Annotated in this window: 56 protein-coding genes (1 of these 56 only partly in view); 13 read left to right on the forward strand and 43 right to left on the reverse strand. The window is 35.1% G+C overall.

Features of this window, described 5'->3' with window-relative positions; translation table 11 throughout:
• The 8 genes from C564_RS0120235 to C564_RS0120270 all read right to left on the reverse strand — a co-directional run.
• Positions 1-24: the beginning of a hypothetical protein gene (locus tag C564_RS0120235; RefSeq protein WP_018766589.1), read on the reverse strand. 168 nt of this gene lie to the left of the window's left edge; 24 of the gene's 192 nt are visible here — the first part of the coding sequence; it begins with the start codon at positions 22-24; its stop codon lies beyond the left edge, outside the window.
• 22 nt (positions 25-46) lie between these two features.
• Entirely contained in the window at positions 47-349 is a 303-nt protein-coding gene (locus C564_RS0120240) for a DUF2087 domain-containing protein (RefSeq protein WP_018766590.1), read from the reverse strand.
• Between the two features lie 155 nt (positions 350-504).
• Positions 505-1,488, reverse strand: a complete 984-nt coding sequence (locus C564_RS0120245) for a carbohydrate kinase family protein (protein ID WP_003195811.1) — start codon at positions 1,486-1,488, stop codon at positions 505-507.
• 17 nt (positions 1,489-1,505) lie between these two features.
• Complete coding sequence (locus C564_RS0120250; RefSeq protein ID WP_018766591.1) at positions 1,506-2,978, reverse strand: glycoside hydrolase family 32 protein; 1,473 nt, start codon at positions 2,976-2,978, stop codon at positions 1,506-1,508.
• A gap of 65 nt (positions 2,979-3,043) precedes the next feature.
• On the reverse strand, positions 3,044-4,492 hold the full coding sequence (locus C564_RS0120255) for a sucrose-specific PTS transporter subunit IIBC (RefSeq protein ID WP_018766592.1): 1,449 nt from the start codon (positions 4,490-4,492) through the stop codon (positions 3,044-3,046).
• Positions 4,493-4,596: 104 nt separating this feature from the next.
• Positions 4,597-5,580 carry a LacI family DNA-binding transcriptional regulator gene (locus C564_RS0120260; protein ID WP_018766593.1) on the reverse strand — a complete coding sequence of 328 codons (984 nt, stop codon included), beginning with the start codon at positions 5,578-5,580 and terminating at the stop codon, positions 4,597-4,599.
• 265 nt (positions 5,581-5,845) lie between these two features.
• A complete protein-coding gene (locus tag C564_RS0120265; protein ID WP_018766594.1) occupies positions 5,846-8,785 on the reverse strand; it encodes a YhgE/Pip domain-containing protein in 2,940 nt (979 codons plus the stop codon).
• Between the two features lie 408 nt (positions 8,786-9,193).
• A complete protein-coding gene (locus tag C564_RS0120270; RefSeq protein WP_018766595.1) occupies positions 9,194-9,766 on the reverse strand; it encodes a TetR/AcrR family transcriptional regulator in 573 nt (190 codons plus the stop codon).
• 363 nt (positions 9,767-10,129) lie between these two features.
• Between C564_RS0120270 and C564_RS0120275 the strand changes: the two genes are divergently transcribed.
• Complete coding sequence (locus C564_RS0120275; RefSeq protein ID WP_018766596.1) at positions 10,130-10,987, forward strand: hypothetical protein; 858 nt, start codon at positions 10,130-10,132, stop codon at positions 10,985-10,987.
• A 42-nt stretch (positions 10,988-11,029) separates the two neighbouring features.
• Here C564_RS0120275 and C564_RS0120280 read toward each other — a convergent pair whose 3' ends face one another.
• The 4 genes from C564_RS0120280 to C564_RS0120300 all read right to left on the reverse strand — a co-directional run bounded on the left by C564_RS0120280 (position 11,030) and on the right by C564_RS0120300 (position 16,918).
• Positions 11,030-13,396, reverse strand: a complete 2,367-nt coding sequence (locus C564_RS0120280) for a DUF6359 domain-containing protein (RefSeq protein ID WP_018766597.1) — start codon at positions 13,394-13,396, stop codon at positions 11,030-11,032.
• Between the two features lie 519 nt (positions 13,397-13,915).
• The gene (locus C564_RS0120285; RefSeq protein ID WP_165774917.1) at positions 13,916-14,878 is read right to left on the reverse strand and encodes a HAMP domain-containing sensor histidine kinase; all 963 of its coding nucleotides are present in this window, start codon (positions 14,876-14,878) and stop codon (positions 13,916-13,918) included.
• Positions 14,879-14,898: 20 nt separating this feature from the next.
• On the reverse strand, positions 14,899-15,570 hold the full coding sequence (locus C564_RS0120290; RefSeq protein ID WP_018766599.1) for a response regulator transcription factor: 672 nt from the start codon (positions 15,568-15,570) through the stop codon (positions 14,899-14,901).
• A 607-nt stretch (positions 15,571-16,177) separates the two neighbouring features.
• Positions 16,178-16,918, reverse strand: a complete 741-nt coding sequence (locus C564_RS0120300) for an SDR family NAD(P)-dependent oxidoreductase (RefSeq protein WP_018766601.1) — start codon at positions 16,916-16,918, stop codon at positions 16,178-16,180.
• Positions 16,919-17,038: 120 nt separating this feature from the next.
• Here C564_RS0120300 and C564_RS0120305 point away from each other — a divergent pair, with 120 nt between their 5' ends.
• Positions 17,039-17,872, forward strand: a complete 834-nt coding sequence (locus C564_RS0120305; RefSeq protein ID WP_018766602.1) for a LysR family transcriptional regulator — start codon at positions 17,039-17,041, stop codon at positions 17,870-17,872.
• 101 nt (positions 17,873-17,973) lie between these two features.
• Here the strand turns inward: C564_RS0120305 and C564_RS0120310 are convergent, their stop codons facing one another.
• Entirely contained in the window at positions 17,974-18,849 is an 876-nt protein-coding gene (locus tag C564_RS0120310) for a LysR family transcriptional regulator (RefSeq protein ID WP_018766603.1), read from the reverse strand.
• 109 nt (positions 18,850-18,958) lie between these two features.
• On the opposite strand from C564_RS0120310, the gene C564_RS0120315 reads away from it, so the two are divergent.
• Both C564_RS0120315 and C564_RS0120320 read left to right on the forward strand, forming a co-directional pair.
• On the forward strand, positions 18,959-19,378 hold the full coding sequence (locus C564_RS0120315; RefSeq protein WP_003195789.1) for a tautomerase family protein: 420 nt from the start codon (positions 18,959-18,961) through the stop codon (positions 19,376-19,378).
• Positions 19,371-19,679: a carboxymuconolactone decarboxylase family protein gene (locus tag C564_RS0120320; protein WP_018766604.1), complete on the forward strand. Its 309-nt coding sequence runs from the start codon at positions 19,371-19,373 to the stop codon at positions 19,677-19,679. The genes C564_RS0120315 and C564_RS0120320 overlap by 8 nt, the downstream gene beginning before the upstream one ends.
• A gap of 346 nt (positions 19,680-20,025) precedes the next feature.
• Here the strand turns inward: C564_RS0120320 and hemY are convergent, their stop codons facing one another.
• The 4 genes from hemY to C564_RS0120340 all read right to left on the reverse strand — a co-directional run bounded on the left by hemY (position 20,026) and on the right by C564_RS0120340 (position 25,762).
• A complete protein-coding gene (gene hemY, locus C564_RS0120325; protein ID WP_018766605.1) occupies positions 20,026-21,447 on the reverse strand; it encodes a protoporphyrinogen oxidase in 1,422 nt (473 codons plus the stop codon).
• Between the two features lie 24 nt (positions 21,448-21,471).
• A complete protein-coding gene (hemH, locus tag C564_RS0120330) occupies positions 21,472-22,407 on the reverse strand; it encodes a ferrochelatase (protein ID WP_006093870.1) in 936 nt (311 codons plus the stop codon).
• 14 nt (positions 22,408-22,421) lie between these two features.
• The gene (gene hemE, locus C564_RS0120335; RefSeq protein WP_018766606.1) at positions 22,422-23,468 is read right to left on the reverse strand and encodes a uroporphyrinogen decarboxylase; all 1,047 of its coding nucleotides are present in this window, start codon (positions 23,466-23,468) and stop codon (positions 22,422-22,424) included.
• Positions 23,469-23,644: 176 nt separating this feature from the next.
• Positions 23,645-25,762: a transglycosylase domain-containing protein gene (locus C564_RS0120340; RefSeq protein ID WP_026008642.1), complete on the reverse strand. Its 2,118-nt coding sequence runs from the start codon at positions 25,760-25,762 to the stop codon at positions 23,645-23,647.
• A 128-nt stretch (positions 25,763-25,890) separates the two neighbouring features.
• Here C564_RS0120340 and C564_RS0120345 point away from each other — a divergent pair, with 128 nt between their 5' ends.
• Complete coding sequence (locus tag C564_RS0120345) at positions 25,891-26,364, forward strand: antibiotic biosynthesis monooxygenase family protein (RefSeq protein WP_018766608.1); 474 nt, start codon at positions 25,891-25,893, stop codon at positions 26,362-26,364.
• A 73-nt stretch (positions 26,365-26,437) separates the two neighbouring features.
• Here C564_RS0120345 and C564_RS0120350 read toward each other — a convergent pair whose 3' ends face one another.
• The 5 genes from C564_RS0120350 to C564_RS0120370 form a co-directional block, all read right to left on the reverse strand.
• On the reverse strand, positions 26,438-27,562 hold the full coding sequence (locus tag C564_RS0120350) for a DUF3995 domain-containing protein (protein WP_018766609.1): 1,125 nt from the start codon (positions 27,560-27,562) through the stop codon (positions 26,438-26,440).
• Between the two features lie 184 nt (positions 27,563-27,746).
• The gene (locus tag C564_RS0120355) at positions 27,747-29,009 is read right to left on the reverse strand and encodes a HAMP domain-containing sensor histidine kinase (RefSeq protein WP_018766610.1); all 1,263 of its coding nucleotides are present in this window, start codon (positions 29,007-29,009) and stop codon (positions 27,747-27,749) included.
• A gap of 68 nt (positions 29,010-29,077) precedes the next feature.
• Positions 29,078-29,752: a response regulator transcription factor gene (locus tag C564_RS0120360; RefSeq protein WP_018766611.1), complete on the reverse strand. Its 675-nt coding sequence runs from the start codon at positions 29,750-29,752 to the stop codon at positions 29,078-29,080.
• A 376-nt stretch (positions 29,753-30,128) separates the two neighbouring features.
• Positions 30,129-31,553, reverse strand: a complete 1,425-nt coding sequence (locus C564_RS0120365; RefSeq protein WP_018766612.1) for a PH domain-containing protein — start codon at positions 31,551-31,553, stop codon at positions 30,129-30,131.
• On the reverse strand, positions 31,546-32,022 hold the full coding sequence (locus C564_RS0120370; RefSeq protein WP_018766613.1) for a PH domain-containing protein: 477 nt from the start codon (positions 32,020-32,022) through the stop codon (positions 31,546-31,548). Before C564_RS0120370 ends, C564_RS0120365 begins: the two co-directional genes overlap by 8 nt.
• Positions 32,023-32,462: 440 nt before the next feature.
• On the opposite strand from C564_RS0120370, the gene C564_RS0120375 reads away from it, so the two are divergent.
• A complete protein-coding gene (locus C564_RS0120375; RefSeq protein WP_003195766.1) occupies positions 32,463-32,717 on the forward strand; it encodes a SunI/YnzG family protein in 255 nt (84 codons plus the stop codon).
• A gap of 165 nt (positions 32,718-32,882) precedes the next feature.
• Here the strand turns inward: C564_RS0120375 and C564_RS0120380 are convergent, their stop codons facing one another.
• The 6 genes from C564_RS0120380 to C564_RS33635 form a co-directional block, all read right to left on the reverse strand.
• The gene (locus C564_RS0120380) at positions 32,883-33,668 is read right to left on the reverse strand and encodes a GNAT family N-acetyltransferase (protein ID WP_018766614.1); all 786 of its coding nucleotides are present in this window, start codon (positions 33,666-33,668) and stop codon (positions 32,883-32,885) included.
• Between the two features lie 152 nt (positions 33,669-33,820).
• Positions 33,821-34,018 carry a hypothetical protein gene (locus C564_RS0120385; RefSeq protein WP_018766615.1) on the reverse strand — a complete coding sequence of 66 codons (198 nt, stop codon included), beginning with the start codon at positions 34,016-34,018 and terminating at the stop codon, positions 33,821-33,823.
• Between the two features lie 222 nt (positions 34,019-34,240).
• Positions 34,241-34,438 carry a hypothetical protein gene (locus C564_RS0120390; RefSeq protein WP_018766616.1) on the reverse strand — a complete coding sequence of 66 codons (198 nt, stop codon included), beginning with the start codon at positions 34,436-34,438 and terminating at the stop codon, positions 34,241-34,243.
• 272 nt (positions 34,439-34,710) lie between these two features.
• Complete coding sequence (locus C564_RS0120395) at positions 34,711-35,736, reverse strand: GH25 family lysozyme (protein ID WP_018766617.1); 1,026 nt, start codon at positions 35,734-35,736, stop codon at positions 34,711-34,713.
• Positions 35,737-36,107: 371 nt separating this feature from the next.
• Complete coding sequence (locus C564_RS37620; protein WP_231382341.1) at positions 36,108-36,365, reverse strand: hypothetical protein; 258 nt, start codon at positions 36,363-36,365, stop codon at positions 36,108-36,110.
• The gene (locus tag C564_RS33635; RefSeq protein ID WP_018766619.1) at positions 36,358-37,533 is read right to left on the reverse strand and encodes an amino acid permease; all 1,176 of its coding nucleotides are present in this window, start codon (positions 37,531-37,533) and stop codon (positions 36,358-36,360) included. Before C564_RS33635 ends, C564_RS37620 begins: the two co-directional genes overlap by 8 nt.
• Before the next feature lie 406 nt (positions 37,534-37,939).
• On the opposite strand from C564_RS33635, the gene C564_RS0120405 reads away from it, so the two are divergent.
• Positions 37,940-38,437 (forward strand): CcdC protein domain-containing protein, encoded by a 498-nt coding sequence (locus C564_RS0120405; RefSeq protein WP_018766620.1) that lies wholly within the window; start codon positions 37,940-37,942, stop codon positions 38,435-38,437.
• 668 nt (positions 38,438-39,105) lie between these two features.
• On the opposite strand, the gene C564_RS0120415 is transcribed toward C564_RS0120405, so the two are convergent.
• From C564_RS0120415 to C564_RS0120450, 8 genes are all read right to left on the reverse strand, one after another.
• Positions 39,106-39,492, reverse strand: coding sequence for a VOC family protein (locus C564_RS0120415; protein ID WP_018766622.1), 387 nt, complete (start codon positions 39,490-39,492; stop codon positions 39,106-39,108).
• A 555-nt stretch (positions 39,493-40,047) separates the two neighbouring features.
• A complete protein-coding gene (locus tag C564_RS34125; protein WP_018766623.1) occupies positions 40,048-41,556 on the reverse strand; it encodes a transglutaminase domain-containing protein in 1,509 nt (502 codons plus the stop codon).
• 730 nt (positions 41,557-42,286) lie between these two features.
• Positions 42,287-43,696, reverse strand: a complete 1,410-nt coding sequence (locus C564_RS0120425; RefSeq protein WP_018766624.1) for a PH domain-containing protein — start codon at positions 43,694-43,696, stop codon at positions 42,287-42,289.
• On the reverse strand, positions 43,689-44,165 hold the full coding sequence (locus C564_RS0120430; RefSeq protein ID WP_003195753.1) for a PH domain-containing protein: 477 nt from the start codon (positions 44,163-44,165) through the stop codon (positions 43,689-43,691). The genes C564_RS0120425 and C564_RS0120430 overlap by 8 nt, the downstream gene beginning before the upstream one ends.
• 88 nt (positions 44,166-44,253) lie before the next feature.
• Positions 44,254-44,436: a hypothetical protein gene (locus C564_RS0120435; protein ID WP_018766625.1), complete on the reverse strand. Its 183-nt coding sequence runs from the start codon at positions 44,434-44,436 to the stop codon at positions 44,254-44,256.
• A gap of 94 nt (positions 44,437-44,530) precedes the next feature.
• Complete coding sequence (locus C564_RS0120440) at positions 44,531-45,538, reverse strand: sensor histidine kinase (RefSeq protein WP_018766626.1); 1,008 nt, start codon at positions 45,536-45,538, stop codon at positions 44,531-44,533.
• Positions 45,535-46,206: a response regulator transcription factor gene (locus C564_RS0120445; protein ID WP_018766627.1), complete on the reverse strand. Its 672-nt coding sequence runs from the start codon at positions 46,204-46,206 to the stop codon at positions 45,535-45,537. The genes C564_RS0120440 and C564_RS0120445 overlap by 4 nt, the downstream gene beginning before the upstream one ends.
• Before the next feature lie 34 nt (positions 46,207-46,240).
• Positions 46,241-47,227, reverse strand: a complete 987-nt coding sequence (locus C564_RS0120450) for an alpha/beta fold hydrolase (RefSeq protein ID WP_018766628.1) — start codon at positions 47,225-47,227, stop codon at positions 46,241-46,243.
• Between the two features lie 518 nt (positions 47,228-47,745).
• On the opposite strand from C564_RS0120450, the gene C564_RS0120455 reads away from it, so the two are divergent.
• The gene (locus tag C564_RS0120455; protein WP_018766629.1) at positions 47,746-48,225 is read left to right on the forward strand and encodes an NUDIX hydrolase; all 480 of its coding nucleotides are present in this window, start codon (positions 47,746-47,748) and stop codon (positions 48,223-48,225) included.
• A gap of 277 nt (positions 48,226-48,502) precedes the next feature.
• Here the strand turns inward: C564_RS0120455 and C564_RS0120460 are convergent, their stop codons facing one another.
• The 3 genes from C564_RS0120460 to ecsA are packed head-to-tail and all read right to left on the reverse strand — an operon-like array spanning position 48,503 to position 51,183.
• On the reverse strand, positions 48,503-49,222 hold the full coding sequence (locus C564_RS0120460; protein ID WP_003195743.1) for an EcsC family protein: 720 nt from the start codon (positions 49,220-49,222) through the stop codon (positions 48,503-48,505).
• A 13-nt stretch (positions 49,223-49,235) separates the two neighbouring features.
• Positions 49,236-50,447, reverse strand: coding sequence for an ABC transporter permease (locus C564_RS0120465; protein WP_018766630.1), 1,212 nt, complete (start codon positions 50,445-50,447; stop codon positions 49,236-49,238).
• Positions 50,440-51,183 (reverse strand): ABC transporter ATP-binding protein EcsA, encoded by a 744-nt coding sequence (gene ecsA / locus C564_RS0120470; RefSeq protein ID WP_018766631.1) that lies wholly within the window; start codon positions 51,181-51,183, stop codon positions 50,440-50,442. The genes C564_RS0120465 and ecsA overlap by 8 nt, the downstream gene beginning before the upstream one ends.
• 583 nt (positions 51,184-51,766) lie before the next feature.
• On the opposite strand from ecsA, the gene C564_RS0120475 reads away from it, so the two are divergent.
• Positions 51,767-52,201: an HIT family protein gene (locus tag C564_RS0120475; protein WP_003195737.1), complete on the forward strand. Its 435-nt coding sequence runs from the start codon at positions 51,767-51,769 to the stop codon at positions 52,199-52,201.
• A 41-nt stretch (positions 52,202-52,242) separates the two neighbouring features.
• Here the strand turns inward: C564_RS0120475 and C564_RS0120480 are convergent, their stop codons facing one another.
• Positions 52,243-52,434 carry a hypothetical protein gene (locus C564_RS0120480; protein WP_003195735.1) on the reverse strand — a complete coding sequence of 64 codons (192 nt, stop codon included), beginning with the start codon at positions 52,432-52,434 and terminating at the stop codon, positions 52,243-52,245.
• A gap of 79 nt (positions 52,435-52,513) precedes the next feature.
• Between C564_RS0120480 and C564_RS0120485 the strand changes: the two genes are divergently transcribed.
• A complete protein-coding gene (locus C564_RS0120485; RefSeq protein WP_003195733.1) occupies positions 52,514-52,876 on the forward strand; it encodes a YtxH domain-containing protein in 363 nt (120 codons plus the stop codon).
• A gap of 300 nt (positions 52,877-53,176) precedes the next feature.
• Positions 53,177-53,734, forward strand: coding sequence for an HTH-type transcriptional regulator Hpr (locus C564_RS0120490; protein WP_003195731.1), 558 nt, complete (start codon positions 53,177-53,179; stop codon positions 53,732-53,734).
• Positions 53,735-53,740: 6 nt separating this feature from the next.
• Here C564_RS0120490 and C564_RS0120495 read toward each other — a convergent pair whose 3' ends face one another.
• Positions 53,741-54,076 (reverse strand): DUF1878 family protein, encoded by a 336-nt coding sequence (locus C564_RS0120495; RefSeq protein ID WP_018766632.1) that lies wholly within the window; start codon positions 54,074-54,076, stop codon positions 53,741-53,743.
• 119 nt (positions 54,077-54,195) lie between these two features.
• On the opposite strand from C564_RS0120495, the gene C564_RS0120500 reads away from it, so the two are divergent.
• Entirely contained in the window at positions 54,196-54,390 is a 195-nt protein-coding gene (locus C564_RS0120500; protein ID WP_018766633.1) for a hypothetical protein, read from the forward strand.
• 30 nt (positions 54,391-54,420) lie between these two features.
• Here the strand turns inward: C564_RS0120500 and C564_RS38245 are convergent, their stop codons facing one another.
• Complete coding sequence (locus C564_RS38245; protein ID WP_116734295.1) at positions 54,421-54,549, reverse strand: YjcZ family sporulation protein; 129 nt, start codon at positions 54,547-54,549, stop codon at positions 54,421-54,423.
• 298 nt (positions 54,550-54,847) lie between these two features.
• Between C564_RS38245 and prsA the strand changes: the two genes are divergently transcribed.
• The gene (prsA, locus tag C564_RS0120505) at positions 54,848-55,693 is read left to right on the forward strand and encodes a peptidylprolyl isomerase PrsA (RefSeq protein ID WP_003195728.1); all 846 of its coding nucleotides are present in this window, start codon (positions 54,848-54,850) and stop codon (positions 55,691-55,693) included.
• A 213-nt stretch (positions 55,694-55,906) separates the two neighbouring features.
• Here prsA and glpD read toward each other — a convergent pair whose 3' ends face one another.
• Positions 55,907-57,589, reverse strand: coding sequence for an aerobic glycerol-3-phosphate dehydrogenase (gene glpD / locus C564_RS0120510; RefSeq protein WP_018766634.1), 1,683 nt, complete (start codon positions 57,587-57,589; stop codon positions 55,907-55,909).
• Positions 57,590-57,671: the final 82 nt, after the last annotated feature.

Here is a 57,671-nt window from a genome sequence, read left to right on the forward strand (position 1 = left end):
ACCTAAAATACCTACAATCGTCAAATCCCATCTCTCCTTTACTCATTTATAACTCCTCCCACTTCTTCCATTCTTGCTCTTTATTTACACGATACACACTTTCATTCCGGTCCATAAATCCATGAATGATGAATTCTCTTCTAATCGTACAACAATCTTCATGATACTGTTTAATAAATGTATTTACTTCTTTTTCTGTATATTGTTGTTCAGGATTCAATTTACTTATGAGGTACTCAAATATCACTAACTTTTTCTTCTTTTGACTAGGCATTGCTTTTAACTTACCATTTGCATCAAAAAAATTTCTAATGACCGTATCTCTGAATTTTATTTGGCTGTCGTTCATCACGATTCCCCCTTCCCTTTTGGAAAACATGCTTTATTGAGTAAATTATATAGTATATTATTGGAAACTGTAATACTACAGAATACAATTAATTCACTTTCTCTTTCTTTATCTTTCATGCCAAAAAGAGCCGTAACAATACATACGACTCTTTTTTATACTTTATAAAGTGAAGCTTGAATCAACTGATCAATTTCTTCTTTCGTTGGAATAGAAGACATCGCTCCTTTTCCTGTCGTAGTAAGGGCCCCACTAGCATTTGCGAATGCTAGTATCTCCTGCCAATGCATATGAAGTACCTCTTCTACATTGTGCTGTTTTACTTCTTTCTCTAATAATTTATACAAACACCCACCAATAAATGCATCCCCTGCACCTGTTGTATCCTGTACTACTACATGATATCCAGTCAACTCATACTGTTTATTCTTCATATATAATTCCGCACCTTGGGATCCTTTTGTATAAATTACAGCTTTTACATCCCCTATAAATAAAGATGCAATCGCTTCTTTCTTATTACAAATACCTGTAATAAATGTTAATTCTTCATCTGAAATTTTTACGATATGTGCACTTGGGATAAATTCTAAAATCGTCTTTCTACAATCGTCTGCATGTTTCCAAAGCGGTAGCCGCACATTGGGATCAAAACTAATAATCGCTCCTTTTGTTTTAGCAGAGCGAATCGCTTTCACATGTGCATATTTCATCGGACTTTCTACTAAATCAACAGAACAAAAATGAAGAATATCACCTTCTTCAAACCATTCTTCATCTATTTCATTTTCACTAAACAATAGGTCTGCAGAAGGATTACGATAAAATGAAAAATCACGTTCACCATCTTCACGTAATGAGACGAAAGCAAGACCTGTATTCGCTTCGCTCGTTCTCATAACCTTTTCTGTATTTACACCTACTTGCTGCAATTGTTCTAAAAGGAAGTCGCCGAATGCATCAAAGCCCAATTGGGTAATTATAGATGCATTTCCTCCGTATTTTGCAACAGCAGCTGCTACATTTGCAGGCGCCCCCCCTGGAACTCTTTGAAACTCTCCCACATCTTTTAAAAACATTCCCTTTTGAACAGGAATGAAATCAATTAAAACTTCCCCAATCGCATATAACCGTTTCATACACTCCACCTCTTCTCTTATTCATAATCCCATCTTGTCGCTTGGAATATTACACTTCCTTTATTAGCAAAGAAACGAATTTCATTACTATCAGCTCTCGGGAAAATTCGGCTAGTAAATACTTCTTCCCCATCATTTATAAAGATTTCAACAGAAGATACATCTACAAATACATGAAATTTAATTGTTTGTGATTCTATTGAACACTTCCTCCGTGTCCCATAAGCCTCTCCTACTGCTTCGCCTGAATGTGCACGGTCTAATATAACCTTTCTTTGAACAGCATCATACTTAACGATCGTTCCCTCATTTTCACTTGCTCTCACTATAATTCCATATTCATCTGCATTGTTATTTTCAAATTCACAAATCAGTTCATATGATTCCCCTGTAAATCCTTCGTACATTTTCTGTTCGCTACATATTCTATCCTTTATTTTATACTCCCGTTTACGAAGTACTTGCAATTCTTTGATTGGACGCTGAATAAGTTTATCTCCACGAACAAGTAATTCCCTTGGTAGTGTCAAACAATGCGCCCAACCATTTTTATCAGTTGGATAATTTATTTCTGGTAACCCCATCCATCCAACTACAATACGTCTGCCTTCCGGGTCAACTGTTGTTTGCGGGGCATAAAAATCAAATCCTCTGTCTAATTCATGAAAGGAGCCGTGTGGCATAAACATTTGTTTTATATCTAACTTGTCTCCAAGAATATAACCAGATTGAAAAATATTTTCATAATGATCTCCTTTAGCGTTTAAACCTTGTGGAGAAAATAATAGGATGCCTCTATCCTCTACTTCAAAATAATCTGGGCATTCCCACATATAACCGAAGTCATTTAAATCAGTTTGCAGTTCCCCTTCGCACTGCCAATGTAACAAGTCAGGAGAAGAATACACTACAACACATCCTGTCCCATTTTTCCGCTGTGCTCCAATAACTGTATAAAACATCTCATCTTTTTTCCAGACCTTCGGATCCCGAAAATGATCTGTATATCCATCTGGCACTTTATCAATAACAGGCTGTTCTAACTTTGTAATTTCCCCTGCTTCATCCATAATAGCAATACATTGATATGGTTTTCTTACCCAGTTTTCATCACGAGTGTTACCCGTATAAAGTAAATACAACTTCCCTTCATGCTCAATTGCACTTCCCGAATAAGCGCCATGGCTATCGTAATCATTTGTCGGTTTAATCCCTATACCAACATTTTTCCAATGAACAAGATCTGTTGATTTCGTATGATACCAATACTTTAAACCGTGCACAGGTCCGAGCGGAAACCACTGATAAAATAGGTGGTATTCACCATTATAATAAGAAAACCCATTTGGATCATTCAGTAGACCTGTTTCAGGCTGTATATGAAATGTTTGTCTCCACAAACAATCGTTTACTCTTTCTTTTAAACTTTGCATATTTTCGTCGCTTACTTCCTCAATCCGGCGATAACGTTGTTCTTTTGTCCATATCATTTCCATCAAACTCCCTTAATGAACAAAGAAGAACCCTATCATTCTTCTCTGTTCATTACAATAAATTAAGCTGCATCTTTTTGAGAAGAGTCCATTCCCCCATTTTTTGCTCGTTTTGCTAAAAGAAGTGTTACACCAAAAGCCACTATAAAAGAAATCACCATTCCAATTACATACGGGATAATACTATCTGGTCTAATGGAAATAATACCAGGCAACCCAGCAGCTCCTAATGCAATAGCTTTTACCTTATAAAAGGTTACAAAAGCAGATGCAATTCCTGCACCAATAATCGCTCCTATAAACGGATATCTTAATTTTAAATTAACACCAAACATCGCTGGTTCTGTAATACCTAAGAGGGCAGAAATCCCTGCTGCTGAGGCAACTCCTTTCACTTTTTTATCGCGTGTAACTAAAAAGACTGCAAGAGTTGCTGCGCCTTGAGCAACGTTAGACATTGCCGCAATCACAAATATGAATGAACCACCCGTTTTTGCAACATCAGCAAGTAATTGTGTTTCCACTGCAATAAAACTATGGTGCATACCTGTAATAACAATTGGTGCATACAGTAATCCAAAAATACCGCCACCAATAAATCCAGCTGTATCATATAACCAAACGATTCCATCTGTTAACAAGTTACCTGCAGAACGTGTAATGGGTCCTACAATTGTAAATGTTAGTAAACCTGTAACAAAAATCGTTAATAAAGGCGTAAGAAGATTATCAAGTGCCGTTGGAATGACTCTTCTTAAATATGTTTCTATTTTCGCTAAAATAAATGATGCCACGAGGACTGGTAATACAGTGCCTTGATATCCTACTTTCTCAATACTAAAACCTAGTATATCCCAAGCGGGTACTTTGTCAGCCAATAAAGCTGCCCCATATCCATAACCGTTCAATAAATCTGGATGGACCATTAACATACCAAGAGCTGCCCCAAGATAAGGATTCCCGCCAAATCGTTGTGTTGCCGAGAAACCTATTAAAATTGGTAAGAATACGAATGCTGCGTTTGCGAATGTATTAATAAGAGCTGCTAAATCTGTAATTTGAGGATTGGCTTCTACTAATGATTTTCCTGCAATAAATAAGTCTTTTGCTGTTAATAAATTATTAATCCCCATTAATAATCCGCCCGCTACAATAGCCGGAATAATAGGAACAAAGATATCAGAAAGCATTTTTACAAATCGTTGAAGTGGATTCAACTTTTTCGTTCCAGCAGCTTTCACGTCTGTTGTAGACATCCCAGAAATCTCTGTCAATCTCGCAAACTCTTTATACACTTCGTTCACAGTTCCTGAACCGATAATAACTTGAAACTGTCCTCCTGTAGAGAAAGTCCCCTTAACCTCATCCATACGATCCAATTTCTTTTGATCCACTTTCCCCTCATCATGTAGAACTAAACGTAAACGGGTTGCACAGTGTGCTGCTGCCGATACATTCTCTTTACCACCAATTGCATCTAAAATTTCTTTTGCAATTTGATTGTAGTTCATAATGCTCCTCCTTTATTATACTTATTTTTGGAACCGGTTCCAAAAAAGAACCTAATTAAAAACCAGCTTTTGGAACCGGTTTCAATTAGATTATATGCTCGCGTTTATATATTGTCAACGCTTTCTCTTTCAATTATTTCATATTTTGATACCGAAATTTTTTCTATCATTTCTTCATTTACGAGTTTCACAATATTTCGAGCTGCAATTTGTCCAACCTCTTTATAATAAAATTTCACAGTTGTTAAAGCGGGATGAATCATCCCTGTTACTTGGTATCCACCAAAACCCGTAATAGACAAATCTTCAGGTACTCGCAACCCTTTCATATAGGCTGCTTTTAGTGCACCAAGCGCGATATTATCTGTTGCACACACTAAAACAGATGGACGAAATTCTTCAATAATTTCAGAGGCCTTTTCAATTGCATCTTCAATCTTAAAACTTGTTTCGTAATATTTCACTTCACATCCAGCAGCTTCGTCTACTGCTCGTTTAAAGCCTTGCTTTCGCTTTGTACCAACTGCAATATCGTGCTCTGTTACACCTAAATAACTAATTTTTTTATGCCCTCTTGCCAAGATATATCGCCCTATATCATAGGCTGCTCCATAATCATCATGAATAAAGCTATACACCTCCTGATGCTGCTGTCCAACAAGCATCACTGGTATATCAATTTTACGAAACGCCTCGATATGCCGATCAGTAACTTGTGCAGCCAACAAAATAATCCCCGCAACTTTTTGATTAACCAATGTATAAATATTTTCAATTTCTCGTTCCAAATCTTGATTGGAATTCGATATTAACATTTGATAATTCAGCTCTCTTAACTCTTCATCAATACCAATTAATGTGAGCGATGACGCATAAGAATCCAAACGTGGGACGATTGTACCAATAATATTCGTTTTCTTCGCCTTTAAACTTTGGGCAAATGTATTCGGAACATATCCTGTATCTTGAATCGCACGCTCAATTTTTCGTTTGGTCGCATCGCTGACAGATCCTCCATTCAAATAACGGGAAACCGTACTCTTTGCAACCCCCGCTATTTGCGCTATATCCAAAATCGTCTTTTTCATCATTTCATCTCCATATCCGATTGCTTACTATATCAATTTCACATTTCCTACAACTTCTAAGAAATCAAACTTTTATAAATAAAATCCAATATCTTTTCGCTCAAAACCTTATAGGCCACTCTACTTTTATCATAAGTATAAAGTGAATTATTCTATTTAGAAAGTTTAATGGAACTATTACACCTTTTTACGTAAATACAGAACAGTCCTTCATTTGATGAAAAAATCAAATGAAGGACTGTTCCTCTTATTTCTATGATTGACCTCAAACTCCCTGACTATATTCTCCTTCAGCCAAATTTCGATATTTTCGCTTATGCATCCAAGTCAACGAACCAATTGTTCCAAGTGACAATATAACAATAAAGATCATTAATATCCCTGCATTTTGCCACATAAATCCGAAGTCTCCACTTGATACAACTGCTTTAAATCCGGATACAGAATATGTCATTGGTAACCACGCATTAAAGTGTTGTAAAAACTTTGGAATTAATTCCAGCGGGAATGTTCCTGCGCTTGTTGTTAACTGCATAATTAATGTTAAAATCGCAATAAAACGTCCTGCATCTCCAAAAGCTGTTACTAAACATTGAATTAACGCAATAAATGCTAAGCTTGTAAGAATACTAAACAGAATGAAATATGGAACACTCTGTACTTCCACACCTAACCCTAGCAATAGTACTAAATCCGCTACTAAAGCCTGAATAATACCCACCGATAATAAAACACCAAATTTACTAATAAACCAGCTAAATCCTGATTTTGGAACACCAACTGTATCACGTAATGGATACACAATCGATAATAAAAGTGCCCCAACAAATAAACCTAGAGATAAGAAATATGGTGTAAATCCTGTTCCGTAGTTTGGAACCTCTGACATCTTCTCAGTTTGTACTTTCACTGGATCAGCAAACATGTCGTATGTTTTATTCGTTCCTTTTACTTTACCTGTTTTCTCAGCCCCCTCGCCGAGTTTTGTAGCGAGTTCACCTGATCCATCATTTACTTTTACTAATCCATCTGTTACTTTTCCGGAGCCGTCTGCTAATTGATTGACGCCGTCTATTAATTTACCAGAACCGTCTGATAATGTATTTAAGCCGTTTGTTACTTTTCCGGAGCCATCTGCTAGTTTATTTACCCCATCAACTAATTGGCCTGTTCCACTTGATAATGCACCTAAGCCATTGGTTACTTGACCGGAACCATCCGCTAACTGACCTACTCCCCCAGCCATTTGGTTTGCTCCAGCCGATAAGGTACCTAGTCCGCCTGTTACTTGATTAGAGCCATTTGCTAATTGATTAACACCATCGATTAACTGGCCTGAACCGGTAGATAATTTACCTAAACCACCGTTTAATTTACCAGCTCCTTCTGTTAATTGATTAACACCATCAACTAATTGTGGACTACCACCCGCTAACTCGCTTATACCACTATTTAATTGCTTACTTCCTCCTGCTAATTCACTAGCACCATTCTTCGCTTCTCCTAATTTTTCACCGAATGTTTGGAATCTAGCAACAAACCCAGTTTTTGGATATGACAATCCATTTGCCAATTTGTTTGCTCCTTCAGCAAGCTGTTGTTGACCACCTTTTAGCTTATCAACACCATTTTTCAGTAAAACTTGACCATTTTGAAGGTCATTTGCACCATCAGCAAGTTTTTGCGCACCTACTTGAATTTTCCCCGCACCCTCTTGACCTGCAAGTCCTTTTGTACCTTCTGCAATTCCGCCTGTGCCACCTACAACTTTTTTACTCCCCGCTGTTAGCTCCTCCATAACAGGTTCTAATTGTTTTCTAGATTCTTCAGGTAAACTTTTAATTTTTTCATTCAATACTGCTAAACCATCATCCACTTGCTTGGCACCATCTGCAGTCTGACTAGCCTTAGTATATAGACTATCTGCGTTTGCTTTCCACTGTGATACACCTTGTTCCAGTTCATTGGCTTCCTTACTAATTTGTTCAGATCCATGTGTTAGCTCTGGTAATTTATTTTGCATATCGGTTACACCAGCTAATGATTCCTGTAAACCACCTTTTAAATCATTCGCACCTTTTTGAATATCTTGTACGCCTGCTGCTAACTTTCCGTGACCATCTTGAAGCTGACCAAGACCTGCTTCTAATTTATCCGCTCCTGTTTGCAACTTAGCAGCTCCATCAGAAGCTTTTTGTAAACCATTATTAAATACTAACGACTTACTAGCTAGCAATTGTAAGTTTTGATATATTCCCGAAGAACCATTTGACAATTCTCCAATACCATTTTGCATTTCACCTGACTTACTGATTAACGTATTTAAACCGTTTGTTACTTGACCAGATCCATCTAGTAATTTTCCAATTCCACTCTGTATTTCACCAGTTTTTCCATTTAACGTATTTAAACCATTCATTACTTTCCCTGAACCATCTAGCAATTTATGAATACCAGCTGTCATTTCACCAGACTTTCCTTGCATCGTATGCAAGCCATCTGTTACCTGACCAGATCCATCTAATAACTGGCCAACTCCGTCCTTCATTTCACCAGACTTCCCTTGCAGCGTATGCAAGCCCTCTGTTACCTTGCTAGAACCATCTTGCAATTCCACAGATCCATCATGTAATTTATTCGCTCCATCTGCCCCATCTGCGAACCCTTTGGAAACATCTTTTATAGAATCAAACATTTTCTCTGCATACGTTTTTGTTAACGTATTAGATACTTCACCTTTAATTTTTTCAATAGCTGTTCCGCCGATTTGTGAAGATAAGAAGTTCAAGCTTTCGTTTGGAATATATTCTAAGTTTAATGGTCTTGGATTTTCTTTTAACAGCGTTGTCGCATTGTCTGAGAAATTTTCTGGAATCCGAACTAACATATAATATTTTCGATTTTCCATTCCCTCTTTTGCTGTTTTTTCACTGACAAACTCCCATTTAAAACTTTTATTGTCTTTTAATTCGTCGACTAATCCTTTACCAACTTCAATTGGTTTCCCATCAAATACTGCACCTTTATCAAGATTGACTACTGCAACCGGCAAATCATCTAATTGTTCATACGGATCCCAAAACGCCCATAAAAACATGCCCGCATATAAGAGTGGTACAAATAAAACAGCAATAATAGGTATTAAGATTTTTTTGCTTTTTATAATTTCCGTAAATTCCTTACCAAGCAACGTAAATCCTCTCATTCGTTTTCCTCCTCTTCGTTTATGACCGAAATGTTCAAACAGTCATTTTAGAGTAAATAAAAAGGTTACATCCTGTTCTACATATTACCTAACCCTAACTTTTATCCCGCTATTTGCGGACAGTAAGACCTCCGTGGAATCAACTTTCCATAAAAGACCGATTAGTGAGCGTTAATAATTAGCCGGGGATGAAGCGCACCTACTGATTAACGTTTCACCTTATCTCTATACTCTATGCACCTTTTTATTTTGAATGACTATTAAATTCATTTGGTCAACGTGAACGTATTCAAAAATTATCTTTTCACAACCTTACATACGTAATCTGATTTTTTCTCTACTTCCCCCTTTTGGACTTATGACCAATTTGTTCAATCGGTCATTTTTAACTATAATAAAAGGATTATCTTAGTTTGACAATCCCTTTAACAAATAAAGTTCAAATAATTCTGCAATTCTTTCCTTTTCTAATGGTTCATGATTCTTTTCCCAATCGAAAATAAGTGATACATATAACCGAAGCATGATAAACGCCGTAATTTCTGGATCACACTTACTAATTTCACCTTTTTCAATCGCAATTTCTAAATAAGATTGAATAACAGATACAATTTCAACATCTACTTGTTGCATAACATCTTGTACTTCTTTTGTTCCCATATCTCGCTCTTCTTGAATCAGTTTAATCATGAGCTGATGTTCTTTTCTAAATTCTAAGATGTTATATAATGCTCTATGTACATTTTCAAAAAATGAAACATCTGGACGAATTGCTTCTTTTGCAACTTGCTTCATTTCAGTAATTAAATTAGAAATAATTTCGCCAAATAATTCTTCTTTATTTTTGAAAAAAGTATAAATTGTTCCTTTCCCTACATTCGCTAATTTTGCGACTTGATCCATTGTTGTCGCCTTATAACCAAATGCTGAGAAAGATTTTGTTGCAGCTTCAATAATAGAACGTTTTCGATCGACAGCCACATCTTCACCTCCAAAAATGACCAATTGGGTAATCTAGTCAATTAGTACATTTTTGATATTATCACGGTTTTCCATTGTTTACAAGTTCTCTTTTTATTTATTTCCAAGTATAAAACATTTAAATCTATACATCGACCTTTATTTAAGATACTACTGTCATAGTGTATCAAAAAAAGGGAAAAAATGAAAAGGTAAAGAAACATAGTAAAATCCATTAGCAAATATTAAGCAACAAAAACAATATCTTTTATGAATTTTCCCTCTTTTTCAAATTATCAATTGAAAAAACAAGAAATTTTTTACAATTAGTAGTAATATAGAACATAGATATATTTATTAAAAATAGTGGGGGCTCTTTCAATCATGATACGTGCACTTAGCTTACATATAAAACAAGCCTTTTTAAATAAGATTTCTCTCACTCTCTTGTTTAGTTGGTTGATTCTTGTTTCAATTTATCATTATTTCTATATTTTAAAATATTCAGGAGGGGTACCTGACGAGCTTTTAGCAACGGCTTATAAATGGATTGGCTTTCGTGATGATGAAATGGATGTGTATTTGCTTTTAATGCCTGTACTAGCAGCACTCCCTTTTAGTACAAGCTATAACTCTGATCAAGCTGATAAATTTAAATCATTTGTAAGTAAAGAAGTTCCCTTTTTTCCCTATGTATGTACGAAATATATCGTTACCTTCCTAAGCGGGGGGCTTCTTTATATTCTCCCATTCGTATTTTCATTGCTTTTTTGTAAGCTGACAATCCAAGATGGTATTCCTACACCCGCCTTAAGTATTATAAAAGACAACGGTATGTTTGCATCATTGTATTTCTCTTCTCCAATTACTTATATTTCCCTATATATTGGGATTAATTTCTTGTTTGCTGGTCTTATGGCGGTATTGGGTCTCTCTGCATCCATATGGTCCAGAAAAGATTACATGGCAATTCTATTCCCTTTTGCTATAACCTCTCTACCATATGTTGTTTTAAATATCGTATTCCCTACGATTGGAGGAGCACCTATTCATTTATACGACCCAAAACAGCCGCTCCAAGGAATGTCGCCTTACATTTTAATCATGCAATGCACCGTATTTTTTGGAATTAGTTTATTTATGTATATGAAAGGTGTACAGAAAGATCGGAAAAAATATATGCGTAGACTTCAAAAAAGAATCCGGTGTAAAAAATCGATTCAAAAATCAGTTAGTATGTAATATAAAATACCCCACAGCAATTATGCTGAGGGATATTTATACTTAGGAAGCTTTTTTTAAATCAATTTGCGCCAGCACTGGATCATGGTCACTTACACGGCCATGTTCTTTCATAATGTTTGAATTTAAATGTACCGGATCGACAACTGTATGCGGTGCAATATTATTCGTTACTAAAATATGATCTAATACTTGTGCATTTCCGTCATGAATATACGTGTAACGATTTTCTTTCGAAACCGTTTCTAACATATCTTGCATGTTTTCTGCTTTTAATGCTTGCAGTGGTTTCGAGAATTCGAAGTCATTCATATCACCAACTATAACAACTGGTGCATTCACATCTCGTTTTTGAATTTCTTTTACAAAATTATTTGCTTCTTGTGCAAGCTGAATTCGTTTCTCTTCACTCTTTAATACAAGTGGTTGAATTTTCCCAAACGGCGTCGCATCACCAAGTTTTGAATTTAAGTGATTTGAAACAACGACGATATTTTGTCCTTGGAATGTAAACTCCGCAGCTAACGGTTTACGAGTATTATCAAACAGCGAATTTTCTTGTCCTATGCGCGTTGGATTTGTTTCTAACAGCTTTGGCTTATCTGCCAATTTCACACGTGATGGATTATAGAAGAAACCAACGCGAATGTTCGCTCCTGGCGCTCCTCCATCTTGATTATTTTGCGGAGCAACTTCTACATACTCATATTTTGGTCCACGAATCTCTTGCACAGCATCAATAATTCGCTTAGCACTTAATGAAGCATCTGTTGTTCCATCATTGATTGATCCATTATTATCTTGCATTTCTTGTACACCAATAATATCTGGCATCTTTAAATTATATTTAATAGAATAAGCAATTGCTTTTACCTTTTCATCAGATGTTTCTTTTGCATTCGCTGAAAAGTTTTCAATATTATATGTTGCCACTGTTAATTTTCCAAGGCGAGGCTGAATATTTGCCCCTACTTGTTTAAATCCACCATCTGTTACTGATGGTAATTCTGTTACTGGTGAAATTCGATACGCACCATAGTCATACCCGACTACACCTGTTATATCTCCAGTAAACTTGTCTCCTGCTTTCGCTACATAATCACGAGGTACTTTTAAAGATAGACGCTCTGGATTGAATTGGTTCTCGCCTAATAACAGCGTTCCATATTTCGTAGTTACTTTATCTCCACCATTTGCAACTGTTACATATAAATTCCCATTTTTCTGCGGTCCAACAATTTGAGGAGTCGGCATTGTAACACGCATACCTTCTAAACTCTCATAAAAGTCAATTGCATCTTCATTTGGATCGAATACACCAAATGCATCATTATCAATAATTTGATCAGGAATCTTTACGCCATTTTCACCTAATACAATCGCAGATGGCAATTGTTGATTATTTGCTTTCACAGCAATATTGCTTGCTTTAATTTCTGTGATGGATAAATCTGTATCAAATCTGTCAGCATATCCAGATCCAATGAACTCTTCGACTTCTCCATCAATTTGAACAAGATCTCCGGCAGCTACATTTGCCTCTTTTTTATATACATAAATCCCTTCTGAAGTTGCAGGATCATTATCAGGCTGCGAGTCTTGCATATAAAATCCATTCTTATCTAGCGCTGTTACAATACCTTCTACATTTCGTACTTTTTTCCCATTATAAGGAGAAATATGTGATGCACCTTGAATATCATGAATGCGAACTTGCTCATTTTTTACAACCGTAAAAGAAAAAGTAGCAACGGCTGAAGATGAAAGACCTTCTTTTACTCCAATTGCTTTTAGAACACTGTTTTCATTTAAAACAATCGGTTCATTATAACGAATACTTTTATTCGTAGGAACAGATCCATCTAACGTATAATAGATTGTTGCCCCTTCTGTATTTGTTGTTAATGTAACTGCCGTTCCCTTTGCAATTTCTCCACCATTTGGTGATGCAGTAACATCGCTAACACGATTTTCTGTTTCACCTTGAAATTTATATGCTGTTACTGACTTTAAACCAGGACTATTAAAATATAATTCAAGTGTCCCCGTTAAACGAACCTTCTTCCCGACATTTTCAGGATGATCCTTTACATTCACTGCTGTTCTCACGTCACCTTTTGGCAACTGAACAGGCATAATTTTCTCTGGATCCGTCTCATTTGGCGAATCTGCTATCGCTACATTCGTATCTCCAAACTTCGCTGGATCCTTTGTGTATGTAGATGTGCTTTGCGTATATCCAACAATATACCCTTCCACTACCCCTTTACTGCTTCCTTGCTGCTTAAACATTTGAATCGCATCCTGCACAGACAATGCAGAACGTTCTTCTGCTTTTACTAAAGTTCCAGTAAATGAAATCAGTAGTATAAATGATAGCAAGATACTTACTAGTTTCTTCAAATTCATCGTCCTCCCCTAATTTTAATATTCTCTTAGCATGTATTATCATAACAAAAAATTCTTTATAAAGAACTTAAAATTCGACAAATTTTACAAAAAATTAATCTCATACTTCCGTATGAGATTTCTATTATGATTCCCCTACTATTTTCTTACAGTATTCCATTCCTTTTATGGATTTTATTGACAGCTGATTTTCTTACAATATAAGTAAGAATCATACAGAAAGAAGTGAAGTGAAATGTTCCTCTATATATTCTGTAGCGTTTTGGTCTTATCTTTTCTCTACGACCTTATATTTGATGCAAATTCATTACCATCCATTGCGCTGAATGACCAACCTACTAAGCAACCTCGTGAGTATGAAAGAGAGTATTATAACAGCAAAAGCACTCTTAAAAGATTTATCTAGACTAAATTGTAAAAAGTCATGGCTATCATAATAATAGCCATGACTAATATTATTATGATAGCCTTTTACGTGTATCTAGGAAATGTGTAAGCTCTATATTATTTTTAATATGGTTATCTTTTAAATACATATTTAGTACCCTTATCATTTGAAGACAACTCACATTTAATATTTAATATCTCGCATGTTTCTTTAATTATTAAAACGCCTAGCCCTTGATGAGAGTCCCTCACATTGAACCCTATTCCATTATCTTGTATAACAATAGCACCATTTTCTATCATTACATGAATAGAACTCGCCTTTGAATGACGTTGTGTATTTTGAAATACATTATCAAGTACTCTTTCTATCCATAATTCGTTACTGCGCCAAACAAGTTTCTCATCCTTAACCATATATTTAATCTCTATATTTTTATTATTATATATATATGTCCATTTCTTAATTATTTTTTCCATTAAGTTTGCTATATCAACGTTTTCATAAATTATATAGGATTTTTTAACAGACTCTAAATCTTCTTGGTTCAATTGATTTACTAATTTTGAAATATACTCAATTTGTTGATAGAGCGATGAAACAGATTTTTCTTCCAGCATCCCATTCTTTTGAAACAAAAATAGCTCTAATCTCATTGCTGTTAAAGGTGTATTAATATCATGAGACAATTTATTTAAATACTCTTTTTTAAAGGATAACTCTGTGTTTAACATAAGTTCTTTATGAGCTAAACGATCAATTAGTATGTTGATTGATTCAGCTAGCCAACCAATCTCATCATTTTTTCTTACTGGTAACTTTTCAGGTAACTTTTTGTCTTGAGATATCTTTTTGATTGTTTTATTTATTTCGTTGATTTGTCGCAAAATATGATTAATTGATTTAGAAGATATTACGATTAATAAAATCAGTAATCCAAAGAACACTCCAAATATGCTTGAATAAATTAATGTTTGATTATACGGCTGTTCTAAGTGAAAAACTGTTGATATGACTAAATAAAGTAAAAACAGAATGAGGTTAGTTAGTAAATATAAAATTGGTACAAAAAAGACTATAGCTGCTAATAACAAGTAATATTTTTTCTTAAGACTCATCCGTGATTAAGGGTATTTAATCTGTACCCTTCTCCATGAACTGTTTCAATAATATCATTATTTTCATCCAAAATTTTCTCTCTGATTTTTTTAATATGAACATTTAATACACTGTTTTTAGAATACTCTAATGGCCATAAATAATTGAATATCTGTTCCCTAGTTAAAATTCTGTCTCTATTTTCATATAAGTAAAAAAACAGCTTCCTTTCTGTTGCTGTCAATTTTATTTCAGAATGTATGTTTTGTTTAAATATTTTACAACCAACTGCATCAACGTATATATTTTGAATTTGAGTAAATAAACCGTATTTATTCTTAAGTATCAAGTGTATCCTTGCTAATAGTTCACGTGGGTCAAACGGCTTTACCAAGTAGTCTTCTCCAAGAGATAACCCTTTTAATTTACTATCTATATCACTTCGGGCTGTAAGGAATAAAATCGGAAGTGAATATCCATTCGCCTTCAATTTCTCTGATATTTCATACCCGTTTTCACCTGGTAACATGATATCGATTATTATAAGATCAGCGTATTTTACTTCTTTTAGGACTCTTTGACCATCAGTTATCCAAAGTACATGATACCCTTCTCCTTTTAATATCTCTTGTAACATGGAACCGATGGCGTGATCATCCTCAATAATTAAAATAGTATATCCATTCATTAGCAAATCACCTCTTTGAATTGTACGATTGAATAGTCCAAAATTAACCAGTATTTAACTAAACTATATCACATGATAATTCATCGCCCTACATGAACTCCGATAATATTTTCCAAGTGCCTTTTAACATTTACCTATTTTGAAACACAAGAAACAATACAAAAAATAAAAAATACGTAATAAAAAGTATAAGAATTGGTCTTAACTTTATTTCCTTCATTTTCCTTACTCCCTTAAAAACTACTTCGTTAATAAGCAAAGCTATTGAGAAAATGAAACTAACCATAGAAATTATTAAACTTACTGCTGATAATACACCCATTAACAATCAACTCCTTTTAGTGAACTTATCTTTATGGTAATGGGTATTTATAAAGATTTTATTAACACTGAAATGATTATTTTTGAATTTCTTGTTAATTAATAAACGGTGTATAGCTTGCAAAGAAAGAGGATACTATGTCCTCATGTGGAACATAGTATCCTCTTCTAATTATATAAATACATTAAGATTGTTTTTCTCATTGTTCAATCCATTTCGTTTCAAACAATACACACTTTACTGTCACCTCTTAAAATACACCTTTCTATTAAGTTGCTAATACTATTAAAGCGTCTGTCCATTATCAATTGTAAATACCTGTCCCGTAATAGATTCCTGAGTCAATTGAAAAAGGATAGCCTCTGCAATATCATTTGGTGTTGAAATTCTTTGAAGTGGTAGATTTCCCGCAAGTTGGTACATCTTCTCCTCATTACCTGACCACCATCTCGTATGAACTGCACCAGGAGAAATACTATTTACTCTGATGTCAGGTGCTAATGCAATAGCGAGCGACTTTGTCATCGTATGAATGGCTGATTTTGTTGCTGCATACGGTATAGATGATCCTAGTCCCGTTATCCCTGCAACGCTCCCCATATTCACAATCGCACCCGATTTTTGCTTCTTCATATAAGGAACAACAGCTTTTATACAATGAAACATCCCTTTCACGTTTACACTGAAAAGAGAATCCCACACTTGATCCGTTACGGACTCTAGGTCATCCATCGGTATTTGAGCTGTTATACTCGCATTATTCACTAAACAATCTACTGTTCCAAAAAAATGAACAGTTTGAGATACCATCGCCTCCACTTCTTCTTTTTGTGCTATATTTGCTTTCAAAGTGATCGCTGTACCTCCTCGCTGCTTTATTTCATTCACTGCTTCTAACGCTTCTTTTTCTGAACGACTATAATTAATCACAACTTTTGCTCCTAAACTAGCTAACTTCAAAGCAGTAGCCTTTCCGATACCCGTACCGCCACCTGTTATAATAACTACTTTATCTTTTATGCCCATTTTAAAATCTCCCCACTGTACCTGATTCCATTTCATTTTATCTTCGTTCATTTGAGGAGTATAATACTGAATAATGAAGCCGATATCATTTTAAATGATATCTAGTGGAGGGATCTATTCTTGGAAAGCCATGACTTATGGATTTTTAAACATGTTGCAGAACTACAATCAATATCTAGAGCTGCTGAGAAATTAGGATATGTACAACCGAATATAAGCCAGCGCATTAAAAATTTAGAAGATGAATTAGGCGTTAAAATATTAAAGCGTAATAATAGAGGGGTCACATTAACGGAAGAAGGAAAAGTGTTATTAGATTACACAAATGAAATTATGCTTTTAATGAATGAGGCAAAATCAAAAATAAACCCTCAGAAATGGAGAGAATCTTTAACAATTGGAGCATCTCAAACCATTTCTGCGGTGAAAGTGCCTCAGCTATTCTCTTCTTTTTTGGCATCCTATAAAAATATGGATGTGAAAATAAGAACGAATGATAACGCAAAGTTACAGGAAATGCTTTTATATGGAGAACTTGACGGGATTTTTTTAAGCGGGACATACAACCATTCACAACTCGAAACCGTGTACAGTTATTATGAAAATATCATACTCATCTCATCAAAACATAATCCACTCGAAAATCAAATTTTACTCGTGAACAGTGATCCAAATTGTATATATAGACAACAACTTTTAGATTACTGTAATAAGAACGACTTTGACCAGAAAACGATAATGGAGTTTGATTCACTTGAGTCTATTATGCAAGCTGCTCATGATGGGCTCGGTATTAGTATAATACCAGCTAATGTTGCGTATAGCCGAACAAAGACAAAAGCGATTCATTATGAAGAACTACCTGAAACAGTCAAAATTGACTTTGTGATTAAGCGTAGAAAACAACAACCGCAAAGCTTAAAGAAATTCATTCGTTTTTTAAAAGAGTTATAAATTTTAAACAAAGCCCCTTTAGTTTTTCAAAAGGGACTTTGTTTGAAACCTCACTTGAACAGAAGATACGTTTTTCCCCTCTCCTAAATCAATATGGGTATTTATAACAACAACGATTCAATTAGTTTCATAAGTTGTTGTTTTGTTTGGCTCAAATAGTTTCTTTTTTTAGAAGAAATTAATAATCCTATAGGCACTTTAGGATTAAATCCTTTAATCTTAAATGATATATTACTTTGTTTTAAGACCGTTCCCTTAGGGAGAATACCTATGGCGTTTCCAAAAACCATTTGTGGAATGAGATGTACCGCACTACAATTGTAGACTCTTTGAAAAGATACATTGTTTTCTACTAAGAAAGAGTTTACAGCTTTGTAATAATTACAACTATTTTCTCCAATCAAGATTGGATAATGAATGATATCAGATATTTCAACTGACTCTTTTTTTAATACTGGATGATTCGGGTTATTGACTATAAATTCGATTTGTTCTTTGCTAAGTGGGGTGAAATTTAGATTAGAAATATTTTCGTTGTTTGCACAAACAGCAAAATCAATCTTATTTTGCTCTATCATTTGTGATAAAAGCGCTGTGTTTCCTACAACAAAATCACAATGTATGTACGGTTTCTCATCGTTTAAATATTTTAATATGGGGGGAATTAATTTTTCTGCAACAGATTCTAATATCCCGATTCTTAATGTTCCTTTCTCCTCATTACTTATACGCTGCGCTTGAGATATTGAATAATTCCAATGCATTAATAAGTTATCTACTTCCTCTGCAAATAAAATGCCTTCCTCTGTTAACCGAGCATCCCATCCACGTTCAAATAGAAGAAAACCAAGTTCATTTTCGAGTTTTTTTATATGTGTTGTTACTGTTGATTGAGCATAGTTTAATTTTTTGGCCGCAAGTGAAAAAGTTCCTTCCTGGACAATCATTTTGAACGTTTTTAGCTCTTTTATTTCCATTTTCACACCTAATCTCGATCGATTTTATTGATAATTGTATTATATATTTTCAATTATACAAATCAAAATCGCAGCAGTAAAATAAATCCATAAGAAAGGGAGTGAATATATGCCATTTGTTACTGTTTATTATCCAGACGGTCAATTGCATAGAGAAGAGTTAAAAAGAGTAAGCAATCGTATTCACTATTCATTAATTGAACATTTTAGCATTCCAGAAAATGATTACTTTCACATGTTTTTACCCTACCCACCCAATCATTTTTTTTACGACCCGCATTATCTCTTAGAAGAGGAGAAAAAGAGAACAGATAAAATGATACATGTTTCTATTACATGTGGACCTGAACGAACAATACAGCAAAAAAGAAATTTGTATCAATCAATCTCAGAAGCTTTTTATGACCATTTAAACATCTCTACAACTAATATTTTTATTACATTGAATGAAACATCTGCTGAAAACTGGTCATTTGGTCAGGGAATAGCCCAAATGGTTACAATGAAGGAGAAAAAGAATCATGAATGATCGTATCGAACTCAATATTTCAAAGAAAATGAGGGATACTGCTCCCAATTTTGTTGATTATAGTGAAAATGTGTTATTCGAAAAGGTATGGAGAGACCCTGCTTTAACACCAAAAGAAAGAAGTTTCATTACACTTTCTGCTTTAATTAGTATTGGTAATACTGAACAACTACCATTTCATCTACAACTAGCCGAAAAAAACGGAATGAACCAACAAGAAATCATTGCTCTCATAACACATTTAGCCTTTTACGCCGGATGGCCAAAAGCAGCTGCAGCACTGAACGTAATACTGCGTTAAAAATAAATGACTTATTACATTATCATCTGTTTCCTATTGGCATTCGGAAACTTATTAAAGACTTTCAGACAGGTAATCACTCTAGTTCTGTTTATATAGGGGGAATTGATTAAATGAAATCACAAACCCTAATTTAGCAACTAACGTAAAAACTCCATTTTGAATAAAGATTGTTCAAAATGGAGTTAATTCTTTAAATTATGTTCTTGATTTTTATAGAAAAGTTTAATCATTTCTTGCGATTATTATTAAAAAAGCGCCTGTTAACTTAATAATCACTCTTATGCTTCGCAAAATAGGTTAGAAAAAGTATGACCACCTTCTAATTTAAAGGTGGTCTGTTTCATTATTGCGCAATTAATTCCGCTTCATCTATTTTTTCTAAATAGGATAATACATGCTTGACTGCCGCCTCACCTTGATCAATACAATCTGGAAGACCAGATCCAGCATAAGAACTACCTGCTAAATAAACACCCGGTAATTCTTTATCCATAAATGTTTTTAACTTTGTCATACGTTCTTTATGTCCCACTGTATATTGCGGCATTGCATCTTTCCAGCGGCTTACAACAGTAAAGTCTGGATCTGCCTTAATATCCATTGTTTTTTGCAAATCTTCTAATATAAATTGAACAATTTCTTCATCTGTTTGCTCTACGATTGCTTCATCACCAGGACGCCCAACGTAACAACGAAGAAGAACTTTTCCTTCTGGTGTTGTATGCGGCCACTTCTTATGTGTCCACGTACATGCTGTAATAGAAAAATCACTATTTCGAGATACAACGAAGCCCGTACCATCAATATCACGCTTGATTGCTTCTTTCGGAAAAGCGAGTGCAACATTCGCAACCGATGTTGATGGAATATTGCGGAAGAAGCGGAACTCTTTATACTGTGCAAACATAGATGGCAATACTTTATGAGACGCAGCAACAACGATGGAATCCGCCTCAATTTCTTTTCCATTACTTAGTGTAATATGATAACCATCACCCATTTTTACAACTTTTTCAATGCGAGTGCCCTTCACAACAGTTCCATCTTCTAGCTGCTCTTCTATTTTTTCTACAATGGATTGTAAGCCTGTTTTTAATGTTAAAAAGATCCCTTTCGGCTTTACATCTTTTATTTTCTTCGGAGCCAACGTACGCATACCTAGTGAAATACTACGATATTTTTGCTCCACTTGATAAAATTGTGGGAACGTGGCCATTAAACTCATTTGATCAATATCCCCCGCATAAATTCCAGATAACAATGGTTCGATTAAGTTTTCAACCACTTCATTTCCTAGACGACGACGGAAAAATTGACCAAGTGATTGATCAGAAACAGGTTTTGAACGTGGCAATACAAAATCAAAACCTGCTCTTACTTTACCAATCGGAGAGAACAATCCTGAAAATAGAAACGGGGTAACTTGCGTTGGAATGCCCATCATAGATCCGCTCGGCATCTTATGTAATCGATTGTTCACGAGAACAAATGATTGACCAGTTGCATTGTTTACAAGCTCATCTCCAAGTTCGAGTTCTCTTGCTAGTCTAGCTGCACTCTCTTTTCTTTCTAAGAAAGAATCTGGACCACGCTCAATTGTAAATCCATCTTTTCGAACGGTTTGAATTTTCCCTCCAAGTTTACCCGATGCTTCTATTAACAATGTATCAATCGGCAATCCTTTTTCGCGAATTTCTTTTTGTAAGTAATACGCTGTTGTTAAACCTGTAATTCCACCACCGATGATAACAACTTTCTTCTTCAAAACGGCTCCTCCTTTCCCAAGGTATTACGAAACATCCATTTGTTTCTTTAACACTACATCTGCTAAACAAGAAATAAATGAATCTGATGCATTTGGCATTTCTGGACGATAATACTTTGCTCCAATTTCTTCTGTAACGATTTTGCATTCAATATCATTGTCATATAACACTTCTAAATGTTCAGCTACAAATCCAACCGGTGCATATACAAATGAAGTGTAGTTATACTTTTCATGTAGCTCTCTCGTTAAATCTTGTACATCTGGCCCAATCCATGGGTCCGGTGTATTTCCAGCACTTTGCCAACCGACTGCATAATTTCGAACTTCCGCACCACGTGCAATATAATCAGCTGTTTCATTTAACTGTTCTGGGTAAGGATCACCTAACGCAATAATTTTCTCTGGTAAACTATGCGCAGACACGATTAACACTGCTTTTTCACGTTCTTCTTCTGTCATACCATCATATATTTTTTTCACTTCGTTTACCCAATACTCGATAAACTTCGGTTCTTTATACCAGCTATCGATACCATGAATTGTTAAGTTTCCAAGCTTATCTGCTTCTTCTTGCGCCCGGCCGACATAGGACTTTACGCTGAACGTAGAATAGTGCGGAGCAAGAACAAGGGCAATTGCCTCTTCAATCCCATCATTATGCATTTCTTTCACAGCATCCTCAATGAAAGGTTCTATATGTTTTAAGCCAAGATACATGTGGAATTCCACATGATCCTGCATTTCGTTTAAACGCTTTTCTACTTTTTTCGCTTGTTCTAATGTAATAGTAGCTAAAGGAGAAATACCGCCAATCGCGCGATAGCGTTCCGTTAAGTCCTTCAGCATTTCTGGACTCGGCTTTCGCCCTCTGCGAATATGCGTATAGTACCGTTCAATATCTTCTTCTTTATACGGTGTGCCGTATGCCATTACAAGCAAACCAATTTTCTTTTTCATACACCTATTCTCCTTTACTTCGCTAACTGTTCTTTAGAATACTCATGAATAAATGTCGTCAAGCTTTTTAATGTATCTGGATTTACTTCTGGGAATACACCGTGACCTAAGTTAAATACATAACCAGGCTGCTTCATTCCTTGATCGAGAATCCCTTTTACATGCTCTCTGATAACGTCCCATGGTGCAAGTAAGAATGAAGGATCCATATTGCCTTGTACTGCTTTATGAATGCCGCGTGCACGCGCTTCTTCAATTGACAGGCGCCAATCAAGTCCGACTACATCAAGAGATAAGTCATTCCATTCATTTGCTAAATGTCCTGCTCCAACGCCGTGCATAATCATCGGAACGCCCATCGTGCGAACTTCCGTGAAAATACGCTCCATTGCAGGTTTAATAAACAAACGATAATCTGCTACATTCACTGTTCCAACCCAAGAATCAAAGACTTGCACTGCTTTTGCCCCTGCTTTGATCTGTGCCTTCAAATATGTAACTACCATATCTGCAAGCTTATCCATTAAAGCAAACCAAGCTTTCGGTTCTGCATACATAAACGCCTTCGTTTTGTGGTAATTACGAGAAGGTCCGCCTTCGATCATATAACTTGCTAATGTAAATGGCGCCCCTGAAAAGCCAATTAGCGGAACATCTAACATCTCGTTTGTTAATAAACGAATTGTATCTAATATGTATGGAACATCCTCTTCTGGATGAATTTCACCAAGTTTTTCTACGTCCTGTAAAGAACGAATTGGGTTATCAATAACCGGTCCAATCCCAGATTTAATTTCAACATCAACGCCAATTGCTGGAAGTGGCGACATAATATCTTTATAAAGAATCGCTGCGTCTACATTATATTGATCAACTGGAAGCTTTGTAACATATGCACATAACTCCGGATTGTGTGTAATTTCAAATAAAGAATACTTCTCTTTTATCTTTCTATACTCAGGTTGTGAACGTCCTGCTTGTCGCATATACCATGCTGGTATATATTCTGTTTGTTCCCCTTTACATGCTTTTAAAAATGTCTCATTTATATTTCTTACCAAAACCCTTGCTCCCTTCCTTACCTATACGAACCCTATCCTATTATTTATCTTTTTTTACTATACAGCTTGTAAAAACAAAATGCATAACATTATGTACGTTGTTCATGAAATTGACACAAACGCTCGTAAAACCGCTTACTATTTTCATAACATTCTTATTATATCACAAGCAAAAATTACGGTTTAGCTACTTTTGTCTTTTCTCCTTCTCGATTTGTTTGTGGATTGTACGGAACTACATAAAAGCTTGGTTTAGAGAATATGTTAATAAACTTTTCCTCATACTCACCAATCCCTTTTGCCGTTCCAACGTGAATATGCTTCCCTTGTTCTACTTTATAGATTCTATATACAACCCGTTTATCGGGAAGTGGAGTCCAGTGTAATTTTGCAGTAAACAAGCTAAATGGACTAAAAGATAACTGTGCTTCCACGTTCTCAATTTTACTTAGGCGGATTGGTTTTCCAATTGTTTCGACACCTTTTGGCCGCTTGAAATTTGAATTATCTTGTACATTTGCCTTCGTTAAAATCTTTTTAAATAATTCTGTTGCAGATAGCTTTCCATCATAAAGTTGGTGTTCTTTATCCGTACGATCATACCCAATCCATACCGCGCCTACTAAACTCGGAGTATATCCAACAAACCAAATATCCCTAGCGCCTTCACTTTGATTAGGAAGTGACGTTGTACCTGTTTTCCCAGCTAATGCACCGTTATATACTCCCGCTCTCGCTGTCCCCTCCCTTACAACCCCTTCTAACATTTTTGTCATATACCATGCTGTTTGTTTTGAAAAAACTTTCGTTTCGTTTTTAGGTGATTCTCCAATCACCTTTCCGTGTCGATCGAGTACCTGTTCAATAACATGCGGCTCAATAATTTTTCCATTCGCTAAGAACGCACGGTACATCTTTACAAGTTCAAATGGAGAGACCCCTTCTTTAAGTCCGCCAAGTGCCGTACTTAAACCAGATTCTGCAATATGAATATTTCCCTTCTCTAAATATTGCTTCCCTTGCTCTACACCCATTTCATGTAATAAAGATACAGCCGGTACATTCGCCGATTCTAAGAGTGCATCATACATCGTTACTTCTTTTGAATACCTATGATTATAATTTCGTGGTTCATACCCTTCAAAAGATGTTTGCTCGTTTGTTAATAAAGAATACGGATTATATTTTTTTGTTTCCAGCGCTGGTGCATACACAATGAGCGGCTTTAAAACAGACCCTGGCTGTCTTTTCGCAAACACTCTATTAAATCCTCTTGGGACATACTCTCTTCCGCCAATTGCCGCTTTAATTCCTCCAGTTGCATTATCCATTAATAAAAAAGCACCTTGTGCCCCGTTTTCTTTACCTGGAAAATTTCGTGCATCTTGAAATTGATCATAAGCTACTTTTTGAATTTTTTCATCCATAGATACAATAAATGTATATCCTCCGCGAAGCACTTCTTGATGTGACAAACCATATAACTGCGCTGCTTCATCTACAACCATATCCACATATGGTATATAAGCAAGTTCTCGCTCATCTAAACTTTTATAAAGAGCAATTGTCTTTCCTTGGTAACGAACACTCTCCTCAGCTGATAAATATCCTTGTTTATGCATAAGAGATAAAACTAAATCACGGCGCTCTTTGTTCTTTTCTGGATATAAAAAGGGAGAATATCCATTCGGTGCTTTCGGAAGACCTGCAAGCATCGCCCCTTCTTCAACTGTTAATTTTTCTACATCTTTATTAAAATACAATTTCGCCGCTGCTTGAATCCCGTAAGCACCATGACCAAAATAAATATGATTCATATACATTTCAAGAAGCTGTTGCTTCGTATATTTATGTTCCAATTGAAGAGCGATTGCCACTTCTTTTAATTTACGTGTAAATGTTTTTTCATGAGTTAAAAAAACATTTTTAACTAACTGCTGCGTAATTGTACTTCCGCCTTCCACTTTCTCTCCTGCTAAAATGTCTTTATACAACGCGCGAAACACAGAAGGGTAATCGATTCCATAATGTTCATAAAATCTAGCGTCTTCTACAGCTATAAACGCCTCTGCTACATGTTTTGGAATTCGCTCAATTGGTACAAGCTCTCTATTTTCTACATATAACTTCGTAATTTCTTTTCCTCGCTGATCAACGATACGTGATGAAGAGTGGAAAACAAGCCGTTTTTCATCCATTATATAACCACCAGCTAACACAATCAGTTTATAGAATACAATCGCCACTACAAACACTGCTACGCCGCCCATTAGGCTCCACTTTATTTTCTTCATACATCGTCCTTCTTTCCAAATGATGGTATGTTTATTATTTGAAAAACGATTATCTTTATGTATATAATCTTCGAAGTTTTTTGTAAGAGTTGCTATAATGAAACTAAACTCATAAAGGGGGCATTACAATGAAAGCGATTATTTCATACGAAACACCTCTAGAACAACCACATTTCACTGCAAAGAATGATGAGAAAGATATGTTTTATAAAGAAAATACCGAGGAAACTGTAGAAGGATCACTTCAATATGATGTGCTAGATGCTGTCGGAGAATTTAAAGGACAACCTGGCTATATTGTGTGTAACAACATTTCTGTTACAGATGAAGGCCGTCCTGTTTTTGAAAATCGTTTTAAAAACCGTGCAGGACTGATTGAAAACGAACCCGGTTTCCAAGCAATCCGCATTCTTCGCCCATTAAGTAACGATACATATGTCATTATGACAATGTGGGAAAATGAACAAAACTTTAAAGATTGGACAGAGTCACGTTCTTTCGAAAATGCACATAAAAAACGCCCTGCACAAACAAATGCAGAGCCGCAAAAGAGCATTTTTTCAAGACCTTCTTTTGTGACTACTTTTGATGTGTTAGCTTAAACAAAAAAGCTGTAACTTCGATTGAGGAGAAGCTACAGCTTTTTTCTCTGTCTTCCACGAACTCATCGCCCTTTTATCTTGAAATACTTTCCACTTCATTTCTACCACAGTAACTACATTGACCTCGTCTACGATAATAATAAGCGATAGAAGCAAGCCCTAGCGCTATCCCCCAGAGAATCCATAAAAGCATTGGCCCTATTGAACCCCAAATGTGACTCAGCAAAATATTATCTGTAGACACGAGGTGAAGTTTAACCGCGATAAAAGCGAAAGTAAAGGTGAAGCCAGCAGCGGTTACAGCAATCGCTACACACGATGCTGGAATCACCGCCAGCAGGATTGGCACCCTTTTACCGTTAACGAATGGGAACCATCGCGGGAAGGTTTCACCCCATTTCTGGATCAAACCCAGCGTAAGAATACTACCGGCGATACATATCGATCCGAAAGCCCATTCAGTAATATGATGCGCTGGGTTAACATTTGAAAAGTCCTGCAAAAACTTCGCGTCAATTCCTAGCGGGATTTTCAATGCCCAAGCATAGCGCGTAATTGCGTATGGAATAGGAGCAAGAGCCGCAAGATAGGTAATCCATCGACTCCATCGCATGAGAAGAGATGTTTTCCCGTCCGCTTTCCTTCCGCAATATTCACATGCATGGCGTATTTTTCTTCGATAAGCTACAGCGAAAAACCCCCAAGATATTCCTCCTAGAACACATATAATTTGATTGAGCATCAGCCAGTCACATTTAAATTTTAATAAAAAAGCATAAGCCATGGCCGCAATCAGACTGGCATCCGGTACAAAGAGGAGTAAAGCAGCCGCCCACCCCCAGGCATAAATGAGGATAAGCCGCTGTTGGAAAGTCTTTTCCACTGGCTTCCTCATTGAAAATCCAACCAATATACCTATCAGACAAAGAACAACAAATATGATACCTCCAACCTGGGACGGAAGATAACTAACCTTTCCAGCAAACAAATCCATACCATCTTCATTCTTAAAAGGATACCCCTCTCCTCCAAGCAACCAGTAAAGATGCATCGATCCATAAAGGGCTGACCAAGCAATGGCTATATACCCAATCCAAGATGGCCATCGCTTTAGGCTCATTCCTTCTCTTTTCTTTGGTGAAGGCAATGCAGAATTTGTATCCATGTTAGATTTGTCAATGGAAGTCTTTGAATCCACTCAAAAAACACCCTTTCCTATTATTTTCTTGAGACTGATCTACCCCGTTTTCCTGTATACACATGCATCCAAATTTGACACTAACCTGCTCACAGCCCCTTTCTTTTTTTAACTCTCATAAAAAATCACCTCGATATCCATTGTATTGAGCGAATGGAAAATCGAGGTGACCTCAAGTTTAAATCTAGTTTAATTTTTGCCTTAAATAATGCCATGTACCTTGCGGAGAACTGGATACCTCCCAAAAAACATCCATTTCCCTGGTCATGAGCGAAACGATGGATAGCCCGATGCCCGCTCCTTTTGCTTCTGAGTGGTGCTCCATTCCCCGCCCTTTATCTCTGATGACCATAAATAAGTCGCCGTCACGATCAATTGTTTCTACACAAATATATCCGCCAGAACTGGCATGCCTAATGACATTTTGAAACAGGTTATCCAATATACTGCGCAGCCAGAGAGAATCCACCTGCCAAATCAATGAACAGTCAGCCAAATGGACATTCACTTCAAAACCTTCTTTCTCAAAAACCGGATACCACTCGGCGACAGCATTACGTAACTCTTCAATCACATCTATGTTTGTCTTCTCTAATGGATACTTTCCAGCTGAAAGTAATGTGTAAGTAAGAAGATTTTCAAGTAATTTTCCAACATCATTTAGTTTGTTGACGATAATTTGTACCGATGCGGTTGCTTTTAAGGATGAGGGGTTATTCTGAATGGAGTAGGCATGCTGTCTAATAACGGTTAAAGGCGTCCGTAAATCGTGAGAGATATTCGCAATCAATTGTTTTCGTAGATACTCTTCTTCCTTCTCGCGCTTCTGGCTGTCTTTTAACTGATTGATCATCCTGTTAAAGGCTTTTTCCAATTGTCCAATCTCATCACTGTTATTGACTGTAACCTTATCAGGTATTCCATCATTTACGGTATCTGACATTGCGCTTTGAAGTTGTACAAGTCTTTTGCGAATACTTAAAAAAAACAACAAAGATACCACTACAATCGAAACACCTACGACAAAAATAATAAGGATTAAAAAGAGATCTCCATTTACTGGCTGAATCGCAAGCGTCGTAATAGATTTCGGGATATGAAATACCATAAATCCTTGTTCACCATCTTTACCAATCGTAGCTGTCACAGTGAATATATCTTGTTGCCTTTTCCTATCGAGATAGTTGATGAGGTTCAAAGGTGTCCATTGATCAGGAATCTCTACGATACGCTGATTGATCACATGGGTTTTCCCCGCTTTGTCGACCCAAAACAGCTCAGCTTTCGGATAATGTCCTTGTATCTTACCGAGCTTTTCATTGATTGTATTCTCATTAGCTTCATTTAGTTTTTCAGCTTCATGTTTCCACATTTTTTCTATTTCCAGTGGCTCATGTATCGTATCTTGTTTAAGCAAAATGTCAGGTAAATAATAGATTGCTGGCAAAATAGGCCACATGAATAAAGAGGCAAGGATCAATAATAAATATTTGGTAACGAGCGATCTTCGAATATTCATAACTTCAACCGATACCCGATGCCGCGAATCGTCTCGATAATCTGAGGATGACTGGGATCAATCTCTATTTTTTCACGCAAATGACGAATGTGGACCATAAGAGTCCGATCCCCTTTTATATAGGAATCTTCCCACACAGCTTCATATATTTGCTTTTGAGTCAAAATCTGATTTGGATGATTGAAGAGAAACATAAAGATATGAAACTGTTTACCAGTTAAGACAATCTCTTTATTCGTTTGTGAACTCAAAATACGGTTAGCTTTCCGGTCAATACTTAAATGGTTCAACTGTATATGATCCGGAGAAACCACACCGAGTCGCCTTAAGAGAACATGAATGCGGGCCTCGAGTTCATCAGGATGGTACGGCTTCGTCATATAATCATCTGCAAAAGCAAGCCCTTGCAGTTTATCTTCTATTGAAGCTCTCGCTGTGAGCATCATAATTGGTATTTCAGGGAACTTTTGCTTCATTCGCTGTCCAACCGTATAACCATCAAGCCCCGGAAGCATAATGTCCATAATAACAACGTCCGTTTGTTCCAAGTATTCAAATGCATGATGGCCAGACTTCAACCAAATCACTTTATATCCCCGTTCAGTAAAAAACTCACTTACCCATAATCCAATTTCTTTATCATCTTCTATATGTAAAATTGTTAATCCCATCACATTTCTCTCCTCTACAATAAATCTTCACACATTTATTGAGGTTCCCTAACCACAACATATGCTTATAAGTGTCTATTTTTAACTAGATAACGTGAAACTTTAATCAGTGAGGGGCTTCTTTACGGGCAGTTAATGCAAGGGAAAAGAGGTGCTGCTTTCTATCATTTATATTCATCTAATTTGGTTGTCTCTAATTATAATCGCCTGCACTGAACTTCTAATTTTCACCTATCTCTTCCCCCTTTCACAATACTTGCGTCAAAAGCACTTCTATCTTAAAAATGACCATAAAATACATGCAATAACATACAAGAAACCCGAATAATAGAATTTTTGAATTATCCACTATCCGGGTTATATATCTAACTTTTTTTTATTTTTTCTTATACCATTCATGAATACGGGCTACATCCTCTTCACGCACATGCTTCAATTCATAATGACGTCCCGCAACACTGCAAGCTACTGCTACAATATACGTATACAATCTATCTTTTCGCTGAAAGTATGATTGCGTTTTTGTCATTGCTTGTACATGTCTTCTTTTCACAAATCCTGTATACTTTGCAATGCCCCTGTACACAAGCGTTAACTGATCAGATTTTATCGCATATCCACCCGTTTTATACTTGCCATATCCAAGAATCGTAAAGAACAAAAATAATGGCACTAATACAAATAAAGCACTATATTGCTGAAAATATACACTCGCTCCTATAATCGGTACTGCTACAGCTACAAAAATCATCCAACTCATAATGAGATAACGGCGTAATGCTGCTTTCGGTAAATGGACGATCTCCTCTTCCATTTCATAAGGCAAATCTAAATATGCCAGCAACTCTTGCACATCTTTTTTCTTCATGAGCGGGTGCAAGATGACATTCATATTATTTGTATCTATGCTCTGAATGACTTCTACTTCAATAGAACAATACCCAAACGGTTGACGAAGGATTCCTTCTTTCATTGTCAATGCCTGAATCCGGTGCAGTTTTAACACAATCTCTTTCTTTTCAAGTAGCCCTTGTGAAATACGAATTTCATTTCCATTTCTCTGCACTGTAAAGTTCGCATGTTTTAACGCATAACCAATTGTAGAAATGATCCATGAGATTACAATTAAAATAGCAACCATACATAACAAATCATACACACTATTGTCTTTCACATACGTTTCTACTTTTTCTATTAACCATTTCGGAAGAACGTTATCAAATTGTGTATAAAGGAAAATCAACCCAGAAAATAATAAACCGAACCGACCAGATGTAATAGATGCTAGCAAAATTTCTTTTGGCGTTAACTGATAGACAGTTGTATTTGTTTCTGATGGTAGGATTTCCTCTTCTTTTAAAGTTTTCTTACTTTCTACTTTATTTAATAAAGCGATTAATTCTTTCGCTTGCTCTTCCTTAATGCCAGCTAACGTCACCTCTGGGTCCTTTCCGCCACCAGCCGTTTCAATTTTAAGCTTCGTTAACCCAAATAACTGATAGATGATATTTGAAGCTGTACTAATTGTTTGCACACGCTCTTTATTTAAATAGCTTTCTTTTTTGACAAATACCCCGTGTTTTATATGTAAAATATTATTTTCAATCCAATACACTTTAAAGTACCATTTCACAAACGAAAATATGGCCAAAATCAACAAAAAACCTAGAATGAAAATGGGAAATAAGTACCAAGGCTCTACTTCATCTTTAGGACCAAATAAAACAATGATAATAAGGGGAAATAAACTAGAAATCCTTATATCAACTAATATAGTAATCGGATGTTGCCTCTTATACATCCTTATCACTCACTTTCGCAAGTTCCCCAATTTGTCGTTTCAACTGTTCTGCCTCTCTCTTTGTTAGTCCTGGAATACTATGAGAAGTCGCTGCCGTTGAAATTTGTAATTCTGCTAGCTCATATTTTCTCATAATCGGCCCTTGTTCAATCGTCACATGCTGAACACGAATCATTGGAACTAACACACGCTTTACAACAAACATCCCTTTTTGAATTTCAATCTCTTCTTCATCTAATCGATAGCTATAATAACGCTGACGTAGTTTCGGAAAGATAAAATAATCTAGTGGCGTATATATAATCGTGGCAACGACCAATATACTAAACAACCAACCCCACCAATTAAACTTGATCATAAAAAAGAGATATGCTAAAACGATACTTACAAGTACCCCTGCACCAATTAATGCATGGATTTTCCACACTTTGACCATATTAGGATGAATTTCATTTTCTAATGACTGCATTTGATCACTCCAAATTTAGAAATCTATTAAATATGTATACTTTGTAATATGCCATAATCATACAATACAAAACAAGGAAGAATAAACATTTTTTGTAAAAATAAAACTTGTTATTTTCTGAATATGTAGAATACAACCAACAATAGATTAGATTAGATTTACGTATTTTACTTTTCCAGTCATTGAATATTTCCCTGGATTTGAGTCAATATATTTATGATAGGACTGAACCTTTTAACTATATTACACTATTATTAATGTGTATATTAAATTATAAGTATATAGTGAACCGTTGAAAGTAAACTTTTAATAATAGATAAAAATACTTTGTTATCCATATCATCCGTAAACATAAATATCCAATAAAGATATTTAATTACAAATATCTTTATTTAATTTATAATTATATTTAGAAAATAGAATAGGAAGGTCTTGGTGATATGTTAGGTATTGATGTTATAAAAACAACAGAGGAACTAATTATTAAATGGCAATTAGCAAAAGTTAGTATTCCATTAAATGAAATTATTGAAGTTACTGAAGATGATACTTATGCTGGTATTGAAAAAGCTGATGCGATTCGAATAGGAACAGCATATGGCACAACTGATCGCATTTTAATTAAAACTAAAAAACAGAATTATATATTATTTACCACTAATAAGGTTTCAATTTTAAATAAAATAAACGCTTAATTACTTAATGATTTAACATGATTTTTTAGAAAAAAAGGCGACTAATGTAAAGTCGTCTTTTTTTTCTTCTTATAATAAATATGAAAGTAAACCTCTTATTATTAGTTTACTTTCAAGATACTTGTTAACTAAATAATTATCTTCAGCAAAATAGGTTGATTTTTTCTACCCCTCGTGAATTTCTTTAATACTTTTTCCTTCTAAAAATGCATGTCCCGTTTTAATTTTTTCTACTGTTTCAAATCCATACTTTTCATACACTTTTTCTACTGTTTCGTTAATTGGGATCACCCAAAGATTATCTAGTCCTCTATTCATTACTTCACTTTGAATAAAATGAATGAGTTCACCTATTAATCCTTTACCTCTAAACTTTTCAATTGTAGCTACACTTTCCATTCGAGCCTGTTTTTCATGTTCAAAAATACAAGCGATGGAACATGCTACTCCATTGTATCTAAGTAGATAGTGAGTGAATGCTGGATGTTGGAATTCATCTTGAAAAGCTTTTTTTCTAACTTCGCCTCCTAACTCTTTTATACTACATTCAATATCTAAAGCTTCTTCAAAATTTAATTCAGATACCTTTTCAATAGTAACTTTTTCATTTTTATCTTTTTTAGTCAATTTCTTATTCCATAATTGGATTGGACTTATTAATTCTTCAAACCCAAAATTCTTTATTTGTAATTCAGAAATCAGTTTTTCTTGCATATCTAAGTTGTATATATAAAATCTAGGTATTATATTTTTAGTCTTATAGAAATGAACTACTTCATTTACTATCATTTGTGGATTCAAACTTACTACACTTACATGTGCATGATTTGCATCATAATAACATGGGTTATTTTCATTATAAAATATAGAACCCCATGATTTCTCTATTCGGCTAGTAAAGGTTTCAAGATATGCAAAATCAAGCTCAAGAACATTCTTTAAACTAGTCATACGATATTCCCTCTTCTCTATTTTTTCTTTAATATCTTCTGTACTTTATTATACATTTAAATATTTTAATTTTTAGTTTTTTAGTTAAAATATATCTCATACCATTCAAAAAAATATTTTCAAGAAAAAATGAAAAAGAAAACTGAACTAAATTAACCATCTAGTCCAGTTTTCTTTTTCTTGTATAAACGATTTATTAAATCAATAATCCAAGAATTAATAATAACTACTGTGAAAATAACTAAAATAGCAACAATATTTTGATTTGAAGATATGTATGGTATCAGTGGGCCACGTACCACCCAAAAAAATATAAGAGCAAAAACTAAAGACCAAATAAATTTCAGCATTAATTCGTCCCCTTTTCTAATAAATATAGCACAAACAAATTAAAATTTTAAAAATCAAATGTAAACTTTTTATTATTAGTTTACTTTCAAATCCTCTGATATCCTCAAAACCAACAATAAAAGTATACATTCAAAACAATATAAATAAAGGGATTAAATCCCATGCAAGCAAAAAAACGAGTATCTCATCACTATTGAGATACTCATCAAAGAAAGCATAAATTAACTAGTAGTATTTAGCTCCTTACTGTATTTCTTTACAAAAAACGCCATTATTAACGTAATAATTCCTATACTTAAACCAAGTAATTGATCTAACGAAATTACATCACGAAAAATCCAACGTATAATAAATCCCATACCAAATACTAATACAAGTAAAAAACCAAAATATCTTAGTCCTCCATATACGTCTTCCATACCCACACCCCTTTTAACTTCACAACTAAATTATACCATATTGTGGAATTCAAGTAAGGGTATCTAAATCAGTTCACATAACCCCACTTATCAGTAGCAAAAAAGAATCCAAAGATCGGATTCTTTTTTATTTTACTTATATATGACGGGACCCCTATATATGCTATAAAACAATAATCTGTACAAATTGAATATTTTTATATCGAAAACTATGAATATTTTTTCCACAACATAAACATTCATACAATAAAAAGGCACCTTTTTAACTTTACTTATTGTACACCATATTGAATATAACTCGCATCATAATAAATCCATTCATTTGTTCCTAAACAAAGCCAGCCATCTTGTTCACCCCATACTCGATACGCTTCTCCATGATGTAATTGACGTATAATATTCCCGCTTAGCGATGGTACATCTCGTAAATTTACGTTATCTCCAGTGATAGTAGCAACGTAATGTTTATACTGAATATAACTAGGATCATCGTAAACCCATTCATTGGTCCCTAAACAAAGCCAATTATTTTGTTCACCCCATACTACATATTCTTCTCCATGGTTCAATTGACGGATCACACTTGCTTGTAAGGATGGACCACTTCGTAAATTAACATTATTTCCATTAATGACAGCAATTCCATATACCGATGTTGCGTTGCCAGATGATGATCCACCATCCTTTAATGCATCTAAAGAAATAGCCGCTGATACATCACAATTCCCTACCCCTGAAATATAACCAGAATCTGTATATTGCCAAGCTGTCCATTTTGTCCACCCACCACAATCAACAGGTGGAGTATTGGAATATCTTGCAACCCAAAGTGGCACATCACTTAGTCCACTAATCCCAAATTCAGTGATATACCAAACACCTGTATATAACATTACATTTTTCCCAGTAGCTTGTTTCACATAATTAATAAAATCTCTTGCCCACTTGGATAGAAATGCTCCGGTTATGTTACTTGTATTTGAATTTGTTGGAGATTCAAAATCTAAAACTGGTATAAGATCCGTTTGATTTTCTTGTAAAATATTAACAAAATACTTCACCTCGGAAATCGCATCATTTTGATCCGGGTGAGCAAAATGATAAGCTCCTATCAATACACCAGCACTTCTCGCCGCTTGTACATTTTGAACGAAAATAGGATCTGTATAACCTACACCTTCCGTTGCTTTCGCATACGCTGCTGGAATCCCTGAGGTTTTAACAGCATTCCAATCAATAGTCCCTTCCCAATGCGATACATCAATAAACTTAGTATCTGAACTTGATCTATTTTGCATACCATATTCTCCTATCAAAAATATTTTTCTTCCATATATGGTATGTACGATTTTAACGGACGGACACTATCACATTCTCATCAATTTTTCCTCAAGAATATCACAAAAAGAATCTTATTTTTTATCTCATTTCGAAAGGAAACTTTAGTATATTAGTTTACAATTAATAAAAAAGTTTAATCAAAACCCAATTGGTTTTTTTGAAGTAATGAAATATCGCGTCTTTCTTCAAAACATCGTGACTTTATTTCAAACCCACACAAGAAAAATTAAATTACCTGTGCACTAAGAAGTATAGCGAACAGGTAATCTAGGTGTTTTGATGTTTGTCCCATTTTCAGAACTCACTTCACTAAGAGGGATGAGGCTGATTACGAGTGCCCTGCATCAATGTTTGTATTTTGAATCCCGATTTTTCCTGATTTAATTTTGCTCCGGAACAGTGCAAAGTATACAAGAGTTCCCGTTAAAAATAGTGTTCCGCCTACAATTGCTACTTCATGGAACATATCAGGGATGGTCAATATCCCCATTTCGAACACGAGCCATATTAAAGCACCGTACGTGACAGGTGCTCTCCATTTCCCTAAATTAAATGCCTCTGCGTCAGGTAAATCTTTTCTACGCAAATAGTAAGCCAAAACTGTTATGAAGTATAAAGACGGATGTTGATCCGACTAGCAAAGTCAAAGAATCAGAGAATAGGCTCGCTATAATATCGAGCACTAATACAAGCACAATTGCATTTACCGGTACGGATGTTCTTGGGTTTACCTTTTTAAAATAACGCGAAGCAAAAAACACATCATCCCGCGCCATTGCATAAATGATACGGGAAGCAGAAGCCATTCCGATTAAGCCACATGCGAAAATGGAAATGATAACAAGAAGCATAAACAAAGTGCCAATGAATTGGCCTAGCTTTGTTTTAATAATAAGTGGAAGCGGGTTGACAGAAGCTGTCACATCGGCTAAATCTGAAATGGAAATTGTAACAGTAAAAAGAAAAGCAAATCCAATGATACCGCCAATCAGCAATGCGAAAAATACAGCACGCGGTACATTTTTGCTCGCGTCAATTGTTTCTTCCGAAAGATTCGCCGCGGCTTCAAAGCCGACCATGGTCCACGACCCCATCAGCATAGCGATCACAAAGCCACCAAGGTACGTACCGCTTTTTTGCTCGCCAATATTTGTTAGCATATCCCAATTCGGGGTTGTGAATAGCGCAACGATAGCAAGAATGACAAGAATGCCTACCATACCGATTACTTCGGTATATACTGCAATGTCATTGAGACGAGAAGCCAGTTTTACGCCGAAAATGTTGAGGACAGCCTGTAGCAGTAAGGTTGCGAGTACAATATACAAAAGGGTCTTCCCACCGATATTCCAGCCGAACACATCCGCAATGAGTGGAGCCAGGCCAAAATCAACGGCAGGAATGACAATGACAAAAAAGCAAAATCCGAGCCAGCCGGAAAACCACCCTAATCCTTGATTTGCCAGCCGCGTCACCCATTGATACGAGTAGCCGCTGAGTGGCATTCTCCCTGCCAATTCAGCAATAACAAGAGCGACAAGCAAGTGACCTGCTAATACGATTGGCCACGTCCAAATACCTGCGGGCCCCGCATTGTTTAAAACAAATCCAAAATTCGTGAAAATGCCCGTTGTGATGGACATAAATGAAAACGCGACTGCAAAGGAGCTAAAAAATTTTAAAGACCTTTTTAACTCTTGCTTGTAGTGATATTTCTGCATGTTATTCGTTTCCTGCTTGACTTTTGTGTGCATAAAAAGCCTCCTTCCACTTTTCCTGTACGTTGTATATCTTCTTAGCTTGTTTCCATCCTTTCTCTTTTTTTATCTTGAAAATTCAGTCTTTTTAGAGCGATTTCATTCACTCTCCTCTATTGCAATTACCATACCAATTATACAATTTGCGTCATGCTTGGATTTTGCAAGCTTTTCACTGTTTAAAATGTTGCCCCAATATGAAATTTTGAATAGTTTATTCAAGATTTCATATTCCGTCGGGGACTGATTTTCTGTTTTAAAGATATACAAAAAAGAAAAAGCTAGATCCAGACTAGCTTTTTTACATAATCAGCGTTATTGGTATTCAATTAAAACAAATACTACTACTCAACCATCTACAATTCCCATATAATTGAAATATCCTATGTATAGAGGTGAAATTATGGATTCTTCTTCGTTTTACTCTATTGTGATCATAGTTGCTGCGTTGGTCTTATGGCGTAGAATCAGGGCAATGCATCGTCCTATTAAAGGAAACGGAACCCGTCTTCTCTTACCCATACTATTTTTGTTATTACCCTGCATTCCCATCATCTTAAATCCAAAAGCACATGCCGCTGGCTGGGAATGGATTTGTGCAGTTATCTTTGGGTGCCTTTTGTCAATTCCACTTATTTGGACCACTAACTATGAACTCCGATCCGATCAGCATATTTATGCTGTAAGAAACAAGAGCTTTATCATTACCTTTCTCATCATACTTATTATCCGATTTTTACTTCGTGATTATTTAAAATGGCTAGGTCCAGAAACAGAAGCAGCACTATTTATGACTGTAGCGCTGGGGTATATCTTACCTTGGAGAATTATCTCTTTCATCAAATTTCGTCAACTATACAAAAGTCGAATCCAAACTAACGACAACATTGACTTCCGATAACCCCACTTATCAGCAGTCAATGTATCTCGAAACCTATAAAAAAAGTCCCTACAGAATATCTGAAGGGGCTTTTTACTCACATAATCATAATCATCATTATCAATAACAAAGTAAGGCTCACTTTTTATCTATGACTCCTAAACAGAAGTAATCATTACCGTACCCGATAAACGAAATTATAGGTAGTTAGTTACACCATTCTTATTCATTTCATACAATATACATTGGTTAAATGACTACTCTTTTATAAAAGGAGGTGCACAAATGATTCCTTATTCTGGTATGCCGTCTCAAATGTATTCGGGACGGATGTTGTCTACAGACAGTCAAATACCTCAAATGGTACCCACCCAGTCCTTGTTGTTGCAAGGCAAACAGCTCGTAATCAAATTGAAATAACTTATGACCAGCCTACTGATTTAGAATCTGCAATAAATGTAAGAAATTACTGGATTAGAAATAATCTAGATAGACCAGCAGTTGGAGAGCTTGTGGAGATAAAAAAGTAAGTTCAGCTGATACCTCATGCAAAAAAACACCGTCTTTTCTGTTCGTTCCCTATAAAGATTCTACTCTTACAAACACAATTAACACAGTTCAAATAAATTGAACTGCGCTACTAAAGTTGTTTAATATTGTTTAACCTAATCCCATTTTGAACAATCGAATTACAGCATTTTATATATCTCAATTAAGTTATCGTCAGGGTCACGAAAATGTGCAACACGCGCTCGCCATTCCTCACGATCATGCGGTTCATTAACAAATTCAATTCCTTTTTCTTTGAAACGGTTATAAATCTGATCGACATCTTCAACTTCAAATTGAAGCAAGAATTTTGATTGGGACTCAGCTTCTAAAGGCTTATTTCCTTCTCCGACCAATTCGGCCATCACGTTTCGAGATACAAGCTCAATTTTCGTTTCTCCATTATTGAAAAGCGCATATTCCATGTTTTCCTCGTACCAACTCACTGGAAATTCCAATAGATCTCTGTAAAACACGGCACTTTTCTTAAAATCTTTGACCAAAAGTCTTATTTGCAACAACTTCAAATCAATCATCTCCTAAAAAATACTATTGAAGAGCCAACACCATCGTCATTCATTGAACATTTCGTTACTGATTCCAATATCCCTTCATGTTTCATGTAATTATCCTGCTGTGTTATCTGTATAACAAATGAAACAACATTATTATCATTCAACACTTTCTATCGTGATACAGAAAGAATATTCTCTATATGGTTAAGTTTTGAGATTAAAGCTTTAGAAAATAGAATAAGGAAGCACTCTTCATCAATTAAAGTTGCTTCCTACCTTCCAATGTGCCATCAAATGCAGTTGTCTAGAACTACAATATATATTCGTTAAGATTAGACTTCTTAAGTGTAGCCCCAATAGTCGCTACTATCGTGAAAATTGAATCACTATATATTCTATGTTTAGCTAGTTTTATTGATATGTAATATTAAATATTTATTTTGGTTTTGCAACGCCCTCTACATGAATACATGTACTTTTTCATACGGATATTACTCACCTTTATAGGCTCATCATATCCGTATGTCTAAGCAAATGTATTAAAGTTTTTGTACCAAAAGATACAGTTTAACGTTTGATGGCTTTTAAAATGTCCTGGTATTTCCATGATTTTGAGCTACCTGACTGGATTTTATTTGCTAATTCATTCGTGTAATTTGTTGTTGCTGCCGCAAATTTATTACGATCCCACTGGTGATCTTGAGCGATTTGTGCATCAGACAGATTATAGTATGAATAAGTTACTCGTCCTTGCACATCTGGAATTGGATCATCAAAAGTTGTATCAAGATGGTACCATTTTCCTTCAATTTTCACTTGATTCCAAGCATGTGGTTGTCCATTTCCAGTTCCTGTTACAATATGATTTTCTATTCCAGCCTCTTTTAACAATTGATAAGTTAATAATGCATATCCCTGACAAACAGCAGAACGGTTTGCTAAAGCTTCATACGCTGTATAAGCTTGGAAAGAAGTATCATAAGAGACATGTTTTACAACATAATCATGAATTGCTTTTACTTTCTCGTGTTCATCCATACCAGCTTGAACAATGGAATTGATAATTGATTTCGCTTGTGTCTTTACATAGTTCGTTTGTTCTTTAGATTCACGGTATGTAATCTTTAATGTAAACGTGTAATTTCCTGGAATACCACGAATAGAGTATTGTGTATTTGCGATATTATAATTTAAGTATTCGTTAGATTCGACTGCCTTGTCGTATTCTTTAACAAGTGTATCCATAACTTCATTAATATTAGAGTTTTTGGATTTGTATGTCATTGTTATATTTTCTTCTTGATTATTAATATGCTTTTTTATTTCATTTTGAAATGCGTCTAATAGTTGCCCGTCAGGTCGTGAAACGTTATTTGCATTTGCAGCGTTTGGATTCCAAACACCATTACTTTCAAAGTAATACTTTTTACCATTATCTTGGATCCAGCCTGTTTGCATTGCTCCGCTTCCACTAAAGTAGTACCATGCTCCATTAATTGACTGCCAACCTGTTTGCATTGCTCCACTTCCGTTGAAGTAGTACCATGCTCCATTAATTGACTGCCAATTTGTTTGCATTGCTCCACTTCCGTTGAAGTAGTACCATGCTCCATTAATTGACTGCCAATCTGTTTGCATTGCTCCACTTCCGTTGAAGTAGTACCATGCCCCATTAATTGACTGCCAATCTGTTTGCATTGCTCCACTTCCGTTGAAGTAGTACCATGCCCCATTAATTGACTGCCAATCTGCTTGCATTGCTCCACTTCCGTTGAAGTAGTACCATGCCCCATTAATTGACTGCCAATCTGTTTGCATTGCTCCACTTCCGTTGAAGTAGTACCATGCTCCATTAATTGACTGCCAACCTGTTTGCATTGCTCCGCTTCCGTTGAAGTAGTACCATGCTCCATTAATTGACTGCCAACCTGTTTGCTTCGCGCCGTTTACATTGTAGTAATTCCATACCGATCCAGTTTGTTTCCACCCTGTATCAGCACTTGCATAAGTAGCTACTGTTGACCCCATAACTGTTAGACCAACTGCCATAGCTAACATTTTGATATTTTGTTTCATAAATTCATATTCCCCTTCTGTTGACCTATTTATCTATCAAGCATTAACAGTAAGGGCGTTGCAAAACTAAAATAAATATTCAATATTATAAGTTTTTCGTTTTCATAGACAATATTAGCGACTAAACAACAAGATTTGAAGTGTACAATTATAATATTATAACAAAAATTCCAATCATTTTTCATGCGATATTGCATAAAAACGATTGGAAAGAAAATAGAGGTTGCCATTCACTTGTTTGTCTATCAATTAACTGTCCTGCTGTTTTATTCGCATAACAAATGAAACAACATTATTATCATTCAACACTTTCTATCGTAATACAGAAAGAATAGTATTTTTTCGTTTTTTGGGTAATGATTTGCCTTAACTTGATGAATCCCTTTTTTACATATAAGTCGCTGCTATGAAAAACAATATGGACTTGCACTCGTTTTCTCTCTCTGGTTTCACTTGGCATGGAGAAAAAAAGAGCTGACCGCTTCTATCCATGATCGAATCCTCTCTCCTACCCAAAAAGAATGGTTTTCTATCAATTTTTCATTTTATATAATTTTGATTTCCAACATACAAATTACGGTTATGAAAACAAAAGCAGATCTCCACTCATTTTCTCCTTTTGTTTTCACTTGGCATGGGGCTAAAAAAGGATCTGACCGCTTCTACGCATGGCCAGATCCTCTATTCCCCCTCTAAAAAGAAAAGGTTTGTCTTTTTTCTATTTAGGTTTCTACTTATTCTTATACCAATCTAACATACACTCTGCATCTTCTAAACGTGTATGCTCTAATTTATAATTTGTGGATGCACTAGAGAAAGTCTGCGAACATAAATGCGCTCCACGCTGAAAATAAGATTGCGTTTTCTCGATTGATTGTACATGTCTTCTTCTTACTAAACCTGTATATTTAGCAATGTTACGATACACCATCGTTAACTGTTCTCCTTCTACTCTATAGCCACCTGCACGGAATGTCGCATATCCGAGTGACAAAAGTAATCCAAACAAAGGTAACAGTGTCCAAATCACAAAATATTTTTCAAAATATACACTTGCACCTGTAATCGGAACTGCTAATATACAAAAGAAAAGAAAACTCTCTAATAAATAGCGGCGCAGTGCCGTTTTTGGCAAGGCTGTAACATTTTGATTTAGTTCATATGGCAACTGCAAATGAGCAAGCAATTCTGCGACGCGGTCTTTCCGAATGACCGGATGAAGCGTAACATTCTCCTCACCTTTTTCATTGTTTTGAATCACTTCTACATGTACAGAGCAGTAACCAAATGGTTGACGGAATATCCCTTCTTTTATCGTGATCCCTTGAATGCGGTGCAGCTTTAACACAAGTTCTTTTCTTTCTAGAAGTCCTTGTGAAATGCGAACTTCATCATTTTTCCGATGCACGGTAAATTTCGCGTGCTTTAAGGCGTAACCAAATGTGGATACAATCCAAGAAACAACAAGTAAGACCGCAACCATATAAATCCAGCCATACACATCATGATCCATCACATATGTTTCTACTCTTTCTTTCATCCATTTCGGGATATATTCATCTACTTGGGAGTAAATAAAGAATAATAAAGAGAACAACAAACCAAATTGACCAGATGTAACGGATGCTAATAAAATCTCTTTCCAAGTCAACTTATATTCCGTCCGATTTTCTTCTGTCAAACTAGCATTTACAGTATCCTCTTCTATTTCTGTATGTTCCTCTGCCCGTTCATTTAACATTGTAATTAATGTTTTTGCTTCGTCAGCTGTAATACCAGCTAAGCTAACCTCAGGCTCACCACCACCGCCAGCTGTTTCAATTTTGAGCTTCGTTAAACCTAATATTTGATATAACATACTTGAACTTGTATTAATCGTCTGTACGCGCTCTTTATTCAAGTAACTTTCTTTTTTCATAAATAGTCCTTGTTTAATGTGCAGTACATTATTTTCGATCCAATATAATTTATAGTACCACTCAACAATAACAGAGATAACTGAAATCACTAAGAAACCTATCGGTACTAAATACCAAAATGGAAATTTCCCTTTTAAACTAAACAGAAAAATAATAAATAGTATAAAGTCTGTAATCTTTAATTCAAGTAACATTGTGATTGGATGCTGCCTCTTATACATCCTCATCACTCACCTTCGCAAGTTCTCCAATTTGTCGTTTCAATTGTTCTGCTTCTCTCATCTTTAAACCTGGAATACTATGAGAAGTAGCGGCAGTTGAAATTTGTAATTCTGCTAAATCATATTTTCTCATAATTGGACCTTGCTCAATTGTAACGTGTTGCACGCGGATCATTGGAACTAATACACGTTTAACCGTAAACATTCCGTGCTGAATTTCTAATTCTTCTTCATTTAACCGATAGCTGTAATAACGCTGACGTAATTTCGGAAATATAAAGTAGTCAAACGGTGTATACACAACCGTCAATCCAATAAGTACATAAAACAGCCAAGCCCACCAATTAAATTTAATCATGAAAAAGAGATAAGCAAGGATTACTAATACACTTATGCCTAGTTCAATTAAAACACGAGCTTTCCAAACTCTGACCATATCAGGATGAATTTCATTTTCCAATGGCTGCATCTAATCACTCCAAATTTAGTAATCTAATATATGAATTCTCTCATTTTACTATTTTACAGAAAATTACATGGAAATAGAAATGTTTTTATTATAATTCTTTCTTTTCATCATCTTTCTTCTCCGGGATGAAATAGCCGAACCAAATAAACCAAATGAGGCTAATCAATGCTGTCCAGTCTTTTTCTCCTTGAAACACATCAATTACATTCGGAAACTTATAAACTCCAATTAACCCAAGGAAGCCAAGCCACCAGTCTTTTCGAAATTTCATCTTTTCCTTCTCCTCTCTACCGATTCATTGATTCTATCTATTTTCGATTCCCAATATCCGCATCTCGGCTATGAAAACAAAAGAAGACCTGCACTCATTTTCTCTTTTTATTTTCACTTGTTGTAAAGTAAAATATAGTCCCTTCTTCACTTGATTGTAACGTATATTTTATATTGAGCATTCTAGATATATCCTGAATGATTTTTAATCCTAGCCCCGCTCTTTTACGATTCATATCGAAACCAATTCCATTATCCTTAATAGAAACAACCTTATTTTCAATGGTTATCTCAAGTTTCTTAGCTTTTGAATGTTTTAACGTGTTCTGGAAAATGTTATCAAATAACCTTTGAATCCATAAATCGTTACTCGTCCATATTAAATCCTTATTTATTGGATTATATATTAATTCAATATCATGAATACTATACAAATAGTCCCACTTTTTAACCATATCTTCTAATAAATCGTGTATATTCACCTCATGATTTAAAACATAAGAACTCTCTAATGTATCAGTGGATTGTAAATTAAATTCATTGGTTAATTCTGCAATATACTGTATTTGTTGATATAACGATTCTAGTATTGGTGCTTGATCATTATATTGACCTTCTAAGTAGAATAATTGTAACCTAACAGCTGTTAAAGGTGTGTTAATATCATGTCTTAATTTATTTAAAAGTTCCTTTTTTATTTCCTCTTGCTGTTTAAGTTCTAATTCTCGATATGTAGTTCTTTCAATTAATAAATTTACCGCCCTGACGAGTTCCCCTATTTCATCGTCGTTTTTAACATCTAATTTATTCGGAACCTTTTCATCACTAGCTAAATTTCGAATGGTTTTATTCAATATATTTATTTTATTTAATAGTGAATTAATGGATTTCGAAAATAAAAAGGCTAACAATAATAACGATAAAAAAAAGACGCCTAGCATAGTAGGATATGCAAAAGATTCATGAAATGGAATATTGTTATTTTTCGTTTTAAAGGCAAGATTATAAATGACTGACATAAAGATACTAATCAACAGTAATAAAAACGGTACGCTTATAACAGCAGAAAATAATAATAACTGGTATTTTTTCTTTAATTTCATTTCTTTATATAGGTATTTAATCTATACCCTTCTCCATATATATTTTGAATAATTTCACCCGTGTTATCATTGATTTTTGTTCTTACTTTTTTTATGTGCACATTCACGATATTTTGATTTCTATCTTCGAGTTGCCATAAATAATCAAAGAAATGTTCTTTCGTTAAAATACGATTCCTATTTTCATATAAATAGAAGAATATTTTACGCTCAATCGCAGTAAACTCAACTTCATTATGTAAGTTATTGTTGAAAACTTTTTTATGCTCAGCATCAATATATAAATGTTTGATTTGTGTAAAAGTACCATAGCGATTATCTAGCATTTTCTGCATTCTTAGTAATAGTTCTCTAGGATCAAAAGGCTTTATCATATAATCCTCTCCGATTGTTAAACCTTGGAGTTTGCTGTCTATATCGCTTCGAGCAGATAGAAAAATAATTGGAATATTTAGTCCTAGATTTTTTATTTTCTTTGTAATTTGATAGCCATCTTCACCTGGCAACATAATATCCATTATGACTAAATCTATCTCGTGGATGATATCAATAACTTCTTTTCCTTCTTTCTTCCAACATACATAATACCCTTCGCGTTGCAAAATCTTTTGTAATACATCTCCAATCATTAAATCGTCTTCAACAATTAAAATTTTATATCCCTTCATCACATAGACCTTCCATTTTCAAAATAAGAATCTCTTAATGTTTTTCTACTTTTTTATTGATAAAATCCATGGCAAGATTATATATCTCATCAGGCTCATATAAATAAATGCTGTGCGTACCTTGAATTTTTATTACATCTGCTATCAATAGTTGCTCTGCAAACTCCTCATAATCTTTGTTTTTTTGTTTTGTATATTTCGAATTTTTATTTTGTTCAGCGATCGCATCTAAAAATAAAATAGGTGTTTCTTTTGGTATCGGTAGGTTAACTGATTTTTTACCATTATTGTAACTCTGTAAAAGCTCTTGCTCCATATCATTATTAAAAAATTGTTTATATGATAGTGCTTTATACATTTCTTTTTCATGTTCAGTTAAAAAAGATTGCCGGATCACCTCGGGATTATACGTAACAGAAGGAAAAAGACGATGTACACCCATTTTCGTTAACAGATTGAATCCTCTTACTTTTAATGAATCCACTAGGTTCATTTTATGAGTTACGTATTGCTTCGGTAAACTAATATCTAAAGCAATAATTCCCTTCACTTCATTTGGATACTTTTGTGCCCAGTAAATTGCTTCGATACCCGAGATAGAGTGTGGCACTAATATATACGGAGGTTTATTTCCACTTTGTATGAGCGCTTCTCTACTTTGTTCTAACATCGTATCAATATCTCTATCATCGTGAAAAGCATCACTGTATCCATAACCGGCTCTTTCAATAACCGCAATCTTGTTTTCTTTTGAAAACTTGCTATATAGTCCTTTCAGTTCATAAACAGGAGCAGCTATCCCAGATCCAGACATAAATACATATGTATCCTCACCGCTCCCTTCCTTGTATACATTGATTTTTTTATTATTAAAATTGACTAATGTTCCCTCACTTTTGATTAATGACGATTCTTTACTTAATTGATAATTATGGTATATAAAAACAGATAGTAACACCAGTAAGATAACCGCAATCGACACAATACATATATTCTTTAATACTTTACATAATTTTCTCATAGAATTCTCCTTTCAAGCTATATTGAAAGGATACGATACAAAAATAAATTTCTAATAAATTTTTCTAAATAGAAATCATTTGTTTGTAAAGGAATAATATGCGCCCTTAATTTTAAGCCTTCCAGTCAATGACTGTTGGCAAGCTTTTAAAGTTGTTTCTGTAATGTTTAAAGAAATGAAAGTATTATTTTAATGAACTACATGCTACTGATTTAAAACTTTAATTTATAACGAATTACCTATCAATTTCGACAGGTTTTTTATTGTTTTAGAAGGAATATTATGGTTAATGCCGAATACTCCTGTTTAATAAATTATATAGAGAGATTTTAAAACAAATATAGTGAATAGTGTGCAGTTGAAACTCTAAAAGTGTATGAAGCTAGTTTTCATGTAGACTCTTATATTAGATCTGATGCTCTTTTAGCCCCAAAAGGAATTGCATAGTAACGAACTAAGACAATGAAATTTAATTCTGATAGTACAGGGATTGCAGAATTTTTAAAGGAGACATATATATGGGATATATTATGGATTTGCGTAATTTGGTTGGAAGTAGACCTTTAATTATGGTCGGGGCGTGTGTCCTTGTTATAGATCATGAGCAGCGAGTTTTATTACAACTTCGAAAAGATAATGGATGTTGGGGACTGATTGGCGGTTCTATGGAGTTAGGAGAAACACTTGAACAAGTAGCTCATAGAGAATTGTTTGAGGAAACAGGACTAACGGCTGAGAATCTGAAATTAATTCATACATATTCAGGGGAAGCTTTTTATTATCAATATCCTCATGGTGATGAAGTCTATAATGTTGTGACGGCCTTTGAATGTAAAGAATATAACGGTCATTTAAGTCATGATAAGAATGAGGCAACAGACCTTCAATTTTTCTCTTTATATGACTTGCCAAAAAATATAAGCCCACCAGATAGACCTGTACTCGAAGATTATAAATTAAAATACTCATACCATCACTCACTTCAAAACAATCTATAAATAGCGTAACACGATTACTTCCATTTGTTGAGCACTACTTCCCCAATCATTTTTCTACATATAGAAACGGGTAAAGAATACATACCAAAAGACCTCCAAGTATAGAGGTCTCTTTAATTTCTTTATAACTGATGTACGAATGATTGAGATAATCCTTTTTTACTAAAATCTCATCCACACTCCAACTCCAGATGTTCTTTTTTTAGACATAACCCCCCCCTTTGGTAAGCATAACCAAAGACGGTGAAACTTCGTGACTTCATTTCAAAGCCACATATCAAATCGATATTCCCTTCCGCTGAAGCAACCGCAAACGATAACAATTCATCGTCACTTCTCCGAGGCGTTGCAACAATTGATAGTTTGCATATGCACCGACCGGGGCACCAATAATCGGCACAAGCTGCAGCATCTTCGCTAAATCGATATAATCGCGGTACTCTTGCTGGAATTTCTCCCAGTCCATATGATTTTCTTTCTCTGTGTCCCACGTTTCGATCGCTTTCCATATTTCCTTGCGATGATCATCACTTGAAAATGCTAATTGAAACACGTGCAGAATAAAAAGTCGCTCTTCTTCTTTACTCGTATCGAATCCATACATAGTCGCTGCATCGAATAAAAATTTAATTTTAATGCTGAGCAGGAGCGGAAAATCGGCAAGTCCTAAAAGAATACCACCAGCTCCTGTTCCGGCGCCTTCTGCTGCGGCAATCTTTTTGTACTCGTCCATTTTCTTTAACACTTCTGCATCTCTTCTTTCGAGCGACCAGTCTGTTTCTTTTAACTTCGGTTTTATAAAATTGGATCCGGCGCTAATACCTTGCACCATCTTTTTAATTGTTTCTGTTAACACATTTTGCACTTTTTCTGGAATTAGCTGTTGTACTTTCGTTTGTACCTTTTTCGAAAATCTGGTCATCATAGAAGAACTTTTCATGATTGTAAGTTTCCACTGCTGTAATTCTTTTATGACCTTCCCTTCATATTCAGTCATAAGTTCATTCCTTTCAGTTTAAACGCTCGATGCGCTTTGCACCGTACTGATATACGAAAGCGATACTAAATACTATGCTAGCGGCAAGTAAAATACAAGTCATGATGATATCTTTTGTTGCGAAAGCAAAAATGATGGTAAATACAACACTGCCTATACATAGAATTGCATTTAACAGTTTCAGAAAATCCTGTTTCTTTTCTTCTACGGTCACTGGATATAAATCAAGCCAAAGTTTTAAACGATGATGTTTCCAAAGGCTTAATAGTTGATAACCAATTAAGTATAGAAATACGATACTCACAATGAAACGCCCATATAAAAACGGTATAAAGTAAAGAATTACACCACCAATAACAAGTAAGCGCATATATAAACCAAAGTAGTTGCCTGATCTTAAAAATGTCCGTGTATACAAATATAAATAGGTACGTTTTTCACCAATCATGGAAAGTACAAAATCAAGCCATTTCCGGCGTGACACTCGTTCTTTTAATGCTGGTACATCGACAAACATGTTGGCGATGCGGTACAGGCGCATCATTTTCTTTCCTTCTTCTGCAATTAAGTATTCCCAGTTTAACGGTTTTCCTTGTACCTTTTGATACATGAAAGCAAGGTATACAACCATTACAAAGAGAATTACTCCGATGTAAATCACTGAAGTTCGCTCAACAAGGAAGTATACAAATAACCCGTTACATAAAAAGCGAACAAACCAATCCGCGCGCTGCATGCCTTGATCTGTTAAAAATGATTTTTCCCATGCTACAAATAAATTCCATGCTTTAACGAGAACAAGTGCAGCCACAATCCATATGTAAGCCCCTCCTGTTTGCTTCATCTGCTGGAAATATAGCGGAGCAAGTGCAGCCGCTACAATTACGATTACATATAGCTGAATCATAAATGTAAAGAGAAATGCTTTTGTAAAGTATGGTTTTAATTTTTCTTCAACTGGAAGTAAATACACAAGATCCGCCTCTTTTAATAACGTTTGAATCGATCCTGCTGTTAATACAAGTCCTAATAGTACCGCCATAACTAGCGCGGTCGGAAATGAAGGAGTCAGTGTTTGCAACCATTGCTGATAATAATAGGCCCCTGCTCCAATGATAAATACGAAAATAAATTTTAAATGATCATTAAAAACATACTTACTATATGTACGAACTTCTTTTAAGAAATATTTGAACCGTTCTTTCCATAATGCTTTGCTATTCATAATCTTCTTCCTTTGTTAACGCAATATAAATATCATCTAGCGTCGCACCTGGCATGTTAAATTGTGATTGCAACTCCGATAACGTTCCTTTCGCACGAATTTCACCTTGATGTAAAATAATAAAGGAATCGCAGTAACGTTCTGCTGTCGCTAAAATATGGGTACTCATTAAAATACCAGCACCGCTCTTTTTCATCTTGTCCATCATTTGGAGTAATGATTGAATCGCTAATGGATCGAGTCCAACGAAAGGTTCATCGACAATATAAAGTGACGGTTCAACAAGAAAAGCACTCATAATCATCACTTTCTGCTTCATACCTTTTGAAAAATGAGATGGGAACCATTTTAAACGATTCGTCATTCGAAATTCTTTTAATAATTGTCCGACGCGTTCTTCATATTGCTTCTCATCTATACCATATGCCATCGCTGTTAACTTTAAATGTTCTTCCAATGTTAACTCGTCATATAATACAGGTGTTTCAGGAATAAAAGAAAAACTAGATCGATACGCTGTCATATCTTCTCGAATTGTTTTTCCGTTAATTGTTACCGTACCTTTTTTCGGTTCCATTAAACCGATGATATGTTTAATCGTTGTACTTTTACCAGCACCATTTAAACCGATTAAACCAACAAGTTCACCTTTATTAACAGAAAATGAAACGTTTTGCAGCACCGGCCGCTTCGTATATCCTCCTGTGACATTTTCCACACGTAATAACTGTCCCATATGACACCACTTTCTTCGTTATATTCATTTGTTTGTACAAAAGCATATATTCCATCAGAATGTATATATTCATCTTACCAAAAAACAAAAGATACTACATAGTATCGAATTTCTTCAAAAAAATAATTTCTTTACATATCCTCTGCAAAACGGGACATCATAATTAGTGAAGAAGGAACACATTGAAAAAGCAACCACCAAGTTGATGAACATAGCCTAGCGAAATCATCATGAAATGGGGTGTCCATAATGGACAAAGAAAATTTACACGAAACCAGATAGTTTGTTTTATTTTAGAAACGGGGTGTCTCGAGGAGAGTATATACTGTTTTATAAAATAAACAAGTTCATTTCATAAAGGATTATCATTTCATTGTAAATGGGGTGTCTAAGGCAGAATACGAGCCGAATTGTCACATATTTCCTAAATAAATGAGGTGTCTGCGAACGGTAGATTATATTAAATGCTTTTTCAATCCCTCTTCAGAAAGCAGGAAGCTGAGTCAGCTTCCTGTTTTTCGTGTTTGTTCTCCTATGTAAGTATGGTAAAATACGGCTAAGACTACTTGAAAGGATGAGAATAATGAATCACACAGCGGATAATTGTATTTTTTGTAAAATCATTGAAGGACAAATCCCTTGCTCAAAAGTATATGAAGATGAACATGTGCTTGCATTTTTAGATATTAGCCAAGTGACAAAAGGACATACACTTGTCATTCCAAAGGTACATAAACAAGATATTTTTGCTTTAACGCCAGAAATCGCATCACATATTTTTTCTGTCGTTCCCAAAATCTCAAATGCGATTAAATCTGAATTTAACCCAGTCGGCTTTAACCTTTTGAATAACAACGGTGAGAAGGCTGGACAAACTGTATTCCACTTCCACCTTCATTTAATTCCACGCTACGGTGAAAACGATGGTTTTGGCGCTGTTTGGAAATCACACCAAAATGAATATACGACGGAAAATTTACAAAACATCGCAAGTACCATTGCAAATAGTGTAAAATAAGGGTAAGAATTCTCTCTATTTTGTACGAATTGTAAACCGTACTATAGAAACATATAAAATACGATTGTACATAACAAGCCTATTCCTCCAAAAGAAATGTACTGCATGGCTTGTTTCTTAGCCCAAAATGCTGGAGGATACGATCTTTTTTGCTTTATAAATAACAATAAATGCATAGCACGTACAAGAAAGAAAAGACTTACGATAAAACAAATTGTTGTCACAAGTTTCACTTTTCTCCCCCCTTGTCTTAAGCATATGCATTGTTTTATACATCATGAATACCAACAAAAAATAAGGAGGTTTCCTTTTATGTCAAAAGTTAAATCCTTTGTAACAGGTATCATTTGTGGCGGAGCTGTCGCTGGACTAGCCGTTCTTTTTTCTACTCCTTCTTCTGGTAAAGATATGCGGGATAAACTAAAAGAAAAAGGAAATGATATAAAAAAAACGCTGGCTGATATTACTGCTGATACAAAATTATTAAAACGTCAAATTGTTGAAACAGCTTCAGAAGGTAAAGAAGTTTTTCAAGAATTGAAAGACGATATGCAGGATACGCTTTCCACATGGAAACAAGATATTTCCCAAAACAAGCTTCATATTGAACAAGAGATTTTAGACATTCAAAAATCAATTGAAAAACTGCAACAAGCAGTTCCAGAAAAAGCGTAAACGATGTTTCATTCTTAGTTTTTGCATATAACAAATATTTTTTATAACTATTTCTCTTCCCGCGACATATCACATAGATATGTCGTGTTTTTATGCATTTACAATATATGTTATCCTCTATTACGTGAAGATAACACATATTGTTATGACACCTAAAACGCTTCCACAGTTATGCATGATTTGTACAAGAATATAATTTTTCCTAAAAATTTTCACAATTCTCACAAAAAGACTTTATTAATTTTTATTTTACTGGCATAATAGATACTAATGAATAAGAATGTAAAAGTGGGTGAGTAAATGAAAAGTGGAGAAAAAGATTATTCGGTAAAAGAAGCCATGATTTTCAGTCAACGCATTGCTCAATTATCGAAGGCATTATGGAAATGCGTAGAAAAAGATTGGCAACAGTGGATTAAACCATATGATTTAAACATTAACGAACATCATATTTTATCCATTGCTTATCATTTAAAAGGGGCTTCTATTTCTGAGATTGCAAAGTTTGGTGTTATGCATGTATCAACTGCATTTAACTTTTCCAAAAAACTTGAAGAGCGCGGCTATCTTGTATTTTCAAAAAAAGAAGATGATAAACGAAATACGTATATTGAAATTACAGAAAAAGGGGAAACATTGCTACTGCAATTAATGGAGGAGTATGCCCCTGAAAATAATTCGGTCTTTAATGGCGCTCTTGCACTTCGCAATTTTTATGGTAAGTTCCCAGAAAATATCGAGTTAATCGCGATTTTAAGAAATATTTATGGACAAGATTTTATCGATATTTTTGAGAAATCACTAGAAAGTATTGAGGAAAATTTTATGGAACACGATCAAAAATTAATTAAAAAATAATATTGATTATTTTTTCGCTGTCATGCGTAAAAATTCTTGCATAATTGGCTGAAATAAGCCCTGTCTATGTAGCGCTTCTGCAGTCTCGTTTACTTCGAGCTGATGTGGAAGCGCTTTTTCAAACTGCTCCAAAAGAGCATCAAACAAAAGTAAGCCTTCTTGTTTCTCTACTATGTATTGTTCGTTCAATTGTTCACAAAGATGCAGTATACGTTCAATATCTTTTTTACGAGCTTTTTTCTTTATAATTAAAGAATAAAATGGACACTTATCTTCATCGATCATTTGAAAAAGAAGTTCTACATAATATTCAGCTTGCTCTAGTCGTTTTACAACGTCCATTTTTCCCCTCACTTTCTAACACAAGGTCTTCTATTTCTGAATTTTATAACACGAACAAAATATCGTATGATACAATATATAAAAGTATATGTATTTTGGCCAAAAGGAGGTATCTCCTCGTGACTCTTATAGAAATTGTTTTTGTCACATTTGCACTTATTGTTCTATTCTACACGAATTTCCTGACACATACACTGTGTGTGCGGAAACAACTATCCGAGAGCCGACAAACGAGCGCTTTTCGGGTTATTAATGTATGTATTACCATTCTATTAATTTCTAGTTATATAGAAATTATATTTCATGCAAAGTGAGGAAGGAAAGCCCCTTCCTCATTTTTTCCTCTATAAGCAAATTATACCTATAATGACTAATAAAATAAACAGTACAACCAATAAAATAAGTGATGAATTCATTCCCCCATCCCCTCTCCTCTTTCCTATATATGCACATTCGCCCAAATTGGTACTCATTCCCAATCTGACAATCTTTATAAACAAATAGGTAATTTTTCTTTATCAATAGGAAAAGACGTCGAAATGTGATATATTAAATTTTGTACATATTGCTTATACTATAGAATAAAATTACCTTCAGCTAAATTTTATCCTCAGCCTCGGTAAGCCCTGTTAAGCAGGCTTTTAACTTTATAAGAAGGCGAAACCAGTGAGACTTAATCGGGCTCTTTTGGACAAGCATCATCTGAAATGAGGACGCTCTCCATTTGTGCGGGATAAATTAAAAATACATAATAGTAGGAGTGTTTATTGAATGAAGAAAGCTATGCTTGCCTTAGCAGCAACAAGTTTGATTGCTTTATCAGCATGTGGATCATCTGACAAAATTGTTACATCTAAAGCTGGTGACATTTCAAAAGAAGACCTTTACAAACAAATGAAAGACAGAGCTGGTAAACAAATTTTACGTGGTATGGTACTTGAGAAAGTACTTGTTAAAAACCATAAAGTCGACGATAAAGAAGTTGACAAAAAATATGATGAATACAAAAAGCAACTTGGCGATCAATTTGACGCAGCTTTAAAACAACAAGGCTTTACAAAAGACTCATTTAAAGAAAGCGTTCGTGCTGAATTAGCGATGGACAAAGCTATTGAAAGCAGTATCACTGACAAAGAATTAAAAGAGAATTATAAACCTGAAATTAAAGCAAGTCACATCCTTGTAAAAGATGAAGCAACTGCGAAAAAAGTAAAAGAAGAACTTGGACAAGGTAAATCTTTTGAAGAATTAGCAAAACAATACTCAGAAGATAAAGGTTCTGCTGAAAAAGGCGGCGACTTAGGCTACTTCGGACCTGGTAAAATGGTAAAAGAATTTTCAGATGCTGCATATAAATTGAAAAAAGATGAAGTAAGTGAGCCTGTGAAATCACAATTCGGTTACCATATCATCAAAGTAACTGATATTAAAGAACAAAAATCATTTGAAGAAGAAAAAGCAAACATTAAAAAAGGCCTAGTTGAGAAGAAAAAACAAGATCCTCAATTCATGGCTGAGCTTCAAGACAAAGAACTTAAAAAAGCTGATGTGAAGGTTGAAGATAAAGATTTAAAAGATACCTTTGAGACTCCAAAAGCTGAAAAAGAGAAGAAATAATAAAAAAAGCTCGGCATATGCCGAGCTTTTTTTATAGGCGCAAATCCAAATATATCGACCGTTTTTCAAAATATATCGGCGTTTCGACAAAGGATATCGACTTTGCGATAAATAAAAACAGGAGCCGTCCAGTTCCCGTTTCCCAACATTCTGTTAAAAAACCCCGAATTGTGGACAATTCGGGGTTTCGTTTACAAAAAAGTGTATTTATTTTTATGCTAATGCAGCTGCTTGTTCTTGCTGATCTACAGGCACTACAGCGTCCGTTAATGCTTTCTCTAGTTCAGCTGTGTATTTCATTTGTTCTTCTTTGCTCCAGCCTAATTTTGCTGCCATATATGCAACGACTGCTTCTTTCCAATCATATACCCAGTGAATGTTGAAGAATACAGCCCCTCTGCGGCGTACGAAGAAGTCAACAGGTTTTGCTGTCATTTCATAATCCATCGCGTATACAAGCGGTACAAGCACGTCTAACGGCATGTTATATTCTTTTGCTTCTGCTTTATGTTGTTTTGCTAAGTTAAAGAGAATATCTACGTTAGATCCATAGAATTTCGCAAACTCTTCTGCTTGCTTTGCTGTTAAACCAGATTTTGTTCCCTCTTGTGCTTTTTTCGCAACGAATGTTGGGAATTGTTTTGATCCACTTACATGTCCACCAGAGATTGGCATATGCTTCGTTTCACTTTTCGAATACGCACTATGTCCTTCTTTTTGTAATAATGACGTTACATAATCTACTACCATTTCAGCCATTTTACGATATCCTGTTAATTTTCCGCCCGCAATTGTGATTAAACCAGATTCTGAAGTCCAAATTTCATCTTTACGAGAAATTTCAGATGCACTCTTACCTTCTTCATAAATTAATGGGCGAACACCAGCCCAACTCGATTCAATATCTTTTTCTGTAATCTTCACAGTTGGGAACATATAGTTAATCGCATTAATGATATATGTGCGATCTTCTGTTGTCATTTGTGGTACTGCTGCGTCTTTATCATAGAACGTATCAGTTGTACCTACATATGTTTTCCCGCCACGTGGAATTGCGAAGACCATACGCTTGTCTGGTGTATCAAAGTAGATCGCTTGCCCTAGTGGGAAACGTTTTTGATCGATTACTAAGTGAACACCTTTAGATAATTGCAATACTTTTCCTCTTTTTGAATTATCTTTTTCACGTAATGTATCTACCCAAGGTCCAGCTGCGTTTACAATTTTCTTACCGTATACTTCATACACTTCTCCATCTAATAAATCGACGACACGTACACCACATACTTTTCCATCTTTATATAAGAAACCGTCTACTTTTGCATAGTTGACTGCTTTTGCACCATGTTCAATTGCTTCTTTCATAACTTCGATTGTTAAACGAGCATCATCTGTACGATACTCTACGTAATAACCGCCGCCCTTTAAGCCTTCTTGTTTTACAAGCGGTTCTTTTTTCATTGTTTCTTCGCGGCTAAACATTTTTCTACGTTCGCTGCGTTTTACACCCGCTAGGAAGTCGTATACACGAAGACCGATTGATGTACTGAATGAACCAAATGTACCGCCTTTATGGAACGGAAGTAACATCCACTCTGGTGTTGTTACATGGGGACCGTTCTCATATACGATCGCACGCTCTTTCCCAACTTCTGCTACCATTTTCACTTCAAGTTGTTTCAAATAACGTAAACCACCGTGTACAAGCTTCGTTGAACGACTTGATGTACCTGCTGCAAAGTCTTGCATTTCAAACACAATTGTTGATAAACCGCGTGTTGCTCCATCTAATGCAATACCAGAACCAGTAATACCTCCACCAATTACGATCACATCTAACTCTTGTTTATTTACTCCATTTAATACATCTTTACGTTGTTTACTTGAAAATTTCATGGTAATTCCTCCCTTTGATAACGAAAAAAGAGACCACAAACTCCGCTATAGAATTCGCTTCTATAGCGTGTTGTGGTCTCTC

It is taken from the genome of Bacillus sp. 105MF (assembly GCF_000374885.1).
GTDB lineage: Bacteria > Bacillota > Bacilli > Bacillales > Bacillaceae_G > Bacillus_A > Bacillus_A pseudomycoides.

What these genes read in the sequence shown, in the direction of transcription:
- C564_RS0120240 (WP_018766590.1), bottom strand. Translation starts at nt 349, where the DNA reads ATGAACGACAGCCAAATAAAATTCAGAGATACGGTCATTAGAAATTTT.
- C564_RS0120245 (WP_003195811.1), bottom strand. Translation starts at nt 1,488, where the DNA reads ATGAAACGGTTATATGCGATTGGGGAAGTTTTAATTGATTTCATTCCT.
- C564_RS0120250 (WP_018766591.1), bottom strand. Translation starts at nt 2,978, where the DNA reads ATGATATGGACAAAAGAACAACGTTATCGCCGGATTGAGGAAGTAAGC.
- C564_RS0120255 (WP_018766592.1), bottom strand. Translation starts at nt 4,492, where the DNA reads ATGAACTACAATCAAATTGCAAAAGAAATTTTAGATGCAATTGGTGGT.
- C564_RS0120260 (WP_018766593.1), bottom strand. Translation starts at nt 5,580, where the DNA reads ATGAAAAAGACGATTTTGGATATAGCGCAAATAGCGGGGGTTGCAAAG.
- C564_RS0120265 (WP_018766594.1), bottom strand. Translation starts at nt 8,785, where the DNA reads ATGAGAGGATTTACGTTGCTTGGTAAGGAATTTACGGAAATTATAAAA.
- C564_RS0120275 (WP_018766596.1), top strand. Translation starts at nt 10,130, where the DNA reads ATGATACGTGCACTTAGCTTACATATAAAACAAGCCTTTTTAAATAAG.
- C564_RS0120280 (WP_018766597.1), bottom strand. Translation starts at nt 13,396, where the DNA reads ATGAATTTGAAGAAACTAGTAAGTATCTTGCTATCATTTATACTACTG.
- C564_RS0120290 (WP_018766599.1), bottom strand. Translation starts at nt 15,570, where the DNA reads ATGAATGGATATACTATTTTAATTATTGAGGATGATCACGCCATCGGT.
- C564_RS0120300 (WP_018766601.1), bottom strand. Translation starts at nt 16,918, where the DNA reads ATGGGCATAAAAGATAAAGTAGTTATTATAACAGGTGGCGGTACGGGT.
- C564_RS0120310 (WP_018766603.1), bottom strand. Translation starts at nt 18,849, where the DNA reads ATGGAAATAAAAGAGCTAAAAACGTTCAAAATGATTGTCCAGGAAGGA.
- C564_RS0120315 (WP_003195789.1), top strand. Translation starts at nt 18,959, where the DNA reads ATGCCATTTGTTACTGTTTATTATCCAGACGGTCAATTGCATAGAGAA.
- C564_RS0120320 (WP_018766604.1), top strand. Translation starts at nt 19,371, where the DNA reads ATGAATGATCGTATCGAACTCAATATTTCAAAGAAAATGAGGGATACT.
- hemH (WP_006093870.1), bottom strand. Translation starts at nt 22,407, where the DNA reads ATGAAAAAGAAAATTGGTTTGCTTGTAATGGCATACGGCACACCGTAT.
- C564_RS0120340 (WP_026008642.1), bottom strand. Translation starts at nt 25,762, where the DNA reads ATGAAGAAAATAAAGTGGAGCCTAATGGGCGGCGTAGCAGTGTTTGTA.
- C564_RS0120345 (WP_018766608.1), top strand. Translation starts at nt 25,891, where the DNA reads ATGAAAGCGATTATTTCATACGAAACACCTCTAGAACAACCACATTTC.
- C564_RS0120360 (WP_018766611.1), bottom strand. Translation starts at nt 29,752, where the DNA reads ATGGGATTAACAATTTTACATATAGAAGATGATAAAGAAATTGGATTA.
- C564_RS0120365 (WP_018766612.1), bottom strand. Translation starts at nt 31,553, where the DNA reads ATGTATAAGAGGCAACATCCGATTACTATATTAGTTGATATAAGGATT.
- C564_RS0120370 (WP_018766613.1), bottom strand. Translation starts at nt 32,022, where the DNA reads ATGCAGTCATTAGAAAATGAAATTCATCCTAATATGGTCAAAGTGTGG.
- C564_RS0120375 (WP_003195766.1), top strand. Translation starts at nt 32,463, where the DNA reads ATGTTAGGTATTGATGTTATAAAAACAACAGAGGAACTAATTATTAAA.
- C564_RS0120380 (WP_018766614.1), bottom strand. Translation starts at nt 33,668, where the DNA reads ATGACTAGTTTAAAGAATGTTCTTGAGCTTGATTTTGCATATCTTGAA.
- C564_RS0120385 (WP_018766615.1), bottom strand. Translation starts at nt 34,018, where the DNA reads ATGCTGAAATTTATTTGGTCTTTAGTTTTTGCTCTTATATTTTTTTGG.
- C564_RS0120390 (WP_018766616.1), bottom strand. Translation starts at nt 34,438, where the DNA reads ATGGAAGACGTATATGGAGGACTAAGATATTTTGGTTTTTTACTTGTA.
- C564_RS0120395 (WP_018766617.1), bottom strand. Translation starts at nt 35,736, where the DNA reads ATGCAAAATAGATCAAGTTCAGATACTAAGTTTATTGATGTATCGCAT.
- C564_RS33635 (WP_018766619.1), bottom strand. Translation starts at nt 37,533, where the DNA reads ATGCACACAAAAGTCAAGCAGGAAACGAATAACATGCAGAAATATCAC.
- C564_RS0120405 (WP_018766620.1), top strand. Translation starts at nt 37,940, where the DNA reads ATGGATTCTTCTTCGTTTTACTCTATTGTGATCATAGTTGCTGCGTTG.
- C564_RS34125 (WP_018766623.1), bottom strand. Translation starts at nt 41,556, where the DNA reads ATGAAACAAAATATCAAAATGTTAGCTATGGCAGTTGGTCTAACAGTT.
- C564_RS0120425 (WP_018766624.1), bottom strand. Translation starts at nt 43,696, where the DNA reads ATGTATAAGAGGCAGCATCCAATCACAATGTTACTTGAATTAAAGATT.
- C564_RS0120430 (WP_003195753.1), bottom strand. Translation starts at nt 44,165, where the DNA reads ATGCAGCCATTGGAAAATGAAATTCATCCTGATATGGTCAGAGTTTGG.
- C564_RS0120435 (WP_018766625.1), bottom strand. Translation starts at nt 44,436, where the DNA reads ATGAAATTTCGAAAAGACTGGTGGCTTGGCTTCCTTGGGTTAATTGGA.
- C564_RS0120440 (WP_018766626.1), bottom strand. Translation starts at nt 45,538, where the DNA reads ATGAAATTAAAGAAAAAATACCAGTTATTATTATTTTCTGCTGTTATA.
- C564_RS0120445 (WP_018766627.1), bottom strand. Translation starts at nt 46,206, where the DNA reads ATGAAGGGATATAAAATTTTAATTGTTGAAGACGATTTAATGATTGGA.
- C564_RS0120450 (WP_018766628.1), bottom strand. Translation starts at nt 47,227, where the DNA reads ATGAGAAAATTATGTAAAGTATTAAAGAATATATGTATTGTGTCGATT.
- C564_RS0120455 (WP_018766629.1), top strand. Translation starts at nt 47,746, where the DNA reads ATGGGATATATTATGGATTTGCGTAATTTGGTTGGAAGTAGACCTTTA.
- C564_RS0120460 (WP_003195743.1), bottom strand. Translation starts at nt 49,222, where the DNA reads ATGACTGAATATGAAGGGAAGGTCATAAAAGAATTACAGCAGTGGAAA.
- C564_RS0120465 (WP_018766630.1), bottom strand. Translation starts at nt 50,447, where the DNA reads ATGAATAGCAAAGCATTATGGAAAGAACGGTTCAAATATTTCTTAAAA.
- ecsA (WP_018766631.1), bottom strand. Translation starts at nt 51,183, where the DNA reads ATGGGACAGTTATTACGTGTGGAAAATGTCACAGGAGGATATACGAAG.
- C564_RS0120475 (WP_003195737.1), top strand. Translation starts at nt 51,767, where the DNA reads ATGAATCACACAGCGGATAATTGTATTTTTTGTAAAATCATTGAAGGA.
- C564_RS0120485 (WP_003195733.1), top strand. Translation starts at nt 52,514, where the DNA reads ATGTCAAAAGTTAAATCCTTTGTAACAGGTATCATTTGTGGCGGAGCT.
- C564_RS0120490 (WP_003195731.1), top strand. Translation starts at nt 53,177, where the DNA reads ATGAAAAGTGGAGAAAAAGATTATTCGGTAAAAGAAGCCATGATTTTC.
- C564_RS0120495 (WP_018766632.1), bottom strand. Translation starts at nt 54,076, where the DNA reads ATGGACGTTGTAAAACGACTAGAGCAAGCTGAATATTATGTAGAACTT.
- C564_RS38245 (WP_116734295.1), bottom strand. Translation starts at nt 54,549, where the DNA reads ATGAGTACCAATTTGGGCGAATGTGCATATATAGGAAAGAGGAGAGGG.
- prsA (WP_003195728.1), top strand. Translation starts at nt 54,848, where the DNA reads ATGAAGAAAGCTATGCTTGCCTTAGCAGCAACAAGTTTGATTGCTTTA.
- glpD (WP_018766634.1), bottom strand. Translation starts at nt 57,589, where the DNA reads ATGAAATTTTCAAGTAAACAACGTAAAGATGTATTAAATGGAGTAAAT.